Genomic DNA, 55,279 nt, shown 5'->3' with positions numbered 1-55,279 from the left:
TGGCTCATCCACACCTGTTCGGTGGCCCCATTTTCCCAGAGGCCTTCGAAAAGCGCGCAGCCCTCGGTGATTTCCAGAAAGGCGCGGCCGAATTCCCGATGCTCTGACGTCGCCACCTCGCCACCCAACTGGGCGCACATCACCTGTTCGCCATAACAGATCCCAAGCACCGGCACGCCAAGCTCAAAAACAACTGGATCCGCCTGGGGCGCTTCAAATCCGGTAACGGAAGCCGGCCCCCCGGAAAGGATGATCGCCTTCGGCGCGAAGGCCAAAATCGCCTCACGGCCTATGTGAAAGGGGTGAATTTCGCTGTACACCCCGCTTTCGCGAACGCGACGCGCAATCAACTGGGTTACCTGGGAACCGAAATCGAGAATAAGAACACGATCTGTCATGGCGTTAAGCCCCGTCATCCCTTTTCTTTTCCGAACGCAAGCAGGATCGGAGATTAGCCATTCTGCCGATAGTTCGGCGCCTCGCGGGTGATAGTGACATCGTGCACATGGCCTTCGCGTTGACCGCCTGATGTAACCCGCAAGAATTCGCAGTTGCGGCGCATGTCGTCGACCGTTCCATTGCCGGTGTAGCCCATCGCCGCGCGAAGGCCACCAACAAGCTGATGGACGACTCCGGCGACCGGCCCCTTATAGGGCACCCGGCCTTCGACTCCCTCTGGAACCAGTTTCAGCATATCGGCCACTTCCTGCTGGAAATAGCGGTCCGCCGAGCCTTGCGCCATGGCGGCAACGGAACCCATGCCACGATAGGATTTGTAGGAACGCCCCTGATAGAGAAACACCTCGCCGGGGCTTTCATCCGTTCCGGCAAGCATGGAGCCGATCATCGCAACGGAAGCCCCCGCCGCCAACGCCTTCGCCAAATCACCGGAAAAACGGACGCCGCCATCGGCAATCACCCCGATGCCCTGTTCCAAACACACCTCGGCAGCGTCGCAGATGGCCGTGAATTGTGGCACACCAACGCCGGCAACGATGCGGGTCGTGCAAATCGACCCGGGACCGATGCCTATTTTCACCGCATCCGCACCGGCATCGATCAGCGCCTTCGCGCCATCCGCCGTTGCAACGTTTCCGGCAATCACCGCCGGCCCATTGGGAAACTGACGAAGGCGGCGGACGGTTTCCAACACGCCACTGGAATGGCCATGGGCCGTATCCACAATGACGGCATCGGCGCCCGCATCGGCCAACGCCTCTGCCCGGGCGATGCCGGCATCGCCGACGCCCGTTGCGCCCCCAACCCGAAGTCGTCCCTGTGCATCCTTGTTGGCATTTGGGTAAGCCTGGCTTTTTTCGATGTCCTTCACGGTAATCAAACCGATGCAGCGATAGTCGTCATCGACGACGATCAATTTCTCGATCCGGTGCTTGTGAAGCAGGCGTTTTGCCTCGCCCATACCAACTTTTTCGCGGATGGTAATCAGGCCTTCTTTCGTCATCAGTTCGGAAACCGGCTGGCCTGGATCTGTGGCAAAACGCACATCCCGGTTTGTCAGAATACCGACAAGGCGGCGCGTCTCACCCTCAACGACGGGAATGCCAGAAATATGATGATCCGCCATCAGGTTCAGAGCATCGGCAAGCGAGCGTTCCGGTGAAATTGTGATGGGGTCGAAGACAATCCCGGATTCGAATTTTTTGACTCTGCGGATTTCTTCGGCCTGGCGCTCGATTTCCATGTTCTTGTGAACGATGCCAAGCCCACCCAATTGCCCCATCGCGATGGCCATCGCACTTTCCGTCACCGTGTCCATGGCGGCTGAAAGAAGGGGAATATTCAGGCGAATGGTGGAAGTAAGCTGCGTGCTCGTATCAACTTCAGCCGGCAAAACTTCTGATGCGGCAGGTTTTAACAACACGTCGTCAAAGGAAAGTGCAAGCTTAAGCTGCATATCTTCTCCCAAGCTGGTTGGCGGGTAATATAATCATCCCTTGCGTCTTGCCAAGGCTATTCAGCACCCTCAGGTAAGCCTTGTGCAAAATCGAGAGAAACCTGCTTGGTTTGTGCCTGCAAAAGAAGGCCCAAAATGCCAAAAAAACCAGAGAAAACATGGGTATTGGTAGCCAATGGTGCCCGCGCCCGGATCTTTTTTCAGGGAAGCGTGGGAATGGGTCTCATGCCGGTCCTGGCGGAAAAGGACGACCAAAGCCGCCAGCCCACCCGCGATATCGGCACGGACAAACCCAGTCGCATCCAGGATGCACATCGCTGACGGCAGCCGCCATGCGATGGCGCCGCGTGTCGATTGGCACGAATTCGAGAAAGAGCTGTTCGCCAAAAAGATGGCGGAAATTCTTAATCAGGCTGCGCAAAAAGAGACCTTCGACCGCCTGGTGCTGGTCGCTCCGTCAAAAACCCTCGATGCATCGCGAAAGGCATTGGGAAAAACCGCGCGCGAGAAAACAACCGCCGAGATCAACAAGGACCTTACCCGGGTTCCCATCCATGAGCTTCCGGCCCATCTTGAGGCGGCTTTGAAGCAGCCCCTTTAAGACCGCTGCCTTTAAAACCGCTGCCTTTAAAACCCATGGCGATGACGTAACTCTCCGCCGAACCGGGGCGGCTGGCAGGAGGCTTCGCATGCTTCACGACGCGAAACGATTTCTTCATCCGCAGCAAAAGCTCCTTTTCCGCACCGCCTTTCAACACTTTGGCAAGAAAGGTGCCGCCAGGGGCAAGGATTTCCTCGGCAAAATCGAGAGCCGCCTCGCAAAGGGTGATGATGCGCAAATGATCGGTCGACGCATGCCCGCTTGCCGGGGCCGCCATGTCCGAAAGCACAACATCGGCCGGCCCGTCCAGACCCTCACAAATGCAGGCAGGTGCGGAGGCATCCAGAAAATCTAGTTCCAGGATACTGGCCCCCGAAACGGCGTCCATGGCAAGGTAATCGATCGCCACAACGCATCCCTTCTTCGTCTTTCCCTGCACGCGCGCCACGGCGACTTTGGTCCAGCCTCCAGGGGCGGCACCAAGGTCAACCACCCGCTTTCCCGGCTCCAGAAAATGGAACCGGTCGTCAAGTTCCATCAATTTGAAGGCCGCCCTCGAACGCAGGCCTCGATGTTGCGCCTCGGCAACGTAGGGATCGTTCAGCTGGCGCTGAAGCCAGCGGGTCGAACTGGCGCGCCGTCCCCGGGCCGTCCGTACCCGCGTCGTCAACTGCCGCCGCCCACCCGAGCCGCCTTTCCCCTTTGCCGCCATCTATTTTAGCTCCATATTTTTCAGCCAGCATCCCAACGCCAAAGGAAAACGAAGCAAAACCCTCGCTCCGGTGGCCACCACCCCCATTGAGACGCCCCATACTATCCCGGTCCTGCCGCCGCCAATATCGAAAACAGACGCAAAACCGTCTTTCGGATCAAAACGTCCGGCCCTGTCGGCCAGGCTATTCAAACGGCGCACGCCGTGCTAGAGAATCGGTCGGAGCGTTTGGGGGATAGTTTAGCGGTAGAATTCTCGGCTCTGACCCGAGTGACCCTGGTTCGAATCCAGGTCCCCCAGCCACGCCGTCTTCCTAACCAGCCATCTGGCTGTCATCAAACCTTCCGCGCGATGACCTTGATCCCAGGTTTCCAAGAGTGAAACCTGCGAAAAATTCGAAGCCCATGCGCATCGAGAAGCTGCTTTATATTGGCTGGATTGAAAAAGAGGCAGTGGTCAGGAGGGCAGAAAGCGTCCCATTTTTCAAGATTCCGCGGGCGGCGCCAATGGGTGATATCCGGCGTCGTGATCTGCGCGATCCCGCCCACCTTCAAAAGCCTGGCAAGGGCCGCCACGAAACAATGAATTTCGGGCACATGTTCAATGACTTCACTGCAATAAATCACATCGAAGGCACGCCCTGCTTCCGCTTCCACAGCGGCGAGCGCTTCGATTGTTCCCTGGAAATATGTATTTTTTCCGTAATGCTCACGCGCATAAGCGATCGAAACCGGGTCGAGATCCATGCCAGCCGCTTCAAACCCAACTTGGCGCGCCGCCTCCACCATAAATCCACCGTTGCAGCCTATATCGAGATAGCGATTGCCTTGCGCATACCGTTTGAGTCGGCGTGCACGGCGGCGTGAGCGTTTAATTTTCTTGTCTGCTTTCCTGAAGTAATCCGTCGTGCCCACAAAGCCGTCATACGTGGCGGCAATTTCTTTCGGCGTCGGCATCGGATCCAGATAAACGAGATCGCACCGCACACAACGGACAAACTGCATGCCGTTATAGGCATGGTAGGCGGTGCGGTCTGCGCTCTCGCAGACGGGGCAAGAACCGTTTGGCAAGGTCACTTCACTTCGATATATGCTGGATGAGTGGACGATTTTAGCAATCGCCTTGGACCCACTCTAGCTTACCTGGCGAAGGAAAGAACCTTTTGTTCTAATGCGATAACCTGAGAGGCTGGAAAACGGGCAGTGACCGTTGTCCCCTCGCCAATTGCGCTCTCGACCGTCAGCGTCCCCCCATGCAACTTCACAAAGGCGTTGGTAAGTGGCAAGCCAAGACCCGTTCCCTGCTGCTTGCGCCCCAATTCGCTGGCCACTTGCCCAAAGGGTTCCAGCACCTTTTCGAGGTTTTCCGGCGCAATACCGATACCGGTGTCCTTTACTTCCAGAAGAAAATCGCCATTCACGTCCAGTCGTGCCGAGGTCGTAATACGCCCACCTGTCGGCGTGAACTTGATGGCATTCGTCAACAGGTTAATCAGGATCTGGCGAATCTTCCGCTCATCCGCAAAAAGGGGCGGAAGCGATTTATCCACTTTCACCACCATGGCAAGCCCCTTTGTTTCAGCACGGATGCCCACCAGCCGTTGGCAGGCCTCGACGAGGCTGGCGATGTCCGTCACGCGCGCGTCCAGGGGTGCCTTGCCTGCCTCAAGCTTTGACATGTCGAGGATATCGTTGATGAGCTCGAGAAGATGCGTTCCACTTTCGTGGATATTCTCGGCATATTCTTTATATTCCGCCCTAGTCTCTCCAAAGATCTCACCCTTGATGAGCTCCGAAAAGCCTATGATCGCGTTGAGCGGGCTGCGAAGTTCATGGCTCATATTGGCAAGGAAAAGGGCCTTCGATTCGGCGGTATCTTCCGCGCGGTCCGTCGCAAGCGCCATGCTTTTCTCAACCTTGTCCCGCCGTCTTATTTCCCTGCGGTGAAACCACAGCATCCCCCCGATAACCACCAGACAGGCGAGAACGACGAAGATCTCAAGCTGTATCTTGCTGATCGTATCGACAAGCACCTGTCCCTCGGCACCTATATGACGATGACCGTTGAGCAGCCACACAGCCACTATCGTTATCACGGAAACCGTCAAGGCGAAGATGGCGCAACCAAGAACGCCACCCGGCAGCTTTCCGATTATGGCAGGGAACCTTACCTGCATGTCCGACTCAACCTCATTCCCAAGCCTGCCCAATCCGCCCCCCAGCGGATATTCGCCGGGCAGCGTGCCTTAGACCTACAAGCTAAGAGGGAAAACTTAAGGAAGCCTTAGACAGGCAACACAAAATGGGAAGGTTTTAACGATGGAAAGTCATCTTTTATCATGGTTAACGCGGCTTTTCTTCCCCGGCATTGTCCCCATTATCCTCGTCCTGCGCCTGGAGACGCGCCGTCTCGCGTTTCAGGACGGCATGCGAACGCATGCTCAGCGGAATGCTGGCCAGGTAAAGAACGGTGAGCGCCGAAAGCGTTGCCCAATACTCGCTTGCCACAAAGGCGGCGACCAGACCGACGAAAAGAAAGGTCGGCAGCACGTAGCGGTTGGGCACCCTGAAGTTCTTGAAGGAATAGGTCGGCACCCGGCTAATCATCAGGATTGAAACGGAAAACAGGACCGCGGCGCTTGCAATCGGGTGCCCCAAGAGGTCATCCCCAAAGACAAAACTGAGCATCATTGGAAGCAGAACAAGCGCCGCCGCGGCCGGTGAAGGAACGCCGACAAAGAAATTATAGGACCAGGAGGGCGCCCCCTCGTCGCCGTCCTGGGTATTAAACCGCGCCAGCCTTAGCGCACAACAAACCCCATAGAGCAACACAAACGCCCAACCGACCACGCCCCATTGCTGCATCGTCCAGAAATAAAGCAGAATGGTTGGCGCAACGCCGAAACTTAAAAAGTCGGAAAGGGAATCCAGCATCGCGCCGAATTCGCTCGTCGCGCCCATAAGCCGGGCGATACGTCCATCCAGCCCGTCAAAAATTGCAGCAACAAAAAGGGCGAAGATAGCGGCTTCCCACCGTTCCTGAAAGCCAAAGCGGATGGCGGTAAGACCGGCGCAAAGTGCCAGGACCGTGAGAATGTTCGGCACCATCCGATTAAAGGAGAGCCCTTTCAGGCGTTCGCGCTTTTCACGAAACATCTAGCGGAGCTCTCCTGCCCGTGCCGGCTCCTGAGAGTGAAGGTCGGCAAGCACCGTCTCGCCTCCAAGCACCTTTTGCCCGACAATAACAAGCGGCGCAATCCGTTGCGGAAGGTAAATATCGGCCCGGCTTCCAAAGCGGATGATGCCAAAGCGTTCGCCAGTCACGACCTGTTGATTCAGCTGCAGATCACATTTTATTCTTCGGGCAACGAGGCCTGCAATCTGGGACAGTCCAATATTCGTTCCCGTATCTGTCGTAATGCGAATGACCTGGCGTTCGTTAAGCTCACTCGCCTTATCCAGGCTGGCATTGAGGAATTTCCCCGGCCGGTAGACAAGCTCGGCGACCGTTCCAGCGATCGGAACCCGGTTTACATGCACATTAAAAATATCCAGAAAAATGCTGATCCGCGTGTGCGTCTCTGCCGGCAAGCCAAACTCCGGAGGCGGCACAATGGATTGAATCGCGCGAACAACGCCATCTGCCGGACTGACCACCAGGCCTTCGCGTGTTGGAACAACACGGTCGGGATTACGAAAGAACCAGCCACACCAGACCGTCGCCACCAGCCCAACCCAGCCAAGCGGCGTGTAAAAGGAGCCAAGCAAAAGAGCCGCAAGAGCGAACACGGCCAAAAATGGCCATCCCTCACGGTGGATGCGCAGGCTATATGCTTTTCTTAAATCTTCGTGCCACATGATTTATGCCAGAACTCTACCTATCCTTCCGCCGGAAGAAAGAAATCTCCTCCCCCATGGCATCTACCCGCCCACATCAGGACCCGAAAGGCAGAGGACTTTACTCCTTTTTAAGAACAAAATGTAAACGTTGAATACAAATAGGGAGAACAGGGCCTTGCCACAAAATTCGCTCATACCACTTTCGCCTAACGAGGATGCAACCCCGTCCATCGACGTTCTGGACACCCAGACGATTCCTCTCGAAGTCGGCACCATCCGACTGTCGCAAGACGGCAGCATTACCCATGGCGATATCTGGACCAGTTTTGAATTCGGCTTCCACTACCGGGAGCACGCCTTCGGCGTAACGGCCCATCGCGAAAAAAGCATGCTCCACATCACCTTATGCGCCTATCTTGGGATTGTTCCATATTCGGCGCAGTGTGCGAATGCCCGCGATGAAATTCTTGGGATCGTTGAGGGACTTCCGCCACGCACCCATATACGTTTCGAAATTACGAGCACTCAGCAACTTTTTCTGCAGGCGGAGTCAACGCTTGCCTCGCCGCATACCCCCGTCCACATTCTGGCCGCAATCACGGCTTCATTATACGACGCAACCCCTCATCTCGACAATTTGCTGCCCAAGCTTTATAGAAAAGTCGCTTAACCAGCCGCCGCGGAAGAGCTTTCTGTCTCCTTCAAATAGGACTGATAGGTTTTTCGCAATCCCTCTTCCAGAGACATTTTTGCCTGCCACCCAAGTGCGTTGAGGCGTCGAACGTCGAGAAGCTTCCGGGGCGCGCCATCCGGTTTTCCGGTATCGTAAAAAATATTTCCTGAAAACCCGACGGTTTTTGCAACCAGCGCCGCCAGGTCAGAAATTGCAATCTCCACGCCCGTGCCCACATTGATATGAAGCTCATCGGAATAAACCTTCATAAGGTAAACCAGGGCATCCGCCAGATCATCGACAAAAAGAAATTCACGCCGCGGCTTTCCAGTTCCCCAAATCTCCACCGAAGCCGCAGCTTCGACCTTGGCGCGGTGCATCTTGGCAATCAATGCCGGAATGACATGGCTGGAAAGAAGATCAAAATTGTCGCCCGGACCATAAAGATTTGTCGGCATTGCTGAAATGAAATCCGCGCCATATTGACGGCGGTAAGCCTGCCCCATCTTAAGCCCGGCAATCTTTGCGATGGCATACCATTGATTGGTCGGCTCCAACTGGCCTTCCAGCAACGCCTCTTCTGGCATCGGTTGTGGCGCAAGTTTTGGATAGATGCAGGAAGACCCAAGAAAAAGAAGCTTCTTCACGCCTGTCTTGAAGGCCGCGTTCAGGACGTTCGTTTCAATGGCAAGATTGTCGTATATAAAATCCGCCGGCCGCGTGTCGTTTGCCAGAATGCCGCCGACACGTGCCGCAGCCAGAAAAATCGCGTCCGGCTTTGTCCGCCCCAGCCAATTTTCAACATCGACCTGACGCGTAAGGTCCAGATCCGCATGAGAGGCCGTAAGAATCTCGCATTCCTCACCAACCAGCCGGCGGAGGATCGCCGAGCCCACCATCCCATGGTGACCGGCCACCCAAAGCTTTCGACCCTTGAGGGGAAAACACGCGGCAGGTGACATCACCGCCGTCCCTCGGAAACATTTTTAATGTCGGCTTCCATCATTTCACGAACCAATTCCGTAAAAGGTGTCTGATGCTTCCAGCCAAGTTTCTTATACGCTTTCGAAGGGTCGCCTAGCAGGCTTTCCACTTCCGTGGGGCGGAAATAACGTGAATCGATTTCGATTAGGGTCTCGCCACTTTTCGAATCGATTCCTTTCTCTTCCAGACCTTCCCCCTTCCAGACAATCTCACGACCAATATGACGAAAGGAAAGCTCGACAAATTCACGTACGCTGTGCTGCTCGCCGGTTGCAAGGACATAATCATCCGGCTCTGGCTGTTGCAGAATGCGCCACATGCCCTCGACGTAATCCCTGGCATGGCCCCAATCACGCCTGGCATCCAGATTGCCAAGAAACAGCTGATCCTGATGCCCATGATGGATGGCGGCGACGGCACGCGTAATCTTTCGCGTGACGAAGGTTTCGCCGCGCGTCGGTCCTTCATGGTTGAAAAGAATCCCATTTGAAGCGTGAAACCCATAAGCCTCGCGATAGTTCACCGTGACCCAATAGGCGTAGAGCTTTGCTGCGGCATAGGGGCTGCGCGGGTAAAACGGCGTCGTTTCCGTCTGGGGCGTCTCCTGAACCTTGCCGTAAAGCTCGGAGGTTGAAGCCTGGTAATACCGGGTGCGATTTTCCATGCCCAGAATCCGGATTGCCTCCAGCAGGCGAAGTGCGCCAAGCGCATCGGTGTTTGCCGTATATTCCGGCGTCTCAAAACTCACCTGCACGTGGCTCTGGGCAGCGAGGTTGTAGATTTCCGTCGGCTGCGTTTCCTGGACAAGACGGATTAAGCTCGTTGCATCCCCCATATCCCCATAATGAAGTGAAAACCGTACGTCCCTTTCATGCGGATCCCGATAGAGATGATCGATGCGCCCGGTGTTAAAAGAGGAAGAGCGTCGCTTCACACCGTGAACGACATAGCCTTTCCCGAGAAGAAGCTCCGCCAAATAGGCGCCATCCTGACCGGTAACCCCGGTAATCAGTGCAATCTTATCCGCCATGATCCCCACATTCCCTGCACATAAAATTTTCCTCTCCTGCGAGCCGGATTTCCTACAATCGACGGCTCACGTCTCGTCTTCGCCACCATCCACACGTCCATAGATGTCGTCGATGCGAACGATATCGTCTTCCCCAAGGTAGCTTCCGGACTGAACCTCAATCAGGTGAAGCGGCTCGTCGGTGGCGTTCTCAAGGCGGTGGACGGTCCCAGCCGGAATGTACGTCGACTCGTTCTCTCTAAGCAAAAAAGATTCCCCCCCCCGTGTCACCAGAGCCGTACCGTTCACAACCACCCAATGTTCCGCCCGATGCCGGTGTTTCTGAAGGGAAAGCTTTTTGCCAGCACCGACCGTGATGCGCTTCACTTGAAAGCGTTCACCGGAATCAATGCGCTGATAGCTTCCCCATGGCCGATGAACGACCAGATGCTGTTCAATTTCTTCGCGCCCCGCTGCCTTTAATTTCTCGACGATCGCCTTGACCTCCTGGGCGCGGTCACGGTCAATGACGAGAACCGCGTCTTTCGTTGCAACGACGACCACGTTTTCCACCCCAAGCACGGCAAGAAGCGGCCCTTCACTGCGAAGATACGCGTTACGGACGTCCTCTGCGAACACGTCACCGATTTGCACCGTTCCCTTGGCGTCCGGCGTTTCAACTGCCTGCAGCGCCGTCCACGAACCAACGTCGCTCCAGCCCATGTCGGTTGGAACAACCACCGCCGCAGACGTCCGTTCCATCACCGCATAATCGATGGAAACAGAGGGCGAGGCGATGAACGCTTCCCGGTCCAGGCGCAGAAAATCAAAGTCCATGCGGGCCCCATCCACCGCCTTGCGCGCCGCTGTGATGATATCTGGCTGCCACAGGTCAAGTTCTTCAAGGAAGCGGTCCGCGCGAAAAAGGAACATGCCACTGTTCCAGTACATATCGCCTTTGGCGAGGAACTTTTCCGCAGTCTGCCGATCCGGCTTCTCGACAAAAAGGGCAATTTCGAAACAGGCCGCGCCCTCTTTCAGCAATTGGCCTCGCTGAATATAGCCATAACCGGTTTCCGGCGCGGTTGGAACGATGCCAAATGTAACAAGGCTGCCGCCTTCGGCGGCTTTCCTGGCAATCGCCACCGCCTCAAGAAAATGTTTTTGATCGCGAACAAGGTGGTCGGAAGGCAACACCAGAAGAAGGGCGTCCGCATCGTCCTGCAGGGCAAGAAAAGCCGCAACCGCGATGGCAGGCGCTGTGTTGCGGCCTTCCGGCTCCAACACAATGCGCCGTGGCACAAGGTCGAGGACGCGCAATTGTTCGGCAATGGCAAACCGGTGCGCATCGGCCCCAATGATCAATGGTGGCACAAAAAGCGCCGCATCTTGCACCCGCAACGCCGTTTCCTGCAGCAAGCTCCGATCGCCAAGCAGTGGGTAAAGTTGTTTTGGATAGGATGCCCGCGAGAGCGGCCACAAACGTGTGCCAATCCCCCCAGACAGAAGAACTGGCGTTATACGTGCTGCTGCCGTGCATTTTTTCGCCATCACGCCCTCTGATACCCCAAGCCTCGCCTAGCAAAGCGAGGGAAAAAGTGTAGCAGGGGGCACCCCGCACGCAAAATGAATGAAGGCCGGGGTCAGGATGAAGCGGTGATTTTTTTTGCCGTCCAGCGTGTGCCGTGCCTGAAATAACGATAAATGCCAACACCGAACGCCAGCAATCCGATCAGAATCGCCATAAAGGCGATGTTGACGAATCGAAGCGTCCCAACCAGGGAATCAATGTCCTCGCGCAGCTTTCTCTGAACTTTGCGCTGCTCTTTACGAGCCTGGAATTTCTGCTGATTGATGGCCTTAATCATTTCCAGCCGCTCAACCACTTTCGCACTTTCTTTTTCATACACGTTCTGGCTCTGAAGGTTCTTCACCTCCATATCCGCCGCCACAATCAAATCATCGAGCTCTTTTGCGTGGCTGCGATAACGCTCTTCGGCATCCTGAGCAAGGCGCTGCAACCGAATGAAAGGACGGTAAGACGTTCCCCGGCTGCGAAGTGAAATCATATCCTCGGTGCCGCTGAGATTTTCAAGCGCATTGATGGTGAATTCGCCATTCGAAGCAATCGGCGTGTGGGTCTGATGCCCATAGAAATCACCGACCAGCGTCCACCGGTTGTTGTGCAGCATGTCCGTATCCGCAACGACGATCACATTGATCGGCTGCGTCGATTTTTCAATCGGCGGATAGGTCCATTTTTCAAGTTCTTCCTCGGTCGGCATCTTCGGCTGCTTTTTGTCTTTCTCACCAGCCTTTGCCGCCCCTTCCTTTGCTTTTGGAAGGACAACCACCGGCGGACCGTTCGGGAAAGCCGTCTTCACGGGGCCCGTAATACGAGCCGCCAGAACAAAATTCTCACCACTGGCTTTGAAATCGCGGAGAAATTTTTCTGGATCGAGATTGCCAACCAGATCCTTCGTCTCGATCAGCATGGAATCCTGCGAGCTGACGATTAAAGGCGTAAAGGTCGTCGTAGCACCAGCCTTCAGTCGCAGGGCACCAGCCGTGGCAAAATCGATGGTTTCAAGCCCACTCGTGACCGGGTCTTTCTGGTTCAGATTGTCCATGCCAAGCTTGAACCATGGCAGATAACGGACAACTTCCTCATTTGCTTTTTGATTGATCTCAAAACCGGTCGTACCCGTTTCGGCGTTGCGGCGATCCCCAACAAACCGATTAACGTCGTATTGAATCCCCCATTTATCAAACAGCTTTTCCAGGTTTGATCCCCGGTCCGTCATGGATGGAAGTTCCCCGAACTTTGTCGGCGGCGTTCCAAACTCTGCAAACGGGTCAACGAAAACCAGGGTACGACCACCGCGAAGGACATATTGATCGATAAAATAAAGGGCGCGATCGCTCAACCCACGAGGATGAACAATCATCAGCAAATCGGCACCACTGATCTCACGCATATCCTCAATGAATTTCACATCGAAGAATTTTTGCATCTCCCCAAGGATGGCATAAGGCTTCGACTGGCCACGCTTCACGGCCGCAAAGGTAACGGCGCCATGCTTTAAGGGAAGCTTCCCGATCACACCGACGATCGGCTTCTTTTCCCGACCCAGGCTATGAATCATCTGGGTAATGTCATATTCAAGAAACTGCTCTTTTCCCAGCTGGAAGAAAGGAATGACATCCGCCGTTCCACCTTCTCCCTTCGCGTCCCTGCCGGCCACGCCATAAAGCCCGAAAAAGAACTGTGCACCGGTTTCGTCCAGCGGCACGCCCTGAACCCCGTCTTTCAGGGCCAGATCCTCTTTTTCGGTAAACGGCTCGGGATCAATGATTTCCAGGCTAAGAAGGCCATTCGAACGCGCGACATATTCTTCAAGAAGTTCTTCAACGCGTTTCGCATAGGTGCGGATTTCCGGCACCGCATCGGCCATTGTCTTTGAATAATAGAGACGCAGCACAACCTTCCGATCAAGGTTGTCCATCACGGTGCGGGTGGTCGGAGAAAGCGTGTAAAGCTTGTCTTCCGTAAAATCGAAACGGGCCGTCTTCCACGCAACATTCGTAATGGCATTGATGGCGAAGAAAAGAACGGCTGCAATGATCACACCGCCAATGGTTAGAAGCCCATGTTTCATTTTAAGCCCTAACTCGCTTTCTTGAATTCAATGACGACCGCGTTCGCATAAAGAAAAAATGCGATCAGGGTCAAAAAATAGATGATGTCGCGAACATCGATCACGCCCTCGATGATGGCGTCGAAATGGGTAGAAAAGCTGAAGGACGCAATCAGATTGACCACCCATTGCGGTGCAAACGCCCCAAAGAAGTCTGTCACAAGGCCTTGGCCGGCGATCGTGAAGATGAAACACACGACGACCCCGGTAACAAAAGCGATGATCTGATTTTTCGTAATCGCTGAAATGCAGGAACTGATCGCCAGATAGCCTCCCGCCATCACGAGAGAACCAACATAGCCGGCAAGAATTACCCCATTATCCGGATTGCCAAGATAATTGACGGTCAGCCACATGGGAAACGTCAGCGATAGGGCAATGGCGGTGAACGCCCAGGCCGCCAGAAACTTTCCCAAAACAGTGGCACCAAAGGGAACTGGCAGCGACATCAGAAACTCGATCGTCCCTGATTTCCGCTCCTCCGCCCAAAGCCGCATCGAAATGGCCGGCATCAAAAAAAGGTAGAGCCAGGGGTGAAATTCAAAAAAGGAACGAAGGTCCGCATGATCCCGTTCGATGAAGAGCCCAAAGTAAAAGGTGAAGACCCCAGCAAGAAACAGGAAAATAACGATGAAAACATAGGCAAGCGGCGTCGCAAAATAGCTCGCCAGTTCTCGATTCATAATGATGAATGTTTTTCTCATGCGCGCGCGCGGCCGCCTTTCTCTCGCTGTTCCGTGGCAACGGCGTCGCCAATCGTTAAACTGCGGAAAACTTCATCAAGATGCCCCCGCTCGGCGTAAAGCTCTTCCACCCGCCAGCCACGATCCCGCGCAAGGTCGCTCACTTCCCTGACAATCGCAGCGCCACCCTTCGGGAAAACCATATAATCCTGCACGCCATTTTCTTTGGCACCGGCCTCGACGCGCGCCACCCGCGGCAACGCCTTCAACACCTTTTCTATCTCTTTGGCCGCATCCATGCCGACCGAAATGGTCACGGCGTTGTGATATTTTGACCGCGATTCCAGTTCGCTTGGCGTGCCATCGGCAACAACCTTGCCGTGGTCAATAATAATTGCGCGATCGCAAACGGCGTTCACTTCCTCAAGGATATGGGTGGAGATAATGATCGCCTTATCCGCCGCCATTTCGCGGATCAACGTTCGCACCTGATATTTTTGGTTGGGATCCAGCCCATCCGTCGGCTCGTCCAGAATAAGAACGGGCGGATTGTGCAAAATCGCCTGGGCAACACCGACACGGCGGCGAAACCCTTTCGACAGGGTCTCGATTGGCTGGTTCAGCACCGGCTCAAGCCCCAATTTCGCGATTGCCCCATCCACCGCACGGCGTTTCTCTTTGCCCCGCAGACCCCGGATGCTGGCCGCGAAATTCAGAAAGCCGCGAGGCATCATGTCCGGGTAACCCGGCACGCCTTCCGGCATATAGCCGATCAGTTCCTTCGCCTTGATCGGCTGCTTGAGAATATCAAAACCACCAATCCGCACGGTCCCCGCCGTGGGGCGAAGAAAACCAACAATCATGCGCATGGTTGTGGATTTGCCGGCACCGTTTGGACCCAGAAAACCCAGGACCTCCCCACGTGGCACCTCGAAAGAAATATCGTCAACGGCGGTAAACATGCCGAAGCGCCGCGTCAGACCCAGAATTTCAATCATCGGTGCCATTGATTGCACATTTCCCCTGTCCCCAATCGGCTGTCCCCAATCGGCCGCAGCCCACCAGGGGCGCACGATGACCCCAAACAACCTTTTGGCGAAGAACGGTAATTTTCCTGATACCTAGGGCAAAACACCTAGGGCAAACTGCGGATACGTTCAAGTAACAAATGCTTGATTTTTGCGGGACCGGAACGTGATCCCGCCCGCCGGGGCCGATTACAACTGCCAGCGCCGTAAATTTTCCGGAAGCGTGAGCGCGCGCCACATGCCTTTAATATCTGCCACCACCCCGCCCGGATGCAGCAGGGACCGAAAAGACACGTCCGTAAAGTCACGGTAAAGGCCATGAGGCACCGCACCGACCAGCGCGTGATAAGGCCCGCCCCCTTCCAGAGAGGGAAGAAGGTCAATTTCGTAACTGCGCCTGGCTTCCGCCGGGTCCGCGCAGACATCATGCACATCCACCTGATGGCCGCGGGCTTCTAGGGCGCGAATAAGGTCGATGACCTTCGTATTGCGAAGATCTGGCACATTTTCCTTGAAGGTCATGCCAAGAACGAGAAGGCGCGTCGATGTCTCTCCTGGAAAGGCCTCGTCAATGACGGTGCCAATGCGCCCGGCAAGACTGGTGCCCATCGCATCGTTGATCCGCCGCCCGGCAAGGATAATTTCAGGGTCGTGGCCCATCTCTTTTGAACAATAGGCAAGGTAGAAAGGATCGACCCCGATGCAGTGGCCACCAACAAGCCCCGGCTGAAAATCGAGGAAATTCCATTTCGTCCGCGCCGCATCCAGAACGTCATGAACGGAAATCCCAAGTTTCCCGAAAATTTCCGTTACTTCGTTAATAAAAGCGATGTTGATGTCGCGTTGCGCGTTTTCGATAACCTTGGCCGCCTCCGCCGTACGGATATCGTGAGCGACAAAGATGTTGCCATTGTTCAACGTCCCATAGACTTCTTTTAAGAGCGCCGAAACGTCAGGTGTCTGGCCGGCGACAACCTTCGTGATACGTTCAAGGCTGTGTTCCTTGTCTCCCGGGTTGATCCGCTCCGGCGAATAGCCAAGATGAAAATCAACCCCGCAACGAAGCCCGGAAGCCTCCTCCAGAATCGGCCCGCAAACATCCTCGGTCACGCCCGGATAGACCGTGCTTTCATAGACGACAACGGCCCCTTTCGTAAGCACCGAGCCCACCTGACGGGATGCGGAGCGAAGCGCCGCAAGGTCCGGCCGGTTTGTTCCATCCACCGGCGTCGGCACGGCAACGATGAAAAATTCCGTCCCTTTTAGATCCTCGATCTTGTCCGTAAGCACCAGGGCAGAATCCGCCAGCGCCGCCGCCGACACCTCGCGGGTCCGGTCCTGGCCGGCACGGATTTCAGAAACACGTGAAGAATCAAGGTCATAGCCTGTAACTCGGAAATGTCTGGCAAGGACAACGGCCAGCGGCAAGCCCACATAACCAAGTCCGAGAACGGAAATTTTAGAAACCGATTTCACAAATTTTCCTTGTAAATTCCAGAATTCCACCTTCGCAGCTTCTATCCTGTCCCCATCCATGGGTCAAATCACCGGCTTGAATCCTTGCTAGCTGTTTGATTTCTATTCCAGCTATCGGTTGACATTCATGCTCTGAACAAATAGTTGTTCATGATGTGAACATTGCCGAGGAGGCAACGGATGGAGGGGCTGACGAAGGCTGGAAAGCCCGGCCAGAACCCGGCAACGACCTTGACGACCCTTGAACTGCTCAGCAGCGTCGAGACGGTCGAACATATGTCCCAACGTCGACTGGCCCTGCGCCTCGGCGTTGCAGTCGGGCTGGCAAACAGTTACCTCAAACGCTGCGTTCGCAAGGGCCTGGTCAAGATGACCAAGGCCCCAGCACGGCGTTATGCCTATTACCTGACGCCGAAAGGTTTTAGCGAAAAGTCCCGCTTAACCGCCGAATATCTTTCACATTCCTTCGAGTTTTTCCGCAATGCCCAGTCGGAATGCCGACGTACGCTGCGCGCCGCAGAGGCCCGTGGCTGGCGACGCATCGCGCTGTCTGGCACAGGAGAACTTGCAGAAATTGCAACCCTTGCGGCCCGCGAAATCGATATTGAACTGGTCGCTATCCTAGCGCCTGGCCGCAACGAAAAGGAAATTGCAGGGCTTCCAGTGGTCGCCCGCCTTGACGACATCCCGGCCCTGGATGCTGTTCTCATTACCGACATCCAAAATCCCCAGACGACCTTCGACGCCTTGCGGGCCAAATTCGACCCGGTGCGCCTGCTGACACCGACGCTGTTGCACATCACCCGCGAAAACGGCACCCGCGAAAGCGATGTGCAAAAAGCGGAGACCATGGAATGAAACACTGGTTTGTCGCACGCACCCACGCCCATGCCGAGGCAAAGGCCACGGCACATCTCCGCCGCCAGGGCTTTGACGTCTATCTGCCCCGTTTTGCCAAAACGCGTCGGCACGCCCGGCGGGAAGAACGGGTCATCGTCCCCCTCTTCCCGCGTTACCTCTTCGTACAAATGGACCTGAGCCATACGCGCTGGCGCGCCATCAACAGCACGGTCGGGATTGAACGGCTGCTTGCAAACGGCGATCGCCCCACCCCGGTACCGGAAGGCACGGTCAAAGACCTGCAAAGCCAGGAACGTCCAGGCGGCCTGCTGACACCGGCCAGTCTGGTCCACCTTGAGCGCGGCACGAAACTGCGCCTCGTCGAAGGCGCCTTCACCGAACGGGTTGGAATTTATGAACGAATGACCGCCGACCAGCGGGTTGTGCTGTTGTTGAATCTATTGGGACGTGAAATACGTATCACCGTCCCGATTGAGGCCGTCGACGCCGCCTGACGCTTCGACGTTTCGACGTTTCGACATAAGGAAAAAAATGACTGCCTTATCTGCCCAATCAAATTCCGAACCAATTCCTTTTATCGACCTGAAGGCGCAACGCGACCGGTTGCGCGATAAACTTGACGCCGCCATCGCAAAGGTCCTGCACCATGGAAAATTTGTCCTGGGCCCGGAGGTCGCCGAGTTTGAAACAAAAGCCGCAGAATTCGCAGGTGCCAGACATGCAATCGCCTGTGCGAATGGAACGGACGCCCTGTCCCTTGCCCTGATGGCATCTGGCATTGGACAGAAGGATGCCGTTTTCGTTCCGACATTCACCTTTGCTGCAACGGCGGAGGCGCCAGCCCTTCTGGGCGCAACCCCCGTTTTTGTCGATATCGCCGAGGACAATTTCAATCTTGACGTAGCCCAGCTCGCAGAGGCCATCGAAACCGCAAAAAAAAATGGGCTCCGCCCTGCCGCCATCATCGCCGTCGATCTTTTCGGCCAGCCGGCGGATTACGAAGCCATCCACGCCGTTGCCGCCGAACATGGCATGGTTGTCATCGCAGACGCCGCCCAATCCTTCGGCGCAACCCTGCACGGCAAACGCGTCGGCACTCTGGCGCCAATCACAACGACCAGCTTTTTCCCAGCAAAGCCTTTGGGCTGTTATGGCGATGGCGGGATGCTGTTTACCGATGACGACGCGACGGCCGACATTCTGCGCGCGATCCATGTCCATGGCATTGGCACAGCACAATATGACTACACACGAATTGGTATGAACAGCCGCCTTGATACGCTTCAGGCGGCAATCCTGCTTCCAAAACTTGCGATTTTTCAGGATGAGATTGAAACGCGCAACCAAGTTGCACAGCGCTATTCCGAAGCCCTTTCCGAGACCGTTATTACGCCCATGGTACAAGGCGACCGCACCTCCGCCTGGGCGCAATACACAATCCGGCTTAAAGGATTAAATCGGGAAGCCATGTCTTCGGAACTGCGCGCGCAAGGCATCCCGACCGCGATTTATTATCCAAAACCACTTCACCTGCAGGCGGCCTATGACGCCTTCCCGCGGGTAAAAAATCTGCCGGTTGCCGAGCGTCTCGCCAAGGAAGTGCTGAGCCTTCCCATGCACCCTTATCTAGAGACCAAAACCCAGGACCGCATCACGGCGGCGGTAAAAAAAGCAGCCCACGCCTAACGCAAAGGCCGCTTCAACGGCGAAAGAAAAAGCTGGCGATTTCTCCCTTAACGTAGCGCCTTTACCTGGGTAAGCACGGTTTCAGGCACACCATCCGCCGGAATCTCCGCAAAGCGAAAGCCGCAGGCGCCCATGGGTGGCGGCGTCTTGCCGGCCTTCCAATAACCCAACGGAACCCGAAGCCCAAGTGGCATGTCCGCCTTCGACGTAGCCTTGGCGTCAAGGATGCATAAATCCAGCCCGGAATCCGCCTGTGGCAGATCGCCGCCACCCCCCTTTCCCGGAACGTCCAATCCCAAAGACCAGCGATAGTGATGGGCGACGTTTACGACCGGCTGGTAGAGGGAAAAGCGTTCGCCAAGCCCCTCCCCTGAATTTTCCCGCAACAAAATGCCGTCAACGCCGCAATCGGCAAAGGCGCGCAGCATGTCCGCAAGGTACATGGCGACGGCCTCGATTTCGTCCGTGTCCGGTGTCTTTGCGGATTTTCCTGGGGGTTTGCCAAGGCCAAGGCCCCAGACCCATTCCACCCAGGCCGATGGCGATGGCATCTGAAGGACAAGGGGCAATTCCCGATAGGTGCCGCGAAGGGCGGTAAGAATTTCACCGATCCGCGCCCTTTCCGTCTCCTCGCGAAAAAGGGCCCGAAGGATGGCACCGGCACTGCGGCCCGCCGCCTCGCCAAGGACGTCCGGTTGCCGGGCAAGCAACGCGCCATAGGCATCCTCCAGCCTCAGGCCGAGGACATCCGAACCAAGAAGCGCCTGCCCCTGCCCCACCAACCACACAAAACGGGTAGGGTCGGCCCAGGGGTCTTCGTCCGGGTTCAGGAAAAGCCGTTTTCCATAAGCAAGCGAATCAATCCAGAGCTTTCCGCTCAAAGCTTCGGCGAGCGCAGCACTCACTTTGCCCATCTTCCTTTCGGCTTCTTCCCCTTTGCCTTTGCCTTTGCCTTGGCTTTCGCCTTGGCTTTTGGCTTGGCCCGTTTGGCCTTTTTCGGCGCTTCCGCGCGCTGCACCTTGCGCTCAAGTTTGGCGAGTTGCGTTTCCAGCTCGGAAATACGCACGTCCTTTGGGTTCGGCATCATGATTGGCTGTATTGCATCTGCAGACATCTTCACATCCGCCGAGCCGCCGTAAATCACGCTCCGGTCCGGACCCCAGCAGCCATAATAAGGCAGGTGCGCAGGCGGTTCTTTTTTCGACCATTTTTTGATGAATTTTTTGAAGGGCACACCGCGTTTCTTGCGCGCCGCGCGTTCCTTTTCGCGCGCCTTCTCCGTCGCCGCAACGTCGATCGCCAGCGTCTCGGAGTCATAAACGACGTGGTAGATTTTTCTCGCCGTGTGGTCGGAAATATAATCCGCCTCGACATCCTTGATGACCAGGTCGGGGTCGCGCTCCAGCACATCGCCGTAACCGCCCCCGGACCCCTGGGTAATCATGTAAAGTTCGCCTTCCTGCGCCAGTTCGAACTGCAAGCCCATGTGATGAGTGCTGTAGCTGGCCCCCTTAAAGCGACGCTTGTTCATGACGCTTTCGATGGAAAAGTCGAACTTTTCCGGATCGCTTGCCATGATCTCGTAAGTGTTCGTTCCTTTCACCTTGCAAAGCGGATAGGTCGCGCAGCCATAGCCTCCGAACAGCCCTTGCACATTCGGCATTTTTGAACCGATGCAGCAGACCATAAATCCCCAGAAGGGACTGCCCCGCGTCGCCGCCATCATCTCGTAACCCATGCCGCCCCGGAATTTTCCAAAACCCTGATTGTCGCGCATCAGCTTCTTCGAAACCAACTGAATAAACGGCACCTCTTCTTCATTCAGTTCCTGTTCGCCGATGTCCGACATCGTCGCAAAGATGGGCGCAATGGCGTTTTCGCCATCACGGTCAATGCGTGCGCCACCGCCCATGCCGTTTAGATCCGCGCATAAATTGCCAACCATCTCGCCATGCTGGGTGGTGCCGCCATAGATGAAGGTGTTGATCATGTTGTACCAGGGCGCGATCACCCGCGTTGCCTTGAAGGGCGAACTATAAAGAAATTTCGCCACCGCCAGCTGCGCAGCGGAGAACGCCGGAAAGAAGGTCATCATGCTTTCGGCATTTGGCACTTCGTAAGACGAGTTCAATGTCGATCGCGGATCGACGATGATATCGATGGGTGCAAACACCGCCTGGTTTCGCGGCAGGTCCGGCCAGACAAATGTCAGAAACAGCTGCGCCAGCATGCCCTTCAAGGAAGACACCACGGTATTGTTAGCGCGGTTCAGGAATTCCGGGCTCGACCCCCGGAAATCGAGAATCAACTTTTCCCCTTCCTTCCGCACTTCGAGGTTGATCTTCACGATCAGATTTTCGCGAAGCGTGCTGTCAGCATAAGAGATTGCCCGCACCGTTCCATCCGGCCATTCCCGAATTCGTTTTTTGACCTCTTCTTTTGGGTCTTCCATGTTGCGCCGCAAGGCCGCGATGACCGGCTCGATCCCATATTCCGCAATCGCTTCCTTGATCCGCTGTTCGATACGGCGGCAGCAAAAAAGTTTTACTTTCATATCTTCGTATTGCAGCTTCGGCTCGCGCACGGAATTCTGCAGAAAGGTGACGAGGTCTTTCTTTAGCTGAAAATTCTCGACCACCTTGAAAGGCGACATCTTCAGCCCTTCGTCATAGGGCGATTCGGCAAGCGACGGCATGCCGCCAGGCTCAATCGCGCCATTCTCACCTTCGTGGACAGTCGCACCGGCCCATGCGATCAATTCGCCCTCGTGAAAGATGGGCAGAAGCATGCTTTGATCGGTGTTGTGAATGTTCCCATAGCGGGCATCGTTGTGGATGAAGCCATCCCCTTCACGCACGCCGACCGTCGGGTCCTTTGTCCAATATTTGCAGATGAACTTGATCGGATGATGCACCAGGGCGGAAAAAACCAGGACACCGCCGGTGCTGGTAATGGCCAGATCGCCACTTGCCGTATAAATACCGCTAATGAGGTCGCCCCATTTTGCGCCCGGGGCCGCCCCCATCTGTTCAAGCATTTCATAGCATTCGTTCGCCGCGACCTGCATGCGGTCGCGCACAACCGCCAGCAGTGCGTCGTCCGTAACCGCGTTCACGGCGCGTTCCTCATGGGCCGTGCGTGGTGAAATATCGTGATCCGCCATAATTTCCGGATCCGGACCCAGAAACAGCGTCGTCTTCTCAAGGAATTCCGAGATCAATTCCTCTTCGCGTGACGGCGTATCCGGTTTCACTTGCTTGTTCATTGTTCTATCCCTGCTCTCAGAGAGCGACCTCTATTTCACCCGGGTAAGCCAGATGGCACCCTGCTCGCTTGCCGTCAGACGCCAGCCGGGTTCGACAAGATATGTCGTCGTCGGCGCGATCACGACGGCCGGGGCCTCGATCACCATCCCCGGTTCAAACTGCTCTGCCTTATAAATCGCCGTTTCCAGCCCACTCGCATGGCCCGGGAAATGGCATTCCCGCCGCGCAACCGGTTTCGGCGCCGCTATTTTTTTCCTGTCCGCTTCTTCGAAACGAACATGTTTGAAATGCACGGTATCCAGTTCGACAAAGGAAGACACGCGCACGGTGTTGATACGAATGCCCGCCTCCGGCGCCTGACTGCCCTCGCCAAACCGTTTTCCGTAATCGGCCGAAAACTGATTGATGATCGACATCACGTCTTCAATGTTATTCAAACGCGAGACGTTCGCCACCACGGTCGTCGTAACAAGCTGATTGCCATAACGCATGTCCAGCTCAAGCCGGTGATGAATGTCCTCGCGCTTCATTTCCTGACGTAGAAGATCCTGCCTACCAAGCACTTCCAGCTCTTCGACGGTGCGGTTAAAGGCATCGTAATCGTCGAACAGGTGGCGCGTGTTCGAGTTGTAGATATTCATGAAAAGGGAACGTTCGTGAATATGCATCTGGTGCATGTTGCCGGCCCCGACAGCCGAAAAAACAGCCGTAAAGGGTGGTGCTAGAATCTTGTCGATCCCCAGCATGCTGGCAATGCCACAGCTGTGAAGCGGTCCATTGCCGCCATAGGCCAGCATCGTGAACCGACGCGGGTCGTACCCGCGCGCGCGAAGCTCCTGGGCCATGCCGTTGACCATGTTGTTATCGACGCGCTGCTTGATAAGTTTTGCGGCCTCAATGACGGAAATGCCCAGCGGCTCGCACAAGGCTTCGCGAATAGCAAATTCCGAACGCTTGCGGTTCAACTTGATGCTGCCACCGGCATAATTGTCCGCATCCAGATAGCCGAGCACCAGATCGGCGTCCGTCACGGTCGGGTCCATGCCACCACGGTCGTAGCAGGCAGGCCCCGGGTCCGAACCCGCGCTTTTCGGCCCCACCTGCACGGTGTTGTACATCCGCTCATAACGAGCAACGGAACCACCCCCTGCCCCCAAGGTTACAAGATGCACCATCGGCACACTGACCAGCCAGCGGTCGATCACCGGATTGAAGTCATAATGCTTGATGCCACCACGAACGACGATCCCGATATCGAAACTGGTCCCGCCCATGTCCGTGCAGACAATGTCGCCCAGGTCCATTTCCTCGGCCAGATGCTCGGAAGCGGCGATGCCGGCAACCGGGCCGGAATGAATTGTCTGAAGCGCATCGGTCGAATTCAACTGCGCCATGCCGCCGGAATTATGGATCACAAGCATCGGCTTCATATAGCCGTGCTCGCGCAGGCTCATCTCAAGCGAACTCAGCCCGAAATACATTTCCTCGTGAAGGAAAGCATCCATAATGCAGGAAGACGTACGCACATATTCGCCTTTCCGTCCCGCAACCAGGTGGGAGAGGATAACCGGCATCGACCCCAGCATGTGCGAGGGATATTCCTCAAGCAGGATTTCCTGCGCCCGACGCTCGTGCTCCGAATTGACGACGGAATTGATGAAGGCAACGACGAAGGCCTGTGCGCCACGGTCCACAAGCCGGCGTATCTGATGGCGAAGGTCCGTCTCGTCCAGGGGAAAGACAATTTTTCCCTTGTAGTCGATGCGCTCACGCACACCGGCGATCATCGGCACCGGCACCAGGGGCTCCGGCCGTTGGGCGTTCGCCAAATCGGCCTGGTGTAGAAAATCAAGCCCTTCCCCATAGCCGCGACCGCGGCTCAACGGCACCGTGCTTTCAAAACCGGCGGTCACCAGCAGGCCCACTTTCGGCCCCTTGCGCTGGATCAGGGCGTTCGTGCCAAGGGTCGTCGCGTAACGAACGGAATCAACCTTGGACAGCACCGTGTCCAGATCAAGCCCAAGGCGCGTATAGGCCTTCTCCAGCGCCTCCATGAAGCCAAGCGCCAGATTTTCATGGGTCGTCAGCGCCTTTGCTTCAATGTATTCGCCGTCCCAGACAAGAAAGCAGTCCGTAAACGTTCCCCCGATGTCGACAGAAACCCTACGCATCGTCCTTATTTCTCCGCGCCGTGGCCGTGATGCCCTTCATCCCTTGGCGAGGTATCCGGACCCAAATTCGGCGCCGCCCCCTTGGGACGCGCCTTCCATTGCGCTTTCAAGGCGTCAATGTCGAATTCCATATCGTGGATTGGCGGGTGCCCCGGAGGCGTGTATTCCGCCTCCATCATCACACCGCAACTCGGGCAATAATATTCAAGAATCCGGACCCATTTCGGATCCGGCGCGTAGGTAAATTCGTAATGCTTCTCATCAAGGATCGGCCGGTGAATTTCCCTAGGATTACGATCGTAAACCAGCAACCCTTCCTTGTAATTCTTGCGCGCCGACCCGATGACGTGATCGCAGCGTCGGCAAAGCCATTTTTCGGTTTCCAGATCAATCGCCAAATATTCCGTCATTGGAATTATCATGTTGAGCGACCTCCTGTGCGGCGTAGAAAAACGTCGTGGTTTTCATTCACATCCATGGTCCAACCCTCTTTCACCCGACAGGTGAAAAAGGCTTCCTCTAAAATTGCGGGTCCTTCCGCTGTCATCATGGGACGTAATTTTTCCAGACGATAGACGGGGACGTCCTCTCTTATGCCCGAAGCGGACAGAATTCGACGGGTACCGTCCCGTTTTGCCGCAAACGTCTTCTTGCCTTTCGCCTTCTTCAAATCACAATGGGGGACCGCCTTTGAAAGGCGTAGATGCAAACGTACGTCTTTCGCTCCCTTCATGTTTTTTGGCAGACGCGGTGAATTGGCAAGCGGCTTTCGGATTTCCGCACCCTTTAGGGAATATTCCAGCGCAAATGCGCGTTTGCATCGCGCGATGTCGATGCCCTCGGAAAACATGTCGCGCTTGGCACGTTCCATAAGGTTCGAAGAAACTGCCTTCAAATCGGCATTCGTCACTTTTGATAGAGCCACTTCGTAAGAATGCGCGATGTCGCTAAAACCAATGCCAAAGGCGCTGAAGACCGACGCCATCCGGGGGATCAGGACTTCCCGTATGCCGACACGCTCAGCAATGCCGCAGGCATTCATGGGGCCCGCACCGCCAAATGCCAGCAACGTCGTCGCGGCTGGCTTCTTCACATAACGCGCGATCGCCTTTGCGATCTTTTCCTCATAGACGCGGTCCATGGCTAGCAGGGCCGCATCCAGATTTTTGCCCAGGGGGTCTGCTATTTTTCCATCGATAACGGCGCGCGCACGATCCACGTCCAGGCAAAAACCGCCGCCAAAATAGGAGGCCGGGTCCAGAATGCCCATCAGAAGATAGGCATCCGTGCTGGTTGCCTCCTGACCGCCGCGGCCAAAGCAGGCCGGGCCGGGTGCCGCGCCGACGCTTTCCGGGCCGACGGCGATGGTTTTTCCCTTGGCGCGGAAAATCGAACCGCCGCCAACGCCAATGCTGACGAGATCGCTCAACGGAAAGGAAACAGGGATTTCTTCGACTTTGCCACGACGCTTTTCTCGAATAGCCCCCTTTTCAACAAGGCCGATGTCCGTCGTTGTGCCACCGATGTCCATCGTGACGCCCATTTTAATTCCGTAATGATGCATAAGGGCGCATGCACCCTCCATACCGCCACGGGGCCCGGAACCATAACTTTTCAGCGCAATGGTTTTTGCAATTCGAGTCGAGTTTCCGTCGTTGCGGAAAATTAACATCGGATTCTTCGTTCGATGGTCGCGAAGCCGGTTCTCTGCGTTGTAGAGAAAGCGTTCCATCGCCGGATGAAGAAAGGAGTTCAGAAGCCCGGTCCAGGTCCGGCGTCGGTCGTCCCCATCGTCGATAAGTTCGTGGGAGAAAAGGACGGGCACGGCACCAAGAAGGTGACGCGGATAGCGTTGCAGGAGGATGCGCTTGATGCGCGTCTCGTCCCTGACCATGTTCGCCCCGCCAAAGCTGACCACCACCCGGTTCGCGCCCTTCGAGATAAGGCGATTGACCTCGCCCACAACCATCTCCTCCAGATCCTCGCCTTTCAGCTTGCAATCAAGGGTCGCCAGACGGTCGCCAACAAGCACGTCGAACATCTGAACTTCGGATTCGGTTTTGCGGAGAAAAGCGGCCGTCTTTCCCTTGCGCAGGATCAGACCAAGGCGTGGGCCAATTTTTTGGACAACGGCGTTCGTACCCTGGGTCGTTGAGTAACGAATGCTTTCAGCATTGTTTAAAAGCTTATCAAGCCGTGCTTCGCCGTAGATTTGTTTTGATGCTTCCTTCAGGACTTCAAAAAAGCATTTGCTTAGATTGTAAGGGGTCGTCAGCGTTTTCGCGTGGTAGACATCCGGCCCATCAACAACGCATACATCCGTTAGCGTGCCGCCATTGTCGACATTGATGAGCAACCCCATAAAACCGGCTTCCCCCCAGACAGACCCTTACTTGCTTTTTGTTTTTCTTTTATTTTTCTTTCGTTTTTTATTTTCGCACCTGCGTTTTCCGCCTATCTTGCCGATGGGACATCCAACGGAACAAAGCATAGCCAGCGTCCCAGCCCTGCTCAACCGTTTTCCAAACCTCCCGATTTACGACGGTGTGAAGAACGTTACGCGCTGGCGGCGATTTCATGCACACGCACGTGATCCGCCTGGTTCTTTTTCAGGATGGTGATGGCTTTCTGTTCATCCTTTGGGGATCGCAGATGGACCCAAAGCAAAATTCCGCCACGTGCAAGCTGCTGCTCATAATGCGTGGCGTGTTCCTGGCCAATCTCCCCCGCCACAAGCCCTCCGAAGGTCCCGGCCAAACCACCGGCTGCCAGCGCCGCGCCGGCCGCAGGTAAAAGGGCGCCTCCCGTCGCGACGACGGCGCCACCCGCGACAAGGGCTGCGACAAAGAGGGGGGCCCCGACCAGGGCTGCTTCCCCCACTTCGACCGAATCTCTCGAAACCCACGCGGTGCGCGGAGCCTCGGGATCGTCAGCCGCGTCCTCGGCCTTCTTATAAACATGACCGAACTTTTTCTCGACGACCTCGTCATGGGCCAGCAGGCTTAACTCCGACCGGTTGAACCCGGCGTCCTGCAGGTCCTCAACCGCCGATTCCAGGCATTCAACGGAGTGAAAAACACCGATGGCTTCGCTTACAACTTCGCTTGAACCTGTCATCTATATGGCCCCCTGTTTGCTGCCAACGTCCTAAAATGAATAGCGGCCCCTGCTGCGTTGGCAATCTCTTATTATACTCCGTATTCAGGAACGCGAAAAGAGGCAGCATGGAAGTGGGCAAGCGGGTCGAAGAAATCCTTGATTTCTGGTTCTCCGAGAAGGACGCCGCCGGCCAGGCGACGGCACGGAAGTTATGGTACCGACCGGACCCTGGCTTCGATCAGGAAATCCGCGGGCAGTTCCTGAACGACACGAAACTGGCCGCTGCCGGCAAGCGTGACGAGTTCTCGAAAACGGCCCGTGGGGCGCTTGCCCTCATCCTCCTCCTCGACCAGTTCCCCCGCAACCTCTTCCGTGATACGGCCCGCGCCTTTGCCACGGATGGAAAGGCGCGAGCAACGGCCGAACAGGCGCTTGAAAACGGCTTCGATCAAGCGCTCCCTCCCGTCGAACGCAGCTTTTTCTATCTTCCTTACATGCATAGCGAAAACCCAGCGGACCAGCAGAAATGCATCGCCCTTTTCGAGGCAAACGGAAACGCCACCTCATTGGACTATGCAAAGAGGCATGCTGAAATTATTGAGCGTTTCGGTCGCTTTCCCCACCGCAATTCAATCTTGGGACGGAAAAGCACGAAGGAAGAATTGGCGTTCTTGAAAAGGCCGGATTCCGGCTTTTGACGAAAGCACAGGGAAGAACAAAAAAGGGCGCCGAATGTTTCGACGCCCTTTTTCTTCATGCGAAGACACGTATTTTAGCCGCTATTTCGCTGCACATGGGTTTTTCGCTGCACATGGGTTTTTCGCCGCACATGGGTTTTTCGCCGCACATGGGTTTTTCGCCGCACACGGATTTTTCGCCGCACACGGATTTTTCGCCGCACACGGATTTTTCGCCGCACACGGGTTTTTCGCCGCACACGGGTTATTTCCCGCAGCGGCAGGACTGGCCATTGCCATGGCACCCGCCAGAAGAACTGTCGCGCTTAAAACAACAGCACTCTTCACGGAAATTTTCTTTTTCAATGACATCGAACGTTACTCTCCCCCTTTGTCGCCACCCCGCAGAACCGGAGCGATGCGATCATTGCAATTGCACTGGCTAGGATGCCTCAAGTATGAGTAACGTTACAAGTAGCCGAAAACAGGGGGGATCACTGAGAAGCCCCAAAACGGCCTGAAAAAGAGGCCCACAGAAGAGATTCGACCGAAATTCGCCACATTTTCTCTTTTTCCATTCCCCTTTTTTCCCATGCAAACCGTGACCCAGGCTTGTCTTCCCCGGCGGACCCCGGCATAAGGAGCCCCCATGAAGAAATGGCTGATCCTTACGGCGCTTGCCGGTTTGACGACGCTTGTCTTTCTCGTCGTCTACCGTGGCGTCGCAGAAGTTTTTGGCGCCCTTGCCGCCGCCGGGTGGGGGCTTCTCTTTACCACTCTTTTCCACGCAATCCCCCTCACCTTTTCGGCAAAGGCCTGGCAAAGTTTGATTGCCGATTGCCCGACCCGGCTTCTGCACGTGATCGGCGTTCGCTGGATACGCGAAGGGATCAACAACTTGCTTCCCGTCGCCCAAATCGGCGGCGACTTTGTCGGTGCGCGCCTTCTTACGTTTCTTGGCGTTCCCGGCGGCGTTGCCGGGGGAAGTTCAATCGTCAGCCTCACGATGGAGGTGTTGGCCCAGTTTCTGTTCACATTTTTCGGGCTTGGGCTTCTTTTCCTTACGCTTGGCGGCCGCGAGGAGGAAACCCTTTTCTGGATGTTTCTTGCTCTTTTAATGATCTTGCCCATGCTCTTTGGGTTTTTCCTAGCTCAGAGGGTCGGCTTTTTCCAGGTCATCGAAAACTTTTGCAACAAGCTGACGAAAAACATGCAACTGGAATGGCTGGCGCTTGGCGAGTTGCGTGGCCTACATGAGGCAATTCAGACGATTTACCGATCGCCACGCGCCCTTTCCAACAGCGTTTTTTATCATTTTCTTTCCTGGCTCGCCGGCACCGGCGAAGTGTGGCTTATCCTTTATTTCATGGGCTACCCGGTCAGCATCTGGGACGCACTTATTCTCGAAAGCCTTGGAAAAGCCGCGCGCAGCGCCGGCTTTCTCATACCGGGGGGGCTTGGCGTACAGGAAGGTGGCTTTATGCTTCTCGCCCCGCTTCTCGGCCTAACACCGGAAGTCGGCCTGGCGGTTTCCCTTGCCAAGCGCGTGCGCGAACTGGCATTGGGCGGAGGCGCCCTTTTCGCCTGGCATGCGATTGAGGGAAAACGCATTTGGAAACGTCGCACGAAAACCGAAGAAACGCCGCGCGGCGAAGATAGTCGCTAACGGCTAGCGCCGCAGGGCGGGCACCCAGGGCCGGCCATCCGCGCCCGGCTGATAAACGACACTGATTTCCTCGAACGCGTCCATCCATGCCTCGGCCTTCGCCTGGTCCGGCACTTCAAAACGGTCAAAGCCGCAACGAAGCATGAAGAACAACTGATCCCGCAGCACCTCGCCGACGGCGCGCAATTCTCCCGTAAAACCGTAACGCTCCCGCAAAATCCGGGCGTAGGAATAGGCGCGACCATCCCCGAATCTTGGAAATTCAAGGGCCACGAGATCGAAACGGGCAAGGTCTTCGACAATTACTTCGGGCGGTTGATCGCTCGCCAGGCGAATGCCAAGACGGCCCTGCCAGGCAAGAAGCGCTTGACGGTCCTGCTGCCAGCGTTCCAGGCTGACGATCACAGCGCCTGCATCGGGCAACGCCGCGTCGTCCGCGACGCACACCCAGGGATCGTCCAGAACCCCCTCTCGACTAACGAGCGTCATAAAGCTGCTCCTTGAAAGGCCCAAGCCCGACCCGACGGTACGTATCGAGGAAGCGTTCGCCGTCCTGGCGGCAGGCAAGGTAGATTTCAACAATCTTCGCCACCGCGTCGACAGCCTTGTCACGCGCAAAGGCCGCCCCGACAATTTTGCCGATGGCGGTATCCTCCTCGCCACTGCCACCAAGGGTTATCTGGTAGAATTCTTCGCCCTTCTTATCGACGCCCAGCAGACCGATATGACCAACGTGATGGTGGCCGCAGGCATTGATGCAGCCTGATATTTTGATTTTCAGTTCGCCGATATCGTGCTGGCGATCCAGGTCTTCAAAACGCCGACTGATGGACTGAGCAATCGGGATAGAACGCGCATTTGCCAGATTGCAGTAATCCAGCCCCGGGCAGCAGATCACATCCGTAATCAGGTCGATATTCGCCGTAGCGAGACCAACCGCTGCCAGCGCCTGCCAGACCGCAGCAAAATCCGCCAGCCTGACATGGGGAAGAACAAGATTTTGCGCGTGGGTCACACGCAATTCGCCAAAGCTGTAGCGTTCGGCCAGATCGGCCACAGCATCCATCTGGTCGGCGCTTACGTCACCGGGGACTTCGCCGATCCCTTTCAGGGAAATGTTGACGATCCCATAACCGGGAGTTTTGTGCGACGCCAAGCTCGTGCGGCACCAGGCGGCAAAGGCAGGGTCTTCAAACCGCTTTGCCTCAAACGCCGGCACCGGCACCGCCAGGGTTTCATAAGGCGGCGGTGCGAAAAAAGTCTCAATGTGCGCAATCGTGTCTTCCGGCAGTTCCAGCGCACCATCGCGTATCTGCGCCCATTCCGTCTCGACCATTTCGGCAAAGCGCTCGGCGCCGGTGCTCTGAACAAGGATTTTAATGCGCGCCTTATAGATATTGTCCCGGCGGCCCAGTTGGTTGTAAACGCGCAGGATGGCTTCAAGATAGGAAAGCAGGTCGCCTTTCGGCAAAAAATCCCGGATCGTCACGGCAATTACCGGCGTCCGCCCCAATCCGCCGCCGACCAGAACCTCGAATCCCGTCTCGCCTTTTTCGTTGCGGCGCATGTGCAGCCCGATGTCATGCACGCGCACAGCGGCGCGATCATGGGGCGCCCCCGTCACAGCAATCTTGAATTTACGCGGCAAAAAGGAAAATTCCGGATGCAGGGTCGACCATTGGCGAATGATCTCTCCATAAACGCGTGGATCTTCGATTTCATCGGCCGATGCGCCGGCATACTGGTCTGCCGTCACGTTGCGGATGCAGTTGCCGCTCGTCTGGATCGCGTGCATCTCGACAGAAGCAAGGTCGGCCAGAATATCCGGCACATCCTGAAGCTTTAACCAGTTGTACTGAATGTTTTGGCGAGTCGTGAAATGCCCATAGCCCTTGTCATATTTCCGTGCGATATGCGCCAACATGCGCAACTGCCCAGAGGAAAGCGTTCCGTAAGGAACCGCAACCCGAAGCATGTAGGCGTGCAATTGCAGGTAAAGGCCATTCATCAGGCGCAAGGGGCGGAATTCCTCTTCCGTCAACTCGCCTTTCAGCCGTCGCGCAACCTGGCCGCGAAACTGTTCAACGCGGTCGCGAACCATCCGGTGATCGAATTTATCATATTGGTACATTCTGGTTACGCCTGCTTCGCAAAGCCGGGATCGGCCTGTTTGCCAAGGTCGGATCGCGTGGTTGGCCCTTTCGCGCGGATACGCTCGCGGGCGCTTAAGGCATCCAACGGTGCCGGGCCTTGTCCAACCGGCATTGCGTAAACGCTAATGACCTTGCACGCGCCTTCCGCTTCCTCCGCAAGCTTCAAAAGCCGTTCAAGGGCCGCGTCCGTTTCCGCAACGCTTGCCTGATCGAGCCATGGCGTCCACTGGCCATCTTCGGCCAGATAAACAACATCGCCATCGCGTAAATGGTTCGCCGTGACGACCTGCCCTGTCATCTGCTTCTTCCTGTCCAAAATGGATCCAACCGCGTGAGACCCCCCGCAAAGCAACAAGGGCACCACCTATCCGGACGGGGGCCCATCGCCGCGTTGCCTTGGATTTAGCGAATTCGAAAGCCCTGCACAAGCAGGGAACTGAAAAATATTAGAAAACTTTTTCGTGATAGGGTCTATTATGTTACTTTTTTAGTATTTAATACTATTAATTCCTATATATGTAGAAATTATTTCTAATTTTCAATCTAACGTTTTTGTCAAGGGGCATTCCATGGACACGATCGACCGCAAGATCATCGGCTGTCTACAGAAGGATGCAACGATGCCGCTTGCCGACATTGCCGCCCATGTCGGCCTTTCTGCGACCCCTTGCTGGCGACGCATTCAGAAGATGGAAGAAAGTGGCGTTATTCGCGCCCGCGTCGCACTTCTCGACGCAACGAAGCTGAACGTCGGCGTAACCATCTTTCTTTCCATCAAGACGGGCCAGCACAGCCGATCCTGGCTCAAACAATTTGCAGATGCCGTCATCGAGATGCCGGAAGTCACCGAGTTCTATCGCATGAGCGGCCAGGTGGATTACCTGCTGCGCATTGTCGTGCCTGACATTGCCGCCTATGATGCTTTCTACAAGCGGCTGATTGAAAAAGTGCCTTTGTCCGAGGTAAGTTCAAGCTTCGCGATGGAACAGATCAAATACACGACGGCCCTGCCCCTCGACTACATTCCGACAACCGCCGACGCCCTTGGCGAAGAAAAAACCTAGCAACAATCAGAGCCCGAAGGAACAGACCTATGCCACAGACGGAACGTTTAAGCGCCCTTTTCTCGAAACTTCAACTTGGTCCCTACGCGCTTGCAAACCGTATCGTCATGGCACCGATGACGCGCAACCGGGCTGGGCCCGGCAATGTGCCGACGGAACTGAACGCGCTTTACTATCGTCAGCGCGCGACCGCGCCGCTCATCCTCACCGAAGCGTCCCAGATTTCCCCCCAGGGCGTCGGTTATCCGGGAACGCCGGGGATCCATTCCGATGCGCAGGCCGAAGGCTGGAAAATGGTTATCCAGGCCATTCACGACGAAGGCAGCCGCGTCTTTCTTCAACTCTGGCATGTCGGACGCATTTCGCATCCTTCCCTGCAACCCGATGGCGCGCTTCCGGTGGCACCGTCCGCCATTCAACCGGCCGGCGAAGCTGTTACGTTTGAGGGGATGAAGCCCTTCGTAACGCCACGCGCCCTTGAAACGGACGAAATCCCGGGCATTGTTGCAGATTACCGCGCGGCGGCCGAGCGTGCGCTTGCCGCCGGCTTTGACGGCGTTGAAATCCACGCTGCGAACGGCTATCTGCTGGACCAGTTCCTGCGCGACAAAACAAATCTGCGCAACGATTGCTATGGCGGGAAAATCGAAAACCGGACGCGTTTTCTCCTCGAAGTGACGGAGGCCGTCACCGGCGTGTGGGGACCCGAACGGGTGGGCGTGCGCCTGTCAGCAACCAATTCCTTCAACGATATTGCCGACAGCTTCCCCGAAAAGACCTTTGCTTACGTCGCCAGAGCCCTTGGTGAAATGAAAATTGCGTATCTTCATATGCTCGAAGGCGATCTGCTTGACCCAGAGGCAGGCGCGCATTTCAATTGGCCAGCCTTACGCCGGACCTTTGACGGTATCTACATGGCCAATGGCGGCTATGACAGCGTACGCGCAAACAAAACAATCGCCGAAGGCAATGCCGACCTCATCGCCTTTGCCAGGCCCTTCATCTCAAACCCCGACCTGGTCGCCCGACTGGCAAAGGGGGCGGCACTTGCCGAGCCGGACCCGAACACGTTCTACGGCGGTGACGCAAAGGGGTACACGGACTACCCCGCCCTCTAAAGAAGCGGTGACGCAGCCAGGTTACGTGGGGCCCTACGGCTTCTCGTGCTTGGGGCCGGTCTCGGAAAACACCCAGACGGCCGTCTTGTCTATATCGATGGACGTGCTCTGCTGACGCTTGGTGCGCGTTGCGTTTAGCTGACGCAACACGTCCTTGGGATCGTCCGCCTCGACCTCGTACATCGCAAGATAGTTGTGGGCGCTTTTATTCCACAACTGGTCCTTAAGAACGAAACGCTGCGCACTTTTCCAATTTGTCGTGGCCAGCACCTCGTCCAGATGAAGGTCTTCATACCAGCGGTCGTATTCTTCTTCCTGCCCTTCGGTGGGGTCGCTTAGAACCAAAACAAGATGCTTCATCGTAGGCGTCCTCCTTTTTAAGGTTTACCTGCCACAATGACAGGCGGAAGCAGATAGTCAGCCCACCCGACAGGCGGCGATTTCTCTAGGCGACACCCTTCCTGGACTGGCGTTTTCTTTCATTCGCAGACAGCGCGCGCTTGCGCAGGCGAACGTTATTGGGCGTGACCTCCACCAATTCATCATCCTGGATATAGGCGATGTTCTGTTCCAGCGACATGTGGCGCGCCGGTGTCAGACGCACCGCTTCGTCGGTACCAGAGGCCCGGATATTGGTCAGCTGTTTGGACTTCATGGGGTTGACCTCAAGGTCGTTGCCACGGCTGTTTTCACCGATAATCATGCCCTCATAGACAGGCACACCGGCATCGATGAACATCGCGCCCCGACCTTCCAGATTCATCAGCGCATAAGCGACACTGTTGCCCCCGGCGTTCGCAATCAAAACGCCGTTGTGGCGTCCGGAAATCGGTCCAACATGGGGGGCATATTCCCGGAACACACGGTTCATGACACCGGTACCCCGGGTTTCGGTCATAAATTCACTGTGATAACCGATCAGCCCCCTTGAGGGCGCAACGAAGCCTATCCGCACCTTGCCGCCTCCAGATGGGCGCATTTCTTCCATCCGGCCCTTGCGCTTCGCGATTGCCTCAACGACAACACCGGAAAATTCCTCATCCACATCGACCAGCACGTCTTCAAATGGCTCCAGGGTCTTCCCGGTGTCCGGGTCCTCATGGGTCAGCACCCGAGGCCGGCTGATAGACAGTTCAAACCCTTCGCGCCGCATCGTCTCAATCAAGACGCCCAACTGCAACTCGCCACGGCCCGCCACCTCAAAGCCATTGCCACCCTCGGCTTCGCGCACATGGATGGCAACGTTGCCTTCGGCTTCCGCCATCAGCCGCGCCCGGATAACGCGCGACGTCACTTTTTTGCCGTCGCGTCCGACCATCGGCGAATCATTGATGGAAAACACCATCGCCAGGGTTGGCGGGTCAATTGGTTCGGCCAGGATCGGCTCGGTGACGTCAAGATCGCACAGCGTATTGGCGACGGTCGCCGTCGGCAAGCCAGCGATGGAGATGATGTCACCGGCGTAGGCCGTTTCCAGCTCGGCACGGGCTAGCCCGCGAAAGGCCTGCACCTTGGTAACGCGCGCTTGCTCTACCTTGTTGCCATCCCGATCAAGGGCCTGGACAGTGACATTGGCAGAAATCGAACCCGATGCAATGCGCCCGGTCAGCACCCGACCGAGGTAAGGGTCGCTTTCAATGGCCGTCACCAACATGCGGAAGGGGCCATCGGCATCAACCGTTGGGGATGGGACATGACTCAGGACCTTATCGAACAGGCAGGCCATATTTTCGCTGCGAACGGCCGAATCCTCTGACGCCCAGCCCTGCTTGGCCGATGCAAACAGGATGGGAAAGTCCAGTTGTTCTTCGTTGGCATCAAGAATAGCGAACAGGTCAAAGACCTCGTCATGGACGGCATCGGGTCTGGCATCGGGCTTGTCAATCTTGTTGACGATGACGATGGGCTTAAGTCCAAGGGCCAAAGCCTTCTGGGTAACGAATTTGGTCTGCGGCATGGGGCCTTCGGAGGCATCCACCAGCAACAGCACGCCATCAACCATGCCCAAAATACGTTCCACCTCGCCGCCGAAATCGGCGTGGCCGGGGGTATCGACAATGTTGATGCGCACGCCCTTCCATTCCACCGACGCACATTTGGAAAGAATGGTGATGCCCCGTTCCCGCTCCAGATCGTTGCTGTCCATTACCCTTTCGACGACCTGCTGGTTTTTACGGAACAGGCCGCTTTGGTGCAGTAGCGCGTCTACCAGGGTCGTTTTGCCGTGGTCGACATGGGCGATGATGGCAATATTACGGATATCCAACTTCTCAAATCCTTCATAAAAACAGGCCCCACACCAATTTCGGGGCCGGAAAATCGCCTGGAAAGCGCACATGCCTTTGGAAAGGGCTGACGAACGTCCAAAACCGAACCAGCCGGTCATTTGCTTGGAGCCTAGCGAGCGTCCTGTATTATAGGATATTACCTGCAAATGCGAGCGAGACGCCAAGCTGCTCCAGGGTCAAGAAAAGCCCAGAAAAAGCTAGGGTTCCACACATTCACATTGCATAGCATATTAAGGATAAGCTGACGCGTTCCGGCGCATCCAAACTGCCTTAAAGCGCAGATAAACGGGAGGAAGTAAAAAGTGACAACGCAACATCGTAATTATATCAACGGCAAATTCATTGACGCGGCCGGGAGCAACATGATTCCGGTTCTTAACCCTTCAACTGAAGTGGTTATTTCCGAAGTTCCCAACTCATCGGCGGAAACAGTGAATGATGCGATTGCGGCTGCAAAAACGGCCCAAAAGGGATGGAAAAAATTACCTGCCATCGAACGGGCGAACTACATGCGTCAGATATCTGCAAAGATTCGCGAAAATATCCCGGTGCTTGCGCGCACGCTTACCGAAGAACAAGGCAAGGTCCAGACCCTTTCAGAGATCGAGATTGCCTTCGCTGCGGATTATATCGACTACATGGCCGAATGGGCGCGACGGATCGAGGGTGAAATCATCAATTCCGATCGCCCGGGCGAAAATATTTTTCTCTTCCGCCAACCCATCGGCGTCGTCGCCGGCATTCTGCCGTGGAACTTCCCCTTCTTCCTGATCGCGCGCAAGCTTGGCCCCGCCTTGGTTACCGGAAATTCCATTGTGCTGAAGCCCAGCACGGATACGCCAAATACTGCGGCCATTTTTGCCGATTTGCTTGACCAGACCGATATGCCAAAGGGCATCGTGAACATTGTCTATGGCGGGGGCCGCACCACCGGTAATGCCATGTGCGACAATCCCGATGTGGGCCTGGTGAGCTTTACAGGCTCGGTCAGTGTCGGTTCACAGATCATGGCGGCGTGTGCCAAAAACATCACCAAGGTCAACCTGGAACTTGGCGGCAAGGCCCCGGCAATTGTCATGGCCGATGCCGATATCGACAAAGCGGTTGCCGCCGTCACGGCGTCGCGTGTCATCAACACCGGCCAGGCCTGTAATTGTGCCGAGCGCGTTTACGTTGATCGCCGCGTCGAGGATGAATTCATTGCCAAATTTACCGTCGCAATGGAGGAAACCAAATATGGGGATCCGGGCGTGACCCGGGACCTCGACATGGGGCCGATGATTAACAGGGCGGCGCAGAAAACGACGCACGACATGGTTCAGCGCGCAATCAAAGAAGGTGCCGACCTGGTCAGCGGTGGGAATGTCACGGACGTTGACGGAAAGGGCTTCTTTTACCCGCCAACCGTGCTTCGCAATTGCGACCAAAGCTCAGAAATCATGCAGGAAGAGGTTTTCGGGCCGGTGATGCCGATCAACAGCTTCGACAGCCTGGACGAAGCAATCGACCGGGCCAATGATTCCAAATACGGCCTCACCTCCTCGATCTATACCAATGACATCGGGGCCGCGATGCGCGCCTGTAACGAGCTCAACTTTGGCGAAACCTATATCAATCGCGAACATTTCGAAGCGATGCAGGGCTTCCACGCCGGCGTTCGTCAATCTGGCATTGGCGGCGCGGATGGCAAACATGGCCTTTACGAAAACACCGAAACCCACGTCGTCTACCTTCAGAATTAACCCGACCTGCGTTGAACCACGGCAAATCGATTTGCCAATGAAAGCAATCCGATAAGACGAAGTGCTGCGTCATTCTGACGCCACTTCGTTTTGTCGTTGCTTTATATATTCGCAATGCACTATATACGCATGTATGAATTTAAAAAAATTGGAAGATTCTGCCCATGACGTGGCCAATTTGCTGCGCTCCCTCGCCAACGAGAAGCGCCTGATGATTCTTTGCCAGCTTGCCGAGGGCGAAAAGAGCGTCGGGGAGTTGGCCAAGCTTCTCGATCTTCGGCAAACGAACACCTCCCAACAGCTTGCCCTGTTGCGCAAAGACAACATTGTAACGACACGGCGCGAAGCCCAAACGATCTACTACGCCCTGGTGAGCACGCCTGCGCGCCAGCTGATTACGCTTCTGCACGATCTCTACTGTGGCACTGGCAAGAAAGCCTAAAAATAAGGTTATTAATATGCGATTATTCGAATATATGTATTAAATGATTAAATAACCCGCTCCGGCAATGCCTTCCACCCGCCGGAAAACGAAGGAGAGAAGCCATGAGCATCGATCGACTGGTATTTGCCATTGCTGGTTTTCTGGTTCTGCTGAGCCTCGCACTTGGTATTTTGATACATCCTTACTGGTTCTTTCTGGCCGCCTTCGTCGGCTTCAACATGTTCCAGGCCTCCTTCACAGGTTTTTGCCCATTGGCAAAGGTATTAAAAAGGCTTGGTGCAAAGTCCGGCTGCGCGTTCCAATAGGCACCGCTTCAAGGCGACTCCCCAGGGAATAAACCAACCGATGAAAACCCGTCCGTGAATGCCGGAGGTTACAATCGCCGTTCAGCATTACACCAATTTGTTTCTTGCCCTGCGGCAGAGTTTTTAGCCGCAAAAGCCTGCCCCGGGCCGCACGGCGGGTTAGGTTACCGCTTTCATGGCAAGGCGCACTTCGCGCTCCAACCCATTTAAAAAACGGGATCGGTCCGCCTTGGAAAAGGCGCGACCACTGTCCTGACGAAACGGGTTTGCAGCCCGAAGATCCGTCATCAGGTTGCGCATGGCAAGCTGGTTGCCAATGTTGTCCGGGGTAAGGGGCTCGCCATTGTGACGCAACACGCGCGCTTCTACCGCGATGCATTTAGCCGCCAGGGGAATGTCGCCGGTAATAACCACATCGCCGCCCCCAGCCCGTTCCGCAATCCATTTATCCGCATTGTCCGGCCCTTCGGGAACAATAACGGTTTCAACCAGCGGATGCCGGTTGGGGCGTATCCCACCATTCGACACGACATAGACCTGCAGCTTGTGGCGATCGGCCACCCGCAAAACCTCGTCTTTTACCGGACAGGAATCGGCATCAATGAAAATATTGGTCACGGTTTAATCCAAACGCCTAAGACATGAAAACCAGATGCCGAACATAACTGCCAAGCACGGCCTCACACCACCTGGCCGCAAACATGTCCGGATGCCCACGCCCATTGAAAGTTAAAGCCACCAAGATGGCCGGTTACATCCACGACTTCACCGATAAAATACAGGCCGGGGACGGATTTTGCCTCCATGGTTTTTGAAGACAGTCCTGCGGTATCAACACCTCCGACGGTAACTTCCGCCACGCGCATCCCCTCCGATCCACAAGGCCGGATAGCATGCGCGTTTACGTCTTCCCCAAGGCGGCGCAACGCCTTGTCGGACGTCTCGGCCAGACGGCCACAAGCCGTCAGCGCAACCAGCCTTTGCGCCAGGCGCTTGGGCAGAAATTGCGCCAGCACTGTGCCGGCCTCGCGCCTCGGCTGGTCGCCCTTGGCCTTTTTCAGATATTCGAACGCGTCCATACCGGGCAGAAAATCGATGCGGATCGCATCGCCTTTGCGCCAATAGGACGATATCTGAAGAGCCGCTGGCCCGCTAAGACCCCGATGGGTGAACAACAGGGCATCGGTGAAGGCCGTTTTTCCAAGTGCGACCGTCGCGTTCAGGGAAACGCCTGACAATCCATCGAATTTTGCCAGCGTCGCCGCATCAAAGGTCAGCGGCACCAGACCGGGGCGCGGCTCAACGAGCTTAAGCCCGAACTGCCTGGCGACGGCATAGCCGAATTCGCTGGACCCCATCTTTGGAATGGATGGGCCACCGGTGGCAATAACCAAAGACCCGGCCCTGAAAATTCCGCAATTCGTCTGCACGATAAAGCCGCGTTCACCTTTTGAAAGTCGCGTCACATTTGCGGATGTCTGCACGCGAATGCCGCGCGCCTCCTGGGTCAGCATCTCAATAATCTGCTGGGCGGACCCGTCGCAGAACAACTGTCCGTGGTCGCGCTCGTGGTAGGCAATCTTATGTTTTTCGACAAGCGCGATGAAGTCCTGCGCGCGATAGCGCTTTAAAGCTGAAATACAAAAGCGCGGATTGTCAGACAGATAATTTCCGGGCGTGACATGCAAATTAGTGAAATTGGCGCGCCCGCCGCCAGAAATACGGATCTTCTGCCCTACCTTTTCTGCACGATCAAGCACCAGCACCCGGCGTCCACGCCGGGTCGCTTCGCCCGCACATATCAGGCCCGCAGCCCCAGCCCCAATGATGATGACATCAAAATCTGACATGCAAAATATATAGCCGATATTCAGGCTCTATAGGTGAAACCAACTGCAGCAGCGAAAGGCTTCTGCCTCTAACGAGAAAGCCGGCGGCAAAAAATAGATGCCACCGGCCCGGTCCGTAGTCTCTTTTTCCCTTAATTCTTAATCGTAGGCACGAATCCCTGGAATTTCTCCAACTTTGGCACCACCAAGATAGGCACGATAGAAACGCTCATATTGATCGATGCATCGATCGGCAGAAAAAAGTTCCTGCGCCCGGCTGCGCCCGGCCGCCCCCATCGAAATGCGTTCTGCTTTATCCATCGCCAGGCGTCGTATTGCTGAAGCGAGTGCGGCGGGATCCTTTGGCGGAACAATCAACCCATTTAAATCGTGCAAAACGGCCTCGGCATTGCCGCCAACATCCGTTGCAATCATCGGCAAACCGGATGCCATGCCCTCTATCAAAGCATTCGAGAAACCTTCCTCATGGGAGGCCAGAATGCCGATATCCGAGGCTGCAAAAAGAGAAGCCACATCGTCGCAAACCCCCAGGAACCAAATGTTCTCCGTCAGACCCATTCTCGCCACCATTTGCTGCAGCTGTTGGCCAATCCCGTCGTCACGCCCAATGACAAGAAGCCGCCACCCGGTTGGCAAATCTCCTTTCACTAGATTCAAGGCCTCCAGCAAATCGACGTGGCCTTTATAGGGGATAAGGTTCGCCACAATTGACAGCACCAGGCTTTTCTCCTCTATGCCAAGCTGGCGACGAGAGGCCTGTTGCGATCGCGATGGGTTCAAAACAACCCCGTTATAGATCAATCCAAGCCGTTCTTTCAGCACGCCCTCTTCACGCAATTGGGAAACCACACGCCATGAATTCCCCAGCGCCGGGATACCGCAACGATGGAGCAGGCGCTCTATCCGGCCAAGAATATAGAATTTTTGCTGATAGCCATTTAGGCTCCGGCGGCTCATGACAAGCCTTCTGCTGCGGCTAAGAAGCGCGATTGGCGCACCAAGGGCATAATTTTCTGGCAAATAGAAATGCACGACATCGAACCGATGGCGCAACAGAAACACCCAAAACTGAACAATCACCACACACAGACGAAACGCCCGCTTTGGAAGGCTGGGCTTGGGTGGAAGTCTGTAAACAGGCTCATGCACCTGGATTCCAGCGCTGCGAATAGCATCCGTCAATTCGCCACCGCCAGAAAGCAGAAAAAATTCTAGCCGGAACCCCCGTTCTCGCAAACCCAAAGAAAGCATCTTTAAATGCGTGGCTGTACCACCTCGAAAAAGATCCCCAACGACAAACAATACCCGTGGCCCATTTGCCACATTTGAATGCCGGCGCGGATCTGTTTGCGGAACGGTAATGGAACGCTTCCCTGATACGTCGCTGCCGTCAGCGAATGATGCGACGAATTTCCATAAAAGCCTCTGCGGCATCAAGGCCCACCTGGGACCCCCGAACAGTCACATTGGCATCAAGAATTTTCTGAGACCTGGGGAACGGTGCAGGACGCATTTCAAAATCATAGCATTCGATCATCTGTCGGCGAATATCCAGATAATCACTGATATCGATGAAAAGATTTGGCTCAAACGGATGGCCAAGGGTTGGCACCGAATAATCGGTACTCGCACCAAGTTCAAAGCATCGGATGGACCGGATGCTTCGACCGGGCACAGGCCGACACGCGACCAATGTTGCGTCAAAGGTAACGCGGTGATCGATGTTCACATCGCTGGCATGATGCGTATAGACGATCTCCGCATCCCAGCGCTCGAGGCGCTTCTCAATCCGTTGCGTAACATCAAGCAGCGACTCGCGGTCCATACGAAGGTTTGGATAGCCCTCGAATTCAATGGATTCGACGCCAATAAGATCGGCGCTTGCTTGCGCTGCCTTGCGGCGGGCCTCGATCTCGTCGGCGCGCTTCACGGGATCGTAAACAACGTCGCGCCCGGTCACACCATCTGACATAAATAAAATACAGACCCGGTCGCCCATGGCACGGTGGCGGGCCAGCGTCCCGCTCATCCCAAGCACTTCATCATCCGGATGTGCAGCAATCACGGTTACATTTGTGGTCATAGAGTCATCACCTCAACGGTAACGGTGAGTTGTTCGTTTGATTGGCCGCGCCGGGTTGCCGACAACGGTAGCACCATCAGGCACATCTTTTATGACAACGGCCCCAATGCCAATCAGAGCATTTTGCCCCACAATCCGCCAGTCCCGAATGGATGCCGTAGGCCCGACCCAGGTGTCGGAACCGATCACGACGCTGCCCCCAAGCATGGCATGGGCTGTAATTTTACATCGCTTGCATAGTTTGACGTTGTGACCGACATGGACACCCGCATCAACCTTGCAATCATCTTCAATCACTGTTTCGCCAAGTGCAGCGCGATCAACGGTGCTATTTGCGCCCACTCTCACTCGATCGCCAATCCGGACACAGCCAATATGCGGAAACTCAACAACCGCCTTGGTCTGGTCGTCATCTTCATAACCAAAGCCTGGCCCGCCAACGATGCTGTTGCTGCCAATCCGACAATCGCGGCCAATTGAACTATGCGTAATATGTGCGCCAGCGCCAACCACGGTTCCGCTTCCAATCTCAACGTCTGGGCCAATCGTGGCAAATGGCCCCACGCGCACATCGTCGGCAAGCCGGGCAGATTCATGGATATCTGGATTGCGGCCACTGGGCGGACACCAAGGTGGCTCTTTCCAGAAACGTTCAATAAAACGAAGCAGCTCGAACCGCGGTATTTCGCAAGGCAAGTACAAAGCGTTGCGGCGCTTATGCGCTTCTTCGGCAAGGTGCGGAAGAATAAAAATTGCGCCGGCACCGCTTCCCTCGAGCCAGCGCCGGCCTCGGTCGTCGTCAAAGCGGCAGAACGTAACGTGTGTCGAACCCGCAGCGTCAACCGGCTCCACGGCATCAAACGCTTCCACAGGCGACGTTCCGATAGGTTTAATTCCCCGCTCTTCCGCAAAGGCTAAAAGCGCCTTGCTTGACACACTAAGACTACCAATCATGGCATCCTGTCCCCGCTGTTTTCATCTGATTTACGCCCGAGCGCGTGCAAAATAGGCTGTCGTAGATTGAGGCCAAGGATAGATTCAATCAACTCGACATAAACGCCGGGCCGGCGTTTCGGGTTTGCAATCAGCGACCTTATTAAGGCGCGTCGAAAGCCGCCCCGGTTGCCGTTTGCCTTGTGACTTACCGCGACATTTTCATGCAACTGGGCAAAAATCAGTCGACGTTCAGAGCGTGGAAAGCGTTCAATCAGCGCCGCGTTCTTTTCCACAAATATTTTTGCTGCCGTCTCAACAAAGGTCCCGTCACGAAGGGATGCCTTGTAATAAACCGTATAAGGCTCGTTGATGGAAATCACCCGGTGCTTGTCAAGGAACCGGCAGAACCAGTCTACATCGACATAGAGAGGAAGGTTTTCATCAAATGGCCCCGCCGCCAGCGCAGCCTTGCGGCGGATCAACATGCACCCCCCCAGGCCAATTGCGCAGCCCCTGACCAGCAGGTTGCGCACCGAAATCTCGTGATAAAAATGCCAGCCATCCACATAATTCCGGGTGCCGTCCGGGGAAACAGCGATATAGCCCGTCACGACCGCCGCCGTGTCCGCGCCCGCTTCTTTCAATGCAGCATATTGGCGATGAAGCTTTCCTTCCATCCAGGAATCATCGGAATCCAGAAAGGCAATAAAATTCCCACGGGCCTCCCGCAATCCGGTGTTCCGCGCCGCCGCCTCACCACGGTTTTTGGAATGTTGCACCAGCCGAATTCTAGATTCATTTCCCTGCAACCCGGCAACAACCTCCAGGGTATTGTCCGTTGACCCATCGTCAATAATTAAAATCTCTATGTCTTTAAAATCCTGCGCCTGAACGCTTGCAACCGCACGCCCAAGCAGCGTGGCACGATTGTAACTCGGAATAATGACGCTAATTTCTGGCACGCTCTAGCCTTCTTTCCTGCCTTGAAGCAGAGCCACGACCCTCTTGAAAACATCGTCCGTCTTCATGGAAAAATATTCTTCAAAATACCGGCGCGCGCAACCTGCTTCCGCCTTAAATTGATGTGCACTAAGCTTTTCAATTTCGCGCAATGCCTTGATTAGCTCTTTCGCACCCCCTGCCGTGCGGCACAGGGCGGGTTCAGCAAACATCGGATTGTTGGATGCCCCCCCTCCAAGATCCACATGGACAACCGGCACACCCAGGGCAGCAGCCTCCCAGCCTGCCGTCGACCCGACAGACACGGCCACATCATGGTTGAATATATCGACATAAAGGTCGCGTTCCTTGCTTGCCCGAAAAGGCGAGCGAATCTTGGCCAGTTTAGTTTTTTGAAGTTGGCCGGCAAGCGAAATGGCTGGATGGGGACGAAGCGTCACCAAATATTCGTCTTGGTCTAAGAATGCATCGGCCAGCAGATTAATCAGGGCTACCGAATCCGCAGCACCTTGCAACAGCACTAAAATTCGGCGAACCTTCTTTGGCGCAACGGTCTTTGGCACATGGTCGTAGATGGCGGATTGCCGCATCGCATAACCAACATCAACCATTGCTTCGCTGTAACCAAATGTATCGCACAACATTGCCTTTGCAGCCTTCCCCATAGCAACAATCCTGTTGGGACAGGGACGGTAACGCGAGGCATACATTTTTTCCGAGGACGGCACGAGAGCATTGTGTTGAAAAGCAACCGTCACGCTCCCCCTGGCCTGCGCAGCACTCTGGCAGGCATGCTCCCAACCGTTGTTCTCAAAGGGATGCACCAGCACCGCCTGTGGATTTTGATCCAGCATTCGGCCAAGAATCCCACGCAACAGAAATGCCGTGGGCAGATCGCGCCAACGGCATATTTTTGCGTCGTGCCGAAGCAGCATGGCGACATGAACGCCCAGACTGCTTTTAATTAAGCCAATCTTCGGGCACCAAGAAGCCGCACGCAAAATAGCGAAAAAGACATCACCCAGGCGGGCAAGATCGACAAAGGTTCGAATTGGAGGCGGTGGCAACGCATGCGCACGTCCTGCCACCGGTTGTATCTGTCCTGTCAGTTGCGCCAGCATCACGTTCGTACAGCCCGCCTTTACAAGGTCCGATGGCAATTCACCGAAAATAAAATCACGAATGGACCGTTCCGGTTGCAGCAGTTCATCCGACGACACGGTAACGATCAGCGCGTCGTTCCCCTTCGGCCCATAATCCCCATGGCCGCGCCCGTAATCACACAGCTTGAGAAGGTAGCGGAGCGCCCCCCATGGGCGTCGCAACGGGTCAAGCCAGTGGCGCGCGAACCCGTCTCGCAACCGGGTCTTTATTCCATGGGAACGTGCCAAGGCCCGAATGGGTCCGAGTAGATTTTGATCCGGAACAAGCAACCCAAGCGCAGCCCCACCCTCGCCCCACCTGGTCAGGTGCTGATTGAGACGCCATAGCTGCTCCAGCCCCTGATAGAAGAAGGAATTTTGCGTGTTTCTTGAACCTAGCGCGCTGTACCAACAAGCATCTGATTTCCCATTGGCAGCTGCAAAACCATCCAGAATATTTCGATAGTCCGTAATAAAATCACGCTGAGCACCTTCTAAAAGCGGCGGCAAACCTGCAACATGGCCTATCCAGGCCTCCTGCTCTTCCATGCTTGCAGGCAAAACGAAGTCGGGATTCCCCAACCTGCCCGAATAAGCAGGGCCATATAAATTCAGCACCCTCACCAGATCCGGCCTCACTTGACCCATGCGCCGCCACCAAGCGGAAAGCTAAGACTTAGGCTTGGTTTAAATCGCTCTCGCAATTCATCCACGGCCTTGCGGGCTCCTGGAAAACCAGCGGAACCATAATCATCAAAGACGATGATGCCGCCATCAAGAAGCCTGGGATAGAAGAATTCGATTGAATCGATATAAGGCTGATAAAGATCAACATCGATATGAACAAATTTGAACCGTCGATCTTCAATCTCCGGAAAACGTTCCGGAATCCAGCCTTTGTACAGACGCACAAAATCGAAGGGCGCGAGCGTCGTCCTCACACCCCCCATATCCGCTGCAAAATGCTGACGGCGGGCATTGGCAAGCCGCGCATTCGCAGGTGCCAGACCGCCCTGGTCCTTTTCGCCATATTCGGAAAGCCCTTCGAATGAATCGAAGACATGAAATGGCGAAGCTCCTCTCGCTTTCGCAAGACGCCCCAGCATGTGGGTGGAGTGCCCACGCCAACACCCGCATTCCGCCAAATCCCCTTCACTTCCGAATCGGTCGAAGGCTGTTTGCGCAAGCTGGTAGAGCATAAAATAGCGCGTCCGTTTGGCAAAATTGTCGGTATCTTCAGAGCCTGAAACGATAAGCGCCTGCTCATAGGCGCGGATCGCCTCGAAATGCTTTTCGGGATTGTCTCGAAAATATTCGACTTCTTCGGGTCGGAACCCAACGGGATAAACGCCAAGCCCAAGCCGGCTCGTTCGGATAAACCGTTGTCCAACACTGTGCAGCAGCTCTTTGCCACCAATAGAGAAGGTAAATTCCGCCAATTTTATGGCCGCTTCCACAAGCTGACCTTTTACTGCTTTCAACATTATCCAGCCCGCCCTGACGGGGAAATATTCTGCTTCTCGTGCCAGGCAAGAAACATCAAAATAACCCACATTGGATGCGTTAGGTCCTTTTCGCCATTCAAATAACGCCGCCACATGTCATGCACGACAGACGGATCCAGAAATTCTGAAACGGTCTTTAGACGATCCGATAAAAGGCTTTCGGCCCATTCCCGCAACGCACCGCCAAGCCAAAGCTTGATTGGCATATGAAATCCTTTTTTAGGATGTTCAAACAAAGGTGGCGGCACGTACCGGCCCAGAACATCGCGTAGCAAGGATTTCCGGCGACCATCTCTGATTAAAAAATCACGGGGAACAGACCAGGCAAATTCAAGCACCCGGTTGTCCAGCAGTGGCACACGGACCTCCAAGCTTGCCGACATGCTCGCACGATCAACCTTGGTAAGCATCGAGTCCGGCAGGCGGCGACGCTGATCGACATATAACAAAGAATCAAGCGGGGTTGCCATGTCCGGAGCCGTGCGGAACAACCGCTCAGTTTCGTCCGCATAATTCTGCGCCATCGCGCATGCCGGGCCTATCCCAAGGTAATTTGCCCGCGCGCTATATGCTGCAATGCCTGGATCACGCAACAAATCTGCGTAATAGGGCATGCTGCGGCTGGCATCCGCCAGAAAAGGCCGCAGCAGCGCCTTCCAAAGCGCCGGTGGCACCGCACGGATCCCACAAGCCATTGGGCCTCGAAGCCATTTCGGCACATGTTCTGTTGCACGCCACATGTTTACGCTCTGCTCATAGCGCTCATAGCCAGCGAACAATTCATCCCCTCCGTCCCCGGACAACGCCACGGTAACCGAACCACGCGCAAGCCTGGAAACAAGCAGGGTTGGGATTTGCGACGGATCGGCAAAAGGCTCGTCATAAATAGAGGGAAGATCCGGAATAACCTCGGCCGCATGTTTGGGGGTAAGAATAAACTCCGTATGCTCCGTTCCAAGATGGCTGGCAATCGCCCGGGCGTCTCCGCTTTCATCATATTCCGGTTCTTCATATCCAATTGAGAAACTGTGCACCGGACGGTCCTGCCGTAACATCGCCACCACCAAAGACGAATCGACGCCGCCGGATAAAAACGCCCCCAACGGCACATCCGCACGCGACTGGTCGCGCACGACCTGTTGCAGGGTCGCGTCCAGCGCATCCACGGCTTCTTCGTAGCTTCCCCATGCCCCTGCCCGTTCCTTGCAGGTTTGTGCCATGGCCGCCAGGTCGAAGAAATTGTGTTTTTCAACCTGGCCGTCGTTCCCAATGATTAAATGCTGCCCCGGCTCTACCTTCCAGCATTCGGCAAACACCGTTCGGCCTTCGCCGATATTTGTATGCTGTAGAAAATCCCAAATGCCGACGCCCGAAAGTTCTTTCGTCCAAGCAGGATGCGCGGCAAAGCTTTTAAGCTGCGAGGCAAAGAGGGTAAAATTTCCGCGCCGCGCCCAATAAAGCGGCTTAATTCCCATTCGGTCACGCGCCAGATGAAGTTTTCTTTCACGCCGGTCCCATAGGGCAAAAGCAAACATGCCATTGATATGTGGAAGCGCGCGCTCTGGCCCAAGGCAGGCCAGAACTTCCAGCAATACTTCCGTATCGGTGGTGGATTTAAGGACAACCCCGGCAGGGTCGAGAAACCGTTTGCGCAATTCTGGAAAATTATAAATTTCGCCATTAAAAGCAATGAGGTAACGGCCACAGCCACTTTGCATTGGCTGGCGACCTGCATCGCTGACATCAAGAATGGACAGCCGCCGGTGGCCAAGTGCGACGTTATTTTCAATCCAGACACCTCGCGTGTCTGGCCCCCGATCTGCGACCAAATCAACCATCGCGTCAAACTCTCTGGAGTATTCCTGGGCAGGGCCCAGGTCGCTACGGAGAAAACCGGCAATACCACACATACGCGTTATTGTTCTTTAGCTGTCAAATACACGGCGCTTCAAGGCAGCTGCCCTGTTCCGACTTGCCCAGAATATTTCACTTCCCACACAGCGGGCATAGGATAGCAGGCCTTTGTCACGTGCCAATTGGCGTTCATATACAGCCGTGGCAGCGGCCCGCTTTTTGTCAAATTCATGCAATACGCGGTGTGGGATATACCCCGCTTCCCGGTCTATTTTTTCAAGCCGTGCGATCTGCTGATCATCTTCGGGGTTGATCGCCCCATCTTCTATTTCTACCACTAGGGACGGTCGAAAATAACCAAGATCAATTTCCTCTTTTATCTTTGAAATTCCAAGAACCCCATCTGCAATCATGCGCCGGACCTCATCAATCCAGAAATGCGCGAGAGGGTTGCGCGCCGACACCCAGGGCTGGGTTGGGGTAAGCGTGTAATGCAACAGACCGGTTGTTGATGCGTAATATTCCAGCCGGTTCCAGTCTGCGGGAATTGTCCGGGCAATATCGCGGTCGTCGAGAAAGCAAAGGCCCGACATCATCTGCTGATAGTCATAGGCTTCACCCAACCCGGCGACCAGCCCCCGAAGCGTCCAATCGCAGCGGGCACAATCAAGCACCATCACAGAAGTTTCATTATGATTGACGCGAACGTTACGGCCGATTTTGCGATGCGGTTCCAGCACAGCAATTTTAGCGCCCCCCATCGGCACGTTCCACAGATCGCCGATATCGCGAAAAACCAGCATATCGGCATCCACGTAGATCGCCCGTCCACGATGGCTGGCAAGTTCGGGAATTGCCCACCTGGCGAATGAAAACCCTGTGCGTTGCCCTTGCCGGATATCCCGTGGCGCCGGAATATCGAGATCAAGCATCGAGTGAATTTCGACAGCCTGCTTTGTATGACGGCGAATTGAATAAGCCAGAACATCAACCGCCAGCACCTGCGAACGATCGGTCCCAACGTAAACCTGGATAACGTCCCCCATGCCGTCCCTATTGCCTCCAGTCATCGCGCCTTCAACCCGCCGTCTCGACCGGCAAACGTTCAACGAGGCCATGGGATTCCAGACGTTCAATCACCGGAATCACCTCCCATATGGGCCGCCGAATACGATCGCTTAGGCCAAGCAAGTCTTGGCGGCCATCCGCAAAGGCAAGGACATCGCTGACAAGATGAAAATAATCGTCAAGATCACGAGCAGAGGTATCGGAACGCAGCCCATAATTCCTGAGCTGTGGCTCGCCAATACCAGTAGCCCGTGGAACACAGTTCGCTTCAATTGACTCGATGCACCGTTTTACCGCCTGGAAGCCACCCTCCAAACCACTTGGTGTCACCAGGCTCAGATCGTCAAGCGAGGTATGATATTCTGGAAAGCTGCCAAACCGCGAGCGCATTAAGGTTACAACCGGCAAAGCAACATTGGGCGCACAGAACTGTCGTTCATCGCTGCCACGATCAAGGAAATCATACTCAATCGCTCTCGAATCAATGGATTGATAGACATGCCTTGCCACGCGATCCGCAAATGTATCCGCATTCGGCGTGGCAACAAACGAATAGGCGCGATCATCCCCAATACAGGAAAGATGAAAACCGGCGATCAGACGCTGCTTCAATTGCTCCAAATTGCGATGCAAATAGACGATCGCACCAATTGTTTCCGGGAAGAGAGCGATGCGATATGTAAACCGACGCTTTTTTTCACCCAGCCAACGGCCGATGGCGCTTGCCACAATTGGCCCCGATAATTCGTTATTTGCCATGGATGGGTGGCATATATAAGACGAAATCAGGACCTCATCGGCGCTTTCCCCTGGAAGGATGTATTCGCCAAGGGTCATCGCGCCGGGGGCCAATGTGCTGTCGATTATGGCGCGGTATTTGCCTTTAGACAGTTGCTTCCGCTGCCTATGGGGAAGGCAAAACCCCCAATTTCTGTTGTAGTAACTGGTAACGTACGGGATCGCATCGGGAAGCGCCTCGATTGAATGCAGGTGTTGCTGCAATTCATCAAGTTCAATTTCAATATCGATTGGCTCTGAATAGCCAAGCACATGCAAATTATTTTCCTGAAAATCAACGACGGTAGAACCATCGGGTCCGATCAGACGCGCGCCACGGATGTTCCACTCATCGGGAACCGTCCAATCGAAGCACTGTGTTCCTGACGACACTTCGGAAACTTCAAACGGTCGAAAGCGGCGGCCCAACACATCCAGCGTCTGGCGCACACCACCCCCCGTAATGCTGCGGCAAATCGGAAATAGTTCCTTAGCCACATGATGCAGCTCGGTGCCAATTAAATCAGGTTTCATGGCCGTATCCGAACCCACGCGTCTATCGTGAGTCTTTTTGCGATGACGGGAACGCAAGCGCATCGCGCATTCCCTCATGTGGGATCAATTTTGCAAGCGAATGGTAAAAGTCTTCAAATTTCCCCACGTGGATCTTGCCATTCTCAAACCATAAAACCTTATCAGCAAAAGGAGATAGCTCAACCTTGTGTGTAGACATGATGATCGTGTGGCCACGATCACGCAATTCGAACAGCGTGCCCATAATTTTATGTTCCATTTCCCGGTCAAGGGCACTCGTTGGCTCATCCAAAAGCATGACCTTTGGCGACGAAGCAATCAATCGCGCAAGCGCAATGCGCTGGCGCTGGCCACCGGACAGCAACGATCCGTCATTGCCAATATGCGTATCGAGACCGGAAGGCAGACGGTCCAGAAATTCCTCCAGACCAGAAAGCCTTACCGCATCATTCAAGGATTCCTCTGAAAGAGACTTCAAGCCGTAAACGATATTTTCCCGTATCGTCCCAGTGAAAGTTGGCCGGTCCTGGTTCAACATAAGAACCGTCTCCGGAATTGCCTTTTGTGGCACGTCGGAAAATTTGACGCCGCCGTAGCGAATGTCACCACTATCCGGCGTTAAAAGACGCTGCATCAGCTTCAGCAACGTCGTCTTTCCCGCCCCTGTTGGACCAAAAACCATATAGAGCCCCCCAGGGGGCAAATCGAAAGATACGTCGTCAATAATTTTTGTGCTGTCGCCAGACGACTCGTACGAAAAACTCACCGCGTCCATGGCCACGGCAGATTGGTCAAAATTCGGAATCAAAACCGCCGTGGATGGTTCCGGTTCCCGCGCCGGCAATCCGGTCACTTTTCGGATTTCCTCATATGCCGCACCAACCCGCGCAAGCGTCGTGGCCGCCTGGGTTACGCGGTCAATCTGCGGATGAATGAGCACCATTCCACCAACAAACAAGACCACCGTTGCCAACGTCTCTTGGCCAACTCCCTGGCGGAAGAAAAATATCATGAGCCCGCCCATGATGATGGCCAGAGCGATCTGCGTAACAAAAGGGGACAACGCGTTGTTGAAATAAAGGCGGAGGTAGGATTTCAGATACTCGCTATAGAAGTGGAACAGCTCTTTCTTTTCCTGCTCTGCGGTTCCAAAGACGTCAATCATCTCGATCCGCTTAACGACTTCATGGGTTCGATTGATGTAATTCCCTGCCAACATGGCATTTTCCTGAGAAACCCGGTAGGCAGACCGCACGATGTAGGTTAGCGGCACCAGGATGCAAAGAACGACTAGGCATACGCCAAACAATGCGACCGGCGCGACGAATGCCAGAAATGCCATCGCAATACCGCCTTGCACAATCCCCGATACAAGCTGAACGAACGCACGCGCTGCCAGGCTCATCTGAACAACCTCCCGGCTGGTCAAATGCATAATACGCCCCGCACTTTCGCTGCCATGCAACCGATAGGGCGCATTGAGCCAACGGGTCAATACCCGCTGCTGCCAAAGTGAATCGACCTTTGTCTTTGAATAGGCTTCAACCAAAGAGGTTATGAGTTGCAACCCCGCTTTGGCAAAGCTGATCGCCACGATAGCCCCTACCATCGTGTAGAAAATCATTTCCCTGTCCTGCGACAAAGACAGAACAAACGGGCCGATATAAGGAATCTTTTCAAGCTGGCCCAGGTCGTGCCCTGCAATGATGGAAATGACTGGCACAAAGGCGGTGATCCCAACAATGGCGCTAAAACCAAATAACACCGAGAGGATAACCGTCGCTCCAATCAACCAGCGAAATGGCATGAGCGATTCCCGAAGCGCTTCGCCAATGGTCCGAATGGCGCCTATATCACTGCTCAAAGCCGACTCCTAGATTGCATTGCGGGCATGCGATTACTGACCAACGTCCAGACACCGGCGAATGCCGCGCCCAAGCGAGACCAATTGTCCAAATTCATCCGGCGTTGCACTCAAGGCATGGTCCCGAATGGTCGTATCTGATTTATCCAGTGTAAAATGCTTCTCAATGATGCGGGCCCCACGCGCAATGGCCAGCAAAGCCGTTTCAATTCCGACGGTGTGGTCGCTATAACCTCCATAGGGCGAGGCATCAAAATCCTTTGGAAGGTCCGTCAGTTCCCAGGGCGCTGTTGGATAAAGCGACTTGCAAAACAGGTAACGCACCTTGCCGGTGTCCTTTTCCAGCGGCAGCCCCCTCCCTTCCCACATGCCAAGCGAGACCAGCGTCTCCTTGCCTTCGGCAACAACATCACGCACCAGGTCAATGTCATCCTTAACCGTACGCGACGCGATTTTATAGCGATTGAAATTGAACGGCTTCGCCATTTCAAACGCATCTCGCGTGATCAGAGAAAGCATCGGTTCGATGCCATAATATTCCGAGATTTTTATAATTTGTCCGATGATTTCCGGCGTGATCTGGTTGATTTCGCCTTCTTTCCACCGCCAGCCAAGCTGGAATTTGACAACATCGGCATCCGCCTCTTTTGCACGGCGAATCAATTCGTACAGCAAACCAAAATTGCCATTATGGTTCATGCCTATTTCTGCGATGAACAGCATTTTGTTTTATCCTCTTTCTCTGTTAGAGAAAATCAACTCTACACCGCGAGCTTTCCATCGCCCTGCACGATGCCTGGCGCCACGGCATTTGCAATCTGCCACATCCATTCGGACGTGAGACGCAAGGCCGTTGCCTCGTGAACCACAAAATGCCCCACACGGCCATCGACCAATCGGCTGCCATCCATCAGCTTTGTGCATTTTGTGGCATATATCTGCCCTGCCTCGCGATAAAGTTCTTCGCGCTCAAGACGCAATTGCGGCGTCCGGCGAACGGGCACCAGACCATCGCCATGGTGCTGATAGAAAACATCAAGCTCCGGGCGCACGCTGACCGTGCTGTCCAGGTCAAAAACCGTCAGCACATCCACAGCCATATCAATTTCAGCTCCTTGACGAAACGGCGATTCGATCATCAGGGTTACAACGTAATCGAAAGGCTCAGACGTTTGGGTCACGCGCTGCAGGGTATCAAGCACCGTTTCCTCAATCCGAGTATTTAGACCCGCCAGGGATGGGTCGCGGGTAAGGCCGACGACCTTGTCCTTAAAATAACGCGTCTCGACATGGGCCAAAACCGCCTTATCTGGCGACGTCACCACAATCTGAGACAGATTAGAGGCGGCAAGCGCGGCATCAATGGTCCATTCGATCAACGGCTTGCCGCCAAGCATCTCCATTTCCACTGATTCCGGGTCCACGGACCTGCCACGAACCGGAATCACACATAGCACCCTTCGATTTTTGGCTTGCGCCTGCGCCCGCTTGGCAAAAATTTTTGAGCGAGTCTTTAACAGACGTCCCTCATTTCGAGTCAGATTATT

Annotated in this window: 53 protein-coding genes and 1 tRNA gene (1 of these 54 cut by a window edge); 13 read left to right on the top strand and 41 right to left on the bottom strand. The window is 55.2% G+C overall.

Annotated features, from left to right (window positions below; all coding sequences use genetic code 11):
- Both guaA and COA65_01920 read right to left on the bottom strand, forming a co-directional pair.
- Window positions 1-398: GMP synthase (glutamine-hydrolyzing) (gene guaA, locus COA65_01925; GenBank protein PCJ61771.1), on the bottom strand; the 398-nt coding region annotated here is incomplete at its 3' end.
- A 53-nt stretch (window positions 399-451) separates the two neighbouring features.
- A complete protein-coding gene (locus COA65_01920) occupies window positions 452-1,915 on the bottom strand; it encodes an IMP dehydrogenase (GenBank protein PCJ61731.1) in 1,464 nt (487 codons plus the stop codon).
- 175 nt (window positions 1,916-2,090) lie between these two features.
- Between COA65_01920 and COA65_01915 the strand changes: the two genes are divergently transcribed.
- Complete coding sequence (locus COA65_01915; protein PCJ61730.1) at window positions 2,091-2,516, top strand: hypothetical protein; 426 nt, start codon at window positions 2,091-2,093, stop codon at window positions 2,514-2,516.
- On the opposite strand, the gene COA65_01910 is transcribed toward COA65_01915, so the two are convergent.
- Window positions 2,452-3,228, bottom strand: coding sequence for a 23S rRNA methyltransferase (locus tag COA65_01910; GenBank protein ID PCJ61729.1), 777 nt, complete (start codon window positions 3,226-3,228; stop codon window positions 2,452-2,454). The genes COA65_01915 and COA65_01910 overlap by 65 nt on opposite strands.
- The gene (locus COA65_01905; GenBank protein ID PCJ61728.1) at window positions 3,229-3,420 is read right to left on the bottom strand and encodes a hypothetical protein; all 192 of its coding nucleotides are present in this window, start codon (window positions 3,418-3,420) and stop codon (window positions 3,229-3,231) included.
- A gap of 37 nt (window positions 3,421-3,457) precedes the next feature.
- Between COA65_01905 and COA65_01900 the strand changes: the two genes are divergently transcribed.
- Window positions 3,458-3,531: transfer RNA gene (locus COA65_01900), tRNA-Gln, on the top strand.
- Between the two features lie 32 nt (window positions 3,532-3,563).
- On the opposite strand, the gene COA65_01895 is transcribed toward COA65_01900, so the two are convergent.
- The 4 genes from COA65_01895 to COA65_01880 form a co-directional block, all read right to left on the bottom strand.
- Complete coding sequence (locus COA65_01895) at window positions 3,564-4,304, bottom strand: SAM-dependent methyltransferase (protein ID PCJ61727.1); 741 nt, start codon at window positions 4,302-4,304, stop codon at window positions 3,564-3,566.
- A 62-nt stretch (window positions 4,305-4,366) separates the two neighbouring features.
- Complete coding sequence (locus COA65_01890; protein ID PCJ61726.1) at window positions 4,367-5,404, bottom strand: hypothetical protein; 1,038 nt, start codon at window positions 5,402-5,404, stop codon at window positions 4,367-4,369.
- A 166-nt stretch (window positions 5,405-5,570) separates the two neighbouring features.
- Entirely contained in the window at window positions 5,571-6,383 is an 813-nt protein-coding gene (gene pssA / locus COA65_01885; GenBank protein ID PCJ61725.1) for a CDP-diacylglycerol--serine O-phosphatidyltransferase, read from the bottom strand.
- A complete protein-coding gene (locus COA65_01880; protein PCJ61724.1) occupies window positions 6,384-7,085 on the bottom strand; it encodes a phosphatidylserine decarboxylase family protein in 702 nt (233 codons plus the stop codon).
- Window positions 7,086-7,215: 130 nt separating this feature from the next.
- Here COA65_01880 and COA65_01875 point away from each other — a divergent pair, with 130 nt between their 5' ends.
- Complete coding sequence (locus tag COA65_01875) at window positions 7,216-7,737, top strand: hypothetical protein (protein PCJ61723.1); 522 nt, start codon at window positions 7,216-7,218, stop codon at window positions 7,735-7,737.
- Here COA65_01875 and COA65_01870 read toward each other — a convergent pair.
- From COA65_01870 to COA65_01840, 7 genes are all read right to left on the bottom strand, one after another.
- Complete coding sequence (locus tag COA65_01870; protein ID PCJ61722.1) at window positions 7,734-8,702, bottom strand: GDP-fucose synthetase; 969 nt, start codon at window positions 8,700-8,702, stop codon at window positions 7,734-7,736. The genes COA65_01875 and COA65_01870 overlap by 4 nt on opposite strands.
- A complete protein-coding gene (gene gmd / locus COA65_01865) occupies window positions 8,702-9,754 on the bottom strand; it encodes a GDP-mannose 4,6-dehydratase (GenBank protein ID PCJ61721.1) in 1,053 nt (350 codons plus the stop codon). The genes COA65_01870 and gmd overlap by 1 nt, the downstream gene beginning before the upstream one ends.
- Before the next feature lie 66 nt (window positions 9,755-9,820).
- The gene (locus COA65_01860; GenBank protein PCJ61720.1) at window positions 9,821-11,284 is read right to left on the bottom strand and encodes a mannose-1-phosphate guanylyltransferase/mannose-6-phosphate isomerase; all 1,464 of its coding nucleotides are present in this window, start codon (window positions 11,282-11,284) and stop codon (window positions 9,821-9,823) included.
- 92 nt (window positions 11,285-11,376) lie between these two features.
- Window positions 11,377-13,392, bottom strand: coding sequence for a hypothetical protein (locus COA65_01855; protein ID PCJ61719.1), 2,016 nt, complete (start codon window positions 13,390-13,392; stop codon window positions 11,377-11,379).
- 8 nt (window positions 13,393-13,400) lie between these two features.
- Window positions 13,401-14,135 carry an ABC transporter permease gene (locus COA65_01850; protein ID PCJ61718.1) on the bottom strand — a complete coding sequence of 245 codons (735 nt, stop codon included), beginning with the start codon at window positions 14,133-14,135 and terminating at the stop codon, window positions 13,401-13,403.
- The gene (locus COA65_01845; protein ID PCJ61770.1) at window positions 14,132-15,112 is read right to left on the bottom strand and encodes an ABC transporter ATP-binding protein; all 981 of its coding nucleotides are present in this window, start codon (window positions 15,110-15,112) and stop codon (window positions 14,132-14,134) included. Before COA65_01845 ends, COA65_01850 begins: the two co-directional genes overlap by 4 nt.
- Before the next feature lie 219 nt (window positions 15,113-15,331).
- Window positions 15,332-16,678 carry a UDP-N-acetyl-D-galactosamine dehydrogenase gene (locus COA65_01840; protein ID PCJ61717.1) on the bottom strand — a complete coding sequence of 449 codons (1,347 nt, stop codon included), beginning with the start codon at window positions 16,676-16,678 and terminating at the stop codon, window positions 15,332-15,334.
- A 120-nt stretch (window positions 16,679-16,798) separates the two neighbouring features.
- Between COA65_01840 and COA65_01835 the strand changes: the two genes are divergently transcribed.
- From COA65_01835 to COA65_01825, 3 genes are read left to right on the top strand one after another with little or no spacing between them, the layout of a single operon-like run.
- A complete protein-coding gene (locus tag COA65_01835) occupies window positions 16,799-17,476 on the top strand; it encodes a MarR family transcriptional regulator (GenBank protein ID PCJ61716.1) in 678 nt (225 codons plus the stop codon).
- Complete coding sequence (locus COA65_01830; protein PCJ61715.1) at window positions 17,473-17,973, top strand: transcriptional activator RfaH; 501 nt, start codon at window positions 17,473-17,475, stop codon at window positions 17,971-17,973. Before COA65_01835 ends, COA65_01830 begins: the two co-directional genes overlap by 4 nt.
- Window positions 17,974-18,010: 37 nt before the next feature.
- A complete protein-coding gene (locus COA65_01825) occupies window positions 18,011-19,165 on the top strand; it encodes an aminotransferase DegT (protein PCJ61714.1) in 1,155 nt (384 codons plus the stop codon).
- A gap of 47 nt (window positions 19,166-19,212) precedes the next feature.
- Here COA65_01825 and COA65_01820 read toward each other — a convergent pair whose 3' ends face one another.
- From COA65_01820 to COA65_01795, 6 genes are all read right to left on the bottom strand, one after another.
- Window positions 19,213-20,079: a hypothetical protein gene (locus COA65_01820; protein ID PCJ61713.1), complete on the bottom strand. Its 867-nt coding sequence runs from the start codon at window positions 20,077-20,079 to the stop codon at window positions 19,213-19,215.
- Complete coding sequence (locus tag COA65_01815) at window positions 20,067-22,430, bottom strand: acetone carboxylase subunit alpha (protein ID PCJ61712.1); 2,364 nt, start codon at window positions 22,428-22,430, stop codon at window positions 20,067-20,069. The genes COA65_01820 and COA65_01815 overlap by 13 nt, the downstream gene beginning before the upstream one ends.
- A gap of 30 nt (window positions 22,431-22,460) precedes the next feature.
- On the bottom strand, window positions 22,461-24,602 hold the full coding sequence (locus tag COA65_01810; GenBank protein ID PCJ61711.1) for a hydantoinase: 2,142 nt from the start codon (window positions 24,600-24,602) through the stop codon (window positions 22,461-22,463).
- 5 nt (window positions 24,603-24,607) lie between these two features.
- The gene (locus COA65_01805) at window positions 24,608-25,024 is read right to left on the bottom strand and encodes an acetone carboxylase subunit gamma (protein PCJ61710.1); all 417 of its coding nucleotides are present in this window, start codon (window positions 25,022-25,024) and stop codon (window positions 24,608-24,610) included.
- Window positions 25,021-26,964 carry a hydantoinase gene (locus tag COA65_01800; GenBank protein PCJ61709.1) on the bottom strand — a complete coding sequence of 648 codons (1,944 nt, stop codon included), beginning with the start codon at window positions 26,962-26,964 and terminating at the stop codon, window positions 25,021-25,023. The genes COA65_01805 and COA65_01800 overlap by 4 nt, the downstream gene beginning before the upstream one ends.
- A 194-nt stretch (window positions 26,965-27,158) precedes the next feature.
- Complete coding sequence (locus tag COA65_01795; protein ID PCJ61708.1) at window positions 27,159-27,719, bottom strand: hypothetical protein; 561 nt, start codon at window positions 27,717-27,719, stop codon at window positions 27,159-27,161.
- Window positions 27,720-27,826: 107 nt separating this feature from the next.
- Between COA65_01795 and COA65_01790 the strand changes: the two genes are divergently transcribed.
- The gene (locus COA65_01790) at window positions 27,827-28,399 is read left to right on the top strand and encodes a hypothetical protein (GenBank protein ID PCJ61707.1); all 573 of its coding nucleotides are present in this window, start codon (window positions 27,827-27,829) and stop codon (window positions 28,397-28,399) included.
- Window positions 28,400-28,480: 81 nt separating this feature from the next.
- Here COA65_01790 and COA65_01785 read toward each other — a convergent pair whose 3' ends face one another.
- Window positions 28,481-28,750: a hypothetical protein gene (locus tag COA65_01785; protein PCJ61706.1), complete on the bottom strand. Its 270-nt coding sequence runs from the start codon at window positions 28,748-28,750 to the stop codon at window positions 28,481-28,483.
- Window positions 28,751-29,027: 277 nt separating this feature from the next.
- Between COA65_01785 and COA65_01780 the strand changes: the two genes are divergently transcribed.
- Window positions 29,028-30,044 carry a TIGR00374 family protein gene (locus COA65_01780; protein PCJ61705.1) on the top strand — a complete coding sequence of 339 codons (1,017 nt, stop codon included), beginning with the start codon at window positions 29,028-29,030 and terminating at the stop codon, window positions 30,042-30,044.
- 3 nt (window positions 30,045-30,047) lie between these two features.
- Here COA65_01780 and COA65_01775 read toward each other — a convergent pair whose 3' ends face one another.
- Genes COA65_01775 through COA65_01765 form a run of 3 tightly spaced genes read right to left on the bottom strand, consistent with a single transcriptional unit; the run spans window position 30,048 to window position 32,495 of the window.
- Window positions 30,048-30,533, bottom strand: coding sequence for an oxidoreductase (locus COA65_01775; GenBank protein ID PCJ61704.1), 486 nt, complete (start codon window positions 30,531-30,533; stop codon window positions 30,048-30,050).
- Window positions 30,520-32,175, bottom strand: a complete 1,656-nt coding sequence (locus COA65_01770) for a sulfite reductase (GenBank protein PCJ61703.1) — start codon at window positions 32,173-32,175, stop codon at window positions 30,520-30,522. Before COA65_01770 ends, COA65_01775 begins: the two co-directional genes overlap by 14 nt.
- Window positions 32,176-32,180: 5 nt before the next feature.
- Window positions 32,181-32,495: a hypothetical protein gene (locus COA65_01765; GenBank protein ID PCJ61702.1), complete on the bottom strand. Its 315-nt coding sequence runs from the start codon at window positions 32,493-32,495 to the stop codon at window positions 32,181-32,183.
- A gap of 271 nt (window positions 32,496-32,766) precedes the next feature.
- Here COA65_01765 and COA65_01760 point away from each other — a divergent pair, with 271 nt between their 5' ends.
- A complete protein-coding gene (locus COA65_01760; GenBank protein PCJ61701.1) occupies window positions 32,767-33,261 on the top strand; it encodes an ArsR family transcriptional regulator in 495 nt (164 codons plus the stop codon).
- A 29-nt stretch (window positions 33,262-33,290) separates the two neighbouring features.
- Window positions 33,291-34,379, top strand: coding sequence for an alkene reductase (locus COA65_01755; GenBank protein PCJ61700.1), 1,089 nt, complete (start codon window positions 33,291-33,293; stop codon window positions 34,377-34,379).
- 33 nt (window positions 34,380-34,412) lie between these two features.
- Here COA65_01755 and COA65_01750 read toward each other — a convergent pair whose 3' ends face one another.
- Together COA65_01750 and typA are read right to left on the bottom strand one after the other, a co-directional pair.
- The gene (locus COA65_01750) at window positions 34,413-34,739 is read right to left on the bottom strand and encodes a hypothetical protein (GenBank protein PCJ61699.1); all 327 of its coding nucleotides are present in this window, start codon (window positions 34,737-34,739) and stop codon (window positions 34,413-34,415) included.
- Window positions 34,740-34,824: 85 nt separating this feature from the next.
- Entirely contained in the window at window positions 34,825-36,645 is a 1,821-nt protein-coding gene (gene typA, locus COA65_01745; GenBank protein ID PCJ61769.1) for a translational GTPase TypA, read from the bottom strand.
- A 324-nt stretch (window positions 36,646-36,969) separates the two neighbouring features.
- On the opposite strand from typA, the gene COA65_01740 reads away from it, so the two are divergent.
- The 3 genes from COA65_01740 (at window position 36,970) to COA65_01730 (ending at window position 39,159) form a co-directional block, all read left to right on the top strand.
- Entirely contained in the window at window positions 36,970-38,409 is a 1,440-nt protein-coding gene (locus COA65_01740) for an aldehyde dehydrogenase (GenBank protein PCJ61698.1), read from the top strand.
- A 133-nt stretch (window positions 38,410-38,542) separates the two neighbouring features.
- On the top strand, window positions 38,543-38,851 hold the full coding sequence (locus COA65_01735) for a transcriptional regulator (GenBank protein ID PCJ61697.1): 309 nt from the start codon (window positions 38,543-38,545) through the stop codon (window positions 38,849-38,851).
- A gap of 104 nt (window positions 38,852-38,955) precedes the next feature.
- A complete protein-coding gene (locus COA65_01730; GenBank protein PCJ61696.1) occupies window positions 38,956-39,159 on the top strand; it encodes a sulfurtransferase in 204 nt (67 codons plus the stop codon).
- 159 nt (window positions 39,160-39,318) lie between these two features.
- On the opposite strand, the gene COA65_01725 is transcribed toward COA65_01730, so the two are convergent.
- The 14 genes from COA65_01725 to COA65_01660 form a co-directional block, all read right to left on the bottom strand.
- Window positions 39,319-39,777 carry a hypothetical protein gene (locus tag COA65_01725; GenBank protein ID PCJ61695.1) on the bottom strand — a complete coding sequence of 153 codons (459 nt, stop codon included), beginning with the start codon at window positions 39,775-39,777 and terminating at the stop codon, window positions 39,319-39,321.
- Between the two features lie 62 nt (window positions 39,778-39,839).
- Complete coding sequence (locus COA65_01720; protein ID PCJ61694.1) at window positions 39,840-41,009, bottom strand: aminoacetone oxidase family FAD-binding enzyme; 1,170 nt, start codon at window positions 41,007-41,009, stop codon at window positions 39,840-39,842.
- Window positions 41,010-41,147: 138 nt separating this feature from the next.
- Window positions 41,148-42,443, bottom strand: a complete 1,296-nt coding sequence (locus COA65_01715) for a glycosyl transferase group 1 family protein (protein ID PCJ61693.1) — start codon at window positions 42,441-42,443, stop codon at window positions 41,148-41,150.
- Entirely contained in the window at window positions 42,400-43,092 is a 693-nt protein-coding gene (locus COA65_01710) for a GlcNAc-PI de-N-acetylase (GenBank protein PCJ61692.1), read from the bottom strand. The genes COA65_01715 and COA65_01710 overlap by 44 nt, the downstream gene beginning before the upstream one ends.
- 12 nt (window positions 43,093-43,104) lie before the next feature.
- A complete protein-coding gene (locus COA65_01705) occupies window positions 43,105-44,046 on the bottom strand; it encodes a hypothetical protein (GenBank protein ID PCJ61691.1) in 942 nt (313 codons plus the stop codon).
- On the bottom strand, window positions 44,043-44,990 hold the full coding sequence (locus COA65_01700; protein ID PCJ61690.1) for a hypothetical protein: 948 nt from the start codon (window positions 44,988-44,990) through the stop codon (window positions 44,043-44,045). The genes COA65_01705 and COA65_01700 overlap by 4 nt, the downstream gene beginning before the upstream one ends.
- A gap of 3 nt (window positions 44,991-44,993) precedes the next feature.
- Window positions 44,994-46,679, bottom strand: a complete 1,686-nt coding sequence (locus COA65_01695) for a hypothetical protein (GenBank protein ID PCJ61689.1) — start codon at window positions 46,677-46,679, stop codon at window positions 44,994-44,996.
- An 86-nt stretch (window positions 46,680-46,765) separates the two neighbouring features.
- Window positions 46,766-47,614 carry a hypothetical protein gene (locus COA65_01690; GenBank protein ID PCJ61688.1) on the bottom strand — a complete coding sequence of 283 codons (849 nt, stop codon included), beginning with the start codon at window positions 47,612-47,614 and terminating at the stop codon, window positions 46,766-46,768.
- A complete protein-coding gene (gene asnB, locus COA65_01685) occupies window positions 47,614-49,545 on the bottom strand; it encodes an asparagine synthase (glutamine-hydrolyzing) (protein PCJ61687.1) in 1,932 nt (643 codons plus the stop codon). Before asnB ends, COA65_01690 begins: the two co-directional genes overlap by 1 nt.
- A 15-nt stretch (window positions 49,546-49,560) precedes the next feature.
- On the bottom strand, window positions 49,561-50,535 hold the full coding sequence (locus COA65_01680) for a glycosyl transferase (protein ID PCJ61686.1): 975 nt from the start codon (window positions 50,533-50,535) through the stop codon (window positions 49,561-49,563).
- 31 nt (window positions 50,536-50,566) lie between these two features.
- Window positions 50,567-51,868, bottom strand: coding sequence for an aminopeptidase (locus tag COA65_01675; protein PCJ61768.1), 1,302 nt, complete (start codon window positions 51,866-51,868; stop codon window positions 50,567-50,569).
- A gap of 22 nt (window positions 51,869-51,890) precedes the next feature.
- On the bottom strand, window positions 51,891-53,732 hold the full coding sequence (locus COA65_01670) for a hypothetical protein (GenBank protein ID PCJ61685.1): 1,842 nt from the start codon (window positions 53,730-53,732) through the stop codon (window positions 51,891-51,893).
- 33 nt (window positions 53,733-53,765) lie between these two features.
- Window positions 53,766-54,455: a hypothetical protein gene (locus COA65_01665; protein ID PCJ61684.1), complete on the bottom strand. Its 690-nt coding sequence runs from the start codon at window positions 54,453-54,455 to the stop codon at window positions 53,766-53,768.
- A gap of 38 nt (window positions 54,456-54,493) precedes the next feature.
- Window positions 54,494-55,279: the 3' portion of a hypothetical protein gene (locus COA65_01660; GenBank protein PCJ61683.1), read on the bottom strand. 612 nt of this gene lie beyond the right edge of the window; 786 of the gene's 1,398 nt are visible here — the last part of the coding sequence; its start codon lies beyond the right edge, outside the window; it ends in the stop codon at window positions 54,494-54,496.

This window comes from Rhodospirillaceae bacterium, assembly GCA_002746255.1.
Classification (GTDB): Bacteria; Pseudomonadota; Alphaproteobacteria.
This window is presented reverse-complemented; position numbering and strand designations above follow the sequence as displayed.

Excerpts from the sequence above, each read along its gene's own strand:
- COA65_01890 (PCJ61726.1), bottom strand. The coding sequence starts at position 5,404 with ATGCAGGTAAGGTTCCCTGCCATAATCGGAAAGCTGCCGGGTGGCGTT.
- COA65_01920 (PCJ61731.1), bottom strand. The coding sequence starts at position 1,915 with ATGCAGCTTAAGCTTGCACTTTCCTTTGACGACGTGTTGTTAAAACCT.
- gmd (PCJ61721.1), bottom strand. The coding sequence starts at position 9,754 with ATGGCGGATAAGATTGCACTGATTACCGGGGTTACCGGTCAGGATGGC.
- COA65_01790 (PCJ61707.1), top strand. The coding sequence starts at position 27,827 with ATGGAAGTGGGCAAGCGGGTCGAAGAAATCCTTGATTTCTGGTTCTCC.
- asnB (PCJ61687.1), bottom strand. The coding sequence starts at position 49,545 with ATGTGTGGTATTGCCGGTTTTCTCCGTAGCGACCTGGGCCCTGCCCAG.
- COA65_01675 (PCJ61768.1), bottom strand. The coding sequence starts at position 51,868 with ATGAAACCTGATTTAATTGGCACCGAGCTGCATCATGTGGCTAAGGAA.
- COA65_01805 (PCJ61710.1), bottom strand. The coding sequence starts at position 25,024 with ATGATAATTCCAATGACGGAATATTTGGCGATTGATCTGGAAACCGAA.
- COA65_01800 (PCJ61709.1), bottom strand. The coding sequence starts at position 26,964 with ATGGGGTTGCTCATCAATGTCGACAATGGCGGCACGCTAACGGATGTA.
- COA65_01845 (PCJ61770.1), bottom strand. The coding sequence starts at position 15,112 with ATGATTGAAATTCTGGGTCTGACGCGGCGCTTCGGCATGTTTACCGCC.
- COA65_01760 (PCJ61701.1), top strand. The coding sequence starts at position 32,767 with ATGGACACGATCGACCGCAAGATCATCGGCTGTCTACAGAAGGATGCA.
- COA65_01850 (PCJ61718.1), bottom strand. The coding sequence starts at position 14,135 with ATGAGAAAAACATTCATCATTATGAATCGAGAACTGGCGAGCTATTTT.
- COA65_01815 (PCJ61712.1), bottom strand. The coding sequence starts at position 22,430 with ATGAACAAGCAAGTGAAACCGGATACGCCGTCACGCGAAGAGGAATTG.
- COA65_01820 (PCJ61713.1), bottom strand. The coding sequence starts at position 20,079 with ATGGGCAAAGTGAGTGCTGCGCTCGCCGAAGCTTTGAGCGGAAAGCTC.
- COA65_01765 (PCJ61702.1), bottom strand. The coding sequence starts at position 32,495 with ATGACAGGGCAGGTCGTCACGGCGAACCATTTACGCGATGGCGATGTT.
- COA65_01860 (PCJ61720.1), bottom strand. The coding sequence starts at position 11,284 with ATGGCGAAAAAATGCACGGCAGCAGCACGTATAACGCCAGTTCTTCTG.
- COA65_01775 (PCJ61704.1), bottom strand. The coding sequence starts at position 30,533 with ATGACGCTCGTTAGTCGAGAGGGGGTTCTGGACGATCCCTGGGTGTGC.
- COA65_01870 (PCJ61722.1), bottom strand. The coding sequence starts at position 8,702 with ATGTCACCTGCCGCGTGTTTTCCCCTCAAGGGTCGAAAGCTTTGGGTG.
- COA65_01665 (PCJ61684.1), bottom strand. The coding sequence starts at position 54,455 with ATGCTGTTCATCGCAGAAATAGGCATGAACCATAATGGCAATTTTGGT.
- COA65_01755 (PCJ61700.1), top strand. The coding sequence starts at position 33,291 with ATGCCACAGACGGAACGTTTAAGCGCCCTTTTCTCGAAACTTCAACTT.
- COA65_01750 (PCJ61699.1), bottom strand. The coding sequence starts at position 34,739 with ATGAAGCATCTTGTTTTGGTTCTAAGCGACCCCACCGAAGGGCAGGAA.
- COA65_01780 (PCJ61705.1), top strand. The coding sequence starts at position 29,028 with ATGAAGAAATGGCTGATCCTTACGGCGCTTGCCGGTTTGACGACGCTT.
- COA65_01785 (PCJ61706.1), bottom strand. The coding sequence starts at position 28,750 with ATGTCATTGAAAAAGAAAATTTCCGTGAAGAGTGCTGTTGTTTTAAGC.
- COA65_01855 (PCJ61719.1), bottom strand. The coding sequence starts at position 13,392 with ATGAAACATGGGCTTCTAACCATTGGCGGTGTGATCATTGCAGCCGTT.
- COA65_01730 (PCJ61696.1), top strand. The coding sequence starts at position 38,956 with ATGAGCATCGATCGACTGGTATTTGCCATTGCTGGTTTTCTGGTTCTG.
- COA65_01705 (PCJ61691.1), bottom strand. The coding sequence starts at position 44,046 with ATGATTGGTAGTCTTAGTGTGTCAAGCAAGGCGCTTTTAGCCTTTGCG.
- COA65_01795 (PCJ61708.1), bottom strand. The coding sequence starts at position 27,719 with ATGACAGGTTCAAGCGAAGTTGTAAGCGAAGCCATCGGTGTTTTTCAC.
- COA65_01770 (PCJ61703.1), bottom strand. The coding sequence starts at position 32,175 with ATGTACCAATATGATAAATTCGATCACCGGATGGTTCGCGACCGCGTT.
- COA65_01825 (PCJ61714.1), top strand. The coding sequence starts at position 18,011 with ATGACTGCCTTATCTGCCCAATCAAATTCCGAACCAATTCCTTTTATC.
- COA65_01910 (PCJ61729.1), bottom strand. The coding sequence starts at position 3,228 with ATGGCGGCAAAGGGGAAAGGCGGCTCGGGTGGGCGGCGGCAGTTGACG.
- COA65_01880 (PCJ61724.1), bottom strand. The coding sequence starts at position 7,085 with ATGTGGCACGAAGATTTAAGAAAAGCATATAGCCTGCGCATCCACCGT.
- COA65_01680 (PCJ61686.1), bottom strand. The coding sequence starts at position 50,535 with ATGGGGGACGTTATCCAGGTTTACGTTGGGACCGATCGTTCGCAGGTG.
- pssA (PCJ61725.1), bottom strand. The coding sequence starts at position 6,383 with ATGTTTCGTGAAAAGCGCGAACGCCTGAAAGGGCTCTCCTTTAATCGG.
- COA65_01840 (PCJ61717.1), bottom strand. The coding sequence starts at position 16,678 with ATGGATGGGGACAGGATAGAAGCTGCGAAGGTGGAATTCTGGAATTTA.
- COA65_01735 (PCJ61697.1), top strand. The coding sequence starts at position 38,543 with ATGAATTTAAAAAAATTGGAAGATTCTGCCCATGACGTGGCCAATTTG.
- COA65_01915 (PCJ61730.1), top strand. The coding sequence starts at position 2,091 with ATGGTGCCCGCGCCCGGATCTTTTTTCAGGGAAGCGTGGGAATGGGTC.
- COA65_01720 (PCJ61694.1), bottom strand. The coding sequence starts at position 41,009 with ATGTCAGATTTTGATGTCATCATCATTGGGGCTGGGGCTGCGGGCCTG.
- COA65_01710 (PCJ61692.1), bottom strand. The coding sequence starts at position 43,092 with ATGACCACAAATGTAACCGTGATTGCTGCACATCCGGATGATGAAGTG.
- COA65_01715 (PCJ61693.1), bottom strand. The coding sequence starts at position 42,443 with ATGCCGCAGAGGCTTTTATGGAAATTCGTCGCATCATTCGCTGACGGC.
- COA65_01690 (PCJ61688.1), bottom strand. The coding sequence starts at position 47,614 with ATGTTGAAAGCAGTAAAAGGTCAGCTTGTGGAAGCGGCCATAAAATTG.
- COA65_01830 (PCJ61715.1), top strand. The coding sequence starts at position 17,473 with ATGAAACACTGGTTTGTCGCACGCACCCACGCCCATGCCGAGGCAAAG.
- COA65_01835 (PCJ61716.1), top strand. The coding sequence starts at position 16,799 with ATGGAGGGGCTGACGAAGGCTGGAAAGCCCGGCCAGAACCCGGCAACG.
- COA65_01810 (PCJ61711.1), bottom strand. The coding sequence starts at position 24,602 with ATGCGTAGGGTTTCTGTCGACATCGGGGGAACGTTTACGGACTGCTTT.
- COA65_01695 (PCJ61689.1), bottom strand. The coding sequence starts at position 46,679 with ATGGAAGAGCAGGAGGCCTGGATAGGCCATGTTGCAGGTTTGCCGCCG.